Annotated in this window: 52 protein-coding genes (1 of these 52 running past the window's edge); 31 read left to right on the top strand and 21 right to left on the bottom strand. The window is 60.1% G+C overall.

The window, feature by feature from the left end:
• The first annotated feature begins 317 nt into the window (after positions 1–317).
• Both JNX03_RS18905 and JNX03_RS18910 read left to right on the top strand, forming a co-directional pair.
• Positions 318–788, top strand: coding sequence for a hypothetical protein (locus JNX03_RS18905; RefSeq protein ID WP_203212324.1), 471 nt, complete (start codon positions 318–320; stop codon positions 786–788).
• Between the two features lie 43 nt (positions 789–831).
• Positions 832–1,770, top strand: coding sequence for an ArdC family protein (locus JNX03_RS18910; protein WP_203212325.1), 939 nt, complete (start codon positions 832–834; stop codon positions 1,768–1,770).
• Between the two features lie 91 nt (positions 1,771–1,861).
• On the opposite strand, the gene JNX03_RS18915 is transcribed toward JNX03_RS18910, so the two are convergent.
• Positions 1,862–2,686, bottom strand: coding sequence for a helix-turn-helix domain-containing protein (locus tag JNX03_RS18915; RefSeq protein ID WP_203212326.1), 825 nt, complete (start codon positions 2,684–2,686; stop codon positions 1,862–1,864).
• Between the two features lie 194 nt (positions 2,687–2,880).
• Here JNX03_RS18915 and JNX03_RS18920 point away from each other — a divergent pair, with 194 nt between their 5' ends.
• The 16 genes from JNX03_RS18920 (at position 2,881) to JNX03_RS18995 (ending at position 17,249) form a co-directional block, all read left to right on the top strand.
• Positions 2,881–3,813, top strand: a complete 933-nt coding sequence (locus JNX03_RS18920; RefSeq protein WP_203212327.1) for an alpha/beta hydrolase — start codon at positions 2,881–2,883, stop codon at positions 3,811–3,813.
• Between the two features lie 99 nt (positions 3,814–3,912).
• Positions 3,913–4,302, top strand: coding sequence for a DUF3768 domain-containing protein (locus JNX03_RS18925; protein ID WP_203212328.1), 390 nt, complete (start codon positions 3,913–3,915; stop codon positions 4,300–4,302).
• A gap of 155 nt (positions 4,303–4,457) precedes the next feature.
• Positions 4,458–6,440 (top strand): ParB/RepB/Spo0J family partition protein, encoded by a 1,983-nt coding sequence (locus tag JNX03_RS18930; protein ID WP_203212329.1) that lies wholly within the window; start codon positions 4,458–4,460, stop codon positions 6,438–6,440.
• A gap of 76 nt (positions 6,441–6,516) precedes the next feature.
• Positions 6,517–7,110: a regulator gene (locus JNX03_RS18935; RefSeq protein WP_203212330.1), complete on the top strand. Its 594-nt coding sequence runs from the start codon at positions 6,517–6,519 to the stop codon at positions 7,108–7,110.
• Positions 7,111–7,212: 102 nt separating this feature from the next.
• Positions 7,213–7,866 carry a DUF6927 domain-containing protein gene (locus JNX03_RS18940; protein WP_203212331.1) on the top strand — a complete coding sequence of 218 codons (654 nt, stop codon included), beginning with the start codon at positions 7,213–7,215 and terminating at the stop codon, positions 7,864–7,866.
• 126 nt (positions 7,867–7,992) lie between these two features.
• Positions 7,993–8,319 (top strand): type II toxin-antitoxin system PrlF family antitoxin, encoded by a 327-nt coding sequence (locus JNX03_RS18945; protein WP_203212332.1) that lies wholly within the window; start codon positions 7,993–7,995, stop codon positions 8,317–8,319.
• Positions 8,316–8,834 (top strand): type II toxin-antitoxin system YhaV family toxin, encoded by a 519-nt coding sequence (locus JNX03_RS18950; protein ID WP_203212333.1) that lies wholly within the window; start codon positions 8,316–8,318, stop codon positions 8,832–8,834. Before JNX03_RS18945 ends, JNX03_RS18950 begins: the two co-directional genes overlap by 4 nt.
• A gap of 93 nt (positions 8,835–8,927) precedes the next feature.
• Positions 8,928–9,092, top strand: a complete 165-nt coding sequence (locus JNX03_RS18955) for a hypothetical protein (RefSeq protein ID WP_170850626.1) — start codon at positions 8,928–8,930, stop codon at positions 9,090–9,092.
• Positions 9,082–9,234, top strand: coding sequence for a hypothetical protein (locus JNX03_RS18960; RefSeq protein ID WP_009820264.1), 153 nt, complete (start codon positions 9,082–9,084; stop codon positions 9,232–9,234). The genes JNX03_RS18955 and JNX03_RS18960 overlap by 11 nt, the downstream gene beginning before the upstream one ends.
• Positions 9,235–9,336: 102 nt before the next feature.
• Positions 9,337–13,599 carry a strawberry notch family protein gene (locus JNX03_RS18965; protein ID WP_203212334.1) on the top strand — a complete coding sequence of 1,421 codons (4,263 nt, stop codon included), beginning with the start codon at positions 9,337–9,339 and terminating at the stop codon, positions 13,597–13,599.
• Positions 13,600–13,720: 121 nt separating this feature from the next.
• Positions 13,721–14,107, top strand: a complete 387-nt coding sequence (locus tag JNX03_RS18970) for a DUF6878 family protein (RefSeq protein ID WP_043872253.1) — start codon at positions 13,721–13,723, stop codon at positions 14,105–14,107.
• A 1-nt stretch (position 14,108) separates the two neighbouring features.
• Positions 14,109–14,570, top strand: coding sequence for a DUF6915 family protein (locus tag JNX03_RS18975; protein ID WP_203212335.1), 462 nt, complete (start codon positions 14,109–14,111; stop codon positions 14,568–14,570).
• 100 nt (positions 14,571–14,670) lie between these two features.
• Entirely contained in the window at positions 14,671–14,973 is a 303-nt protein-coding gene (locus JNX03_RS18980) for a hypothetical protein (protein WP_203212336.1), read from the top strand.
• A 124-nt stretch (positions 14,974–15,097) separates the two neighbouring features.
• Entirely contained in the window at positions 15,098–15,826 is a 729-nt protein-coding gene (locus tag JNX03_RS18985; protein WP_203212337.1) for a DUF736 family protein, read from the top strand.
• Positions 15,827–15,982: 156 nt separating this feature from the next.
• Positions 15,983–16,519, top strand: coding sequence for a hypothetical protein (locus tag JNX03_RS18990; RefSeq protein ID WP_231024363.1), 537 nt, complete (start codon positions 15,983–15,985; stop codon positions 16,517–16,519).
• A 148-nt stretch (positions 16,520–16,667) separates the two neighbouring features.
• Positions 16,668–17,249, top strand: a complete 582-nt coding sequence (locus JNX03_RS18995; RefSeq protein ID WP_203199984.1) for a rhomboid family intramembrane serine protease — start codon at positions 16,668–16,670, stop codon at positions 17,247–17,249.
• Between the two features lie 383 nt (positions 17,250–17,632).
• Here JNX03_RS18995 and JNX03_RS19000 read toward each other — a convergent pair whose 3' ends face one another.
• From JNX03_RS19000 to JNX03_RS19035, 8 genes are all read right to left on the bottom strand, one after another.
• On the bottom strand, positions 17,633–18,361 hold the full coding sequence (locus tag JNX03_RS19000; protein WP_067547894.1) for a GNAT family N-acetyltransferase: 729 nt from the start codon (positions 18,359–18,361) through the stop codon (positions 17,633–17,635).
• Entirely contained in the window at positions 18,358–19,512 is a 1,155-nt protein-coding gene (menC, locus tag JNX03_RS19005; RefSeq protein WP_231014192.1) for an o-succinylbenzoate synthase, read from the bottom strand. Before menC ends, JNX03_RS19000 begins: the two co-directional genes overlap by 4 nt.
• A gap of 27 nt (positions 19,513–19,539) precedes the next feature.
• Entirely contained in the window at positions 19,540–20,298 is a 759-nt protein-coding gene (locus tag JNX03_RS19010; RefSeq protein WP_067547897.1) for an ABC transporter ATP-binding protein, read from the bottom strand.
• Positions 20,295–21,029 carry an ABC transporter permease gene (locus JNX03_RS19015; RefSeq protein WP_067547900.1) on the bottom strand — a complete coding sequence of 245 codons (735 nt, stop codon included), beginning with the start codon at positions 21,027–21,029 and terminating at the stop codon, positions 20,295–20,297. Before JNX03_RS19015 ends, JNX03_RS19010 begins: the two co-directional genes overlap by 4 nt.
• Entirely contained in the window at positions 21,029–21,739 is a 711-nt protein-coding gene (locus JNX03_RS19020) for an ABC transporter permease (RefSeq protein WP_072704670.1), read from the bottom strand. The genes JNX03_RS19015 and JNX03_RS19020 overlap by 1 nt, the downstream gene beginning before the upstream one ends.
• 33 nt (positions 21,740–21,772) lie before the next feature.
• Entirely contained in the window at positions 21,773–22,558 is a 786-nt protein-coding gene (locus JNX03_RS19025; RefSeq protein ID WP_067547902.1) for an ABC transporter substrate-binding protein, read from the bottom strand.
• A gap of 31 nt (positions 22,559–22,589) precedes the next feature.
• Entirely contained in the window at positions 22,590–23,468 is an 879-nt protein-coding gene (locus JNX03_RS19030) for a MurR/RpiR family transcriptional regulator (protein WP_067547905.1), read from the bottom strand.
• 368 nt (positions 23,469–23,836) lie between these two features.
• Positions 23,837–24,469: a tyrosine-type recombinase/integrase gene (locus tag JNX03_RS19035; RefSeq protein ID WP_203212291.1), complete on the bottom strand. Its 633-nt coding sequence runs from the start codon at positions 24,467–24,469 to the stop codon at positions 23,837–23,839.
• A 386-nt stretch (positions 24,470–24,855) separates the two neighbouring features.
• On the opposite strand from JNX03_RS19035, the gene JNX03_RS19040 reads away from it, so the two are divergent.
• From JNX03_RS19040 to JNX03_RS19100, 13 genes are all read left to right on the top strand, one after another.
• The gene (locus JNX03_RS19040; RefSeq protein WP_203212292.1) at positions 24,856–26,238 is read left to right on the top strand and encodes a transposase; all 1,383 of its coding nucleotides are present in this window, start codon (positions 24,856–24,858) and stop codon (positions 26,236–26,238) included.
• A gap of 333 nt (positions 26,239–26,571) precedes the next feature.
• Positions 26,572–27,516 (top strand): toll/interleukin-1 receptor domain-containing protein, encoded by a 945-nt coding sequence (locus JNX03_RS19045; protein WP_203199975.1) that lies wholly within the window; start codon positions 26,572–26,574, stop codon positions 27,514–27,516.
• 239 nt (positions 27,517–27,755) lie between these two features.
• Positions 27,756–28,211 (top strand): hypothetical protein, encoded by a 456-nt coding sequence (locus tag JNX03_RS19050; RefSeq protein ID WP_203199976.1) that lies wholly within the window; start codon positions 27,756–27,758, stop codon positions 28,209–28,211.
• Positions 28,208–32,524 carry a hypothetical protein gene (locus JNX03_RS19055; RefSeq protein WP_203199977.1) on the top strand — a complete coding sequence of 1,439 codons (4,317 nt, stop codon included), beginning with the start codon at positions 28,208–28,210 and terminating at the stop codon, positions 32,522–32,524. The genes JNX03_RS19050 and JNX03_RS19055 overlap by 4 nt, the downstream gene beginning before the upstream one ends.
• Before the next feature lie 731 nt (positions 32,525–33,255).
• A complete protein-coding gene (locus JNX03_RS19060; RefSeq protein WP_203199978.1) occupies positions 33,256–34,185 on the top strand; it encodes a DUF2493 domain-containing protein in 930 nt (309 codons plus the stop codon).
• A gap of 132 nt (positions 34,186–34,317) precedes the next feature.
• Complete coding sequence (locus tag JNX03_RS19065) at positions 34,318–35,334, top strand: nucleotidyltransferase family protein (RefSeq protein ID WP_244968378.1); 1,017 nt, start codon at positions 34,318–34,320, stop codon at positions 35,332–35,334.
• Positions 35,335–35,873: 539 nt separating this feature from the next.
• Positions 35,874–36,080: a hypothetical protein gene (locus JNX03_RS19070; protein WP_007120662.1), complete on the top strand. Its 207-nt coding sequence runs from the start codon at positions 35,874–35,876 to the stop codon at positions 36,078–36,080.
• A gap of 562 nt (positions 36,081–36,642) precedes the next feature.
• Entirely contained in the window at positions 36,643–37,224 is a 582-nt protein-coding gene (locus JNX03_RS19075; RefSeq protein WP_203212294.1) for a helix-turn-helix domain-containing protein, read from the top strand.
• Positions 37,211–39,544, top strand: coding sequence for a relaxase/mobilization nuclease domain-containing protein (locus tag JNX03_RS19080; RefSeq protein ID WP_203212295.1), 2,334 nt, complete (start codon positions 37,211–37,213; stop codon positions 39,542–39,544). Before JNX03_RS19075 ends, JNX03_RS19080 begins: the two co-directional genes overlap by 14 nt.
• A gap of 8 nt (positions 39,545–39,552) precedes the next feature.
• Positions 39,553–41,553 (top strand): type IV secretory system conjugative DNA transfer family protein, encoded by a 2,001-nt coding sequence (locus tag JNX03_RS19085; protein WP_203212343.1) that lies wholly within the window; start codon positions 39,553–39,555, stop codon positions 41,551–41,553.
• Between the two features lie 193 nt (positions 41,554–41,746).
• Positions 41,747–42,862, top strand: coding sequence for a hypothetical protein (locus JNX03_RS19090; protein ID WP_203199924.1), 1,116 nt, complete (start codon positions 41,747–41,749; stop codon positions 42,860–42,862).
• Positions 42,863–43,129: 267 nt separating this feature from the next.
• Positions 43,130–45,223 (top strand): ATP-dependent nuclease, encoded by a 2,094-nt coding sequence (locus JNX03_RS19095; RefSeq protein ID WP_203199925.1) that lies wholly within the window; start codon positions 43,130–43,132, stop codon positions 45,221–45,223.
• Positions 45,220–46,959 (top strand): UvrD-helicase domain-containing protein, encoded by a 1,740-nt coding sequence (locus JNX03_RS19100; protein ID WP_203199926.1) that lies wholly within the window; start codon positions 45,220–45,222, stop codon positions 46,957–46,959. The genes JNX03_RS19095 and JNX03_RS19100 overlap by 4 nt, the downstream gene beginning before the upstream one ends.
• 148 nt (positions 46,960–47,107) lie before the next feature.
• Here the strand turns inward: JNX03_RS19100 and JNX03_RS19105 are convergent, their stop codons facing one another.
• From JNX03_RS19105 to JNX03_RS19160, 12 genes are all read right to left on the bottom strand, one after another.
• Positions 47,108–48,184, bottom strand: a complete 1,077-nt coding sequence (locus tag JNX03_RS19105; RefSeq protein ID WP_203199927.1) for a type IV secretion system protein — start codon at positions 48,182–48,184, stop codon at positions 47,108–47,110.
• Positions 48,185–48,196: 12 nt separating this feature from the next.
• Positions 48,197–48,466, bottom strand: a complete 270-nt coding sequence (locus JNX03_RS19110) for a hypothetical protein (protein ID WP_231014205.1) — start codon at positions 48,464–48,466, stop codon at positions 48,197–48,199.
• Between the two features lie 140 nt (positions 48,467–48,606).
• Positions 48,607–48,801, bottom strand: coding sequence for a hypothetical protein (locus JNX03_RS19115; RefSeq protein ID WP_009807516.1), 195 nt, complete (start codon positions 48,799–48,801; stop codon positions 48,607–48,609).
• Positions 48,798–49,784: an ATPase, T2SS/T4P/T4SS family gene (locus JNX03_RS19120; protein WP_057821933.1), complete on the bottom strand. Its 987-nt coding sequence runs from the start codon at positions 49,782–49,784 to the stop codon at positions 48,798–48,800. The genes JNX03_RS19115 and JNX03_RS19120 overlap by 4 nt, the downstream gene beginning before the upstream one ends.
• Positions 49,785–49,788: 4 nt before the next feature.
• Positions 49,789–51,168, bottom strand: a complete 1,380-nt coding sequence (locus JNX03_RS19125) for a TrbI/VirB10 family protein (RefSeq protein ID WP_203199929.1) — start codon at positions 51,166–51,168, stop codon at positions 49,789–49,791.
• Complete coding sequence (locus JNX03_RS19130) at positions 51,165–51,860, bottom strand: TrbG/VirB9 family P-type conjugative transfer protein (RefSeq protein ID WP_203199930.1); 696 nt, start codon at positions 51,858–51,860, stop codon at positions 51,165–51,167. Before JNX03_RS19130 ends, JNX03_RS19125 begins: the two co-directional genes overlap by 4 nt.
• Before the next feature lie 2 nt (positions 51,861–51,862).
• Positions 51,863–52,519 carry a virB8 family protein gene (locus JNX03_RS19135; protein WP_203199931.1) on the bottom strand — a complete coding sequence of 219 codons (657 nt, stop codon included), beginning with the start codon at positions 52,517–52,519 and terminating at the stop codon, positions 51,863–51,865.
• Positions 52,520–52,630: 111 nt separating this feature from the next.
• A complete protein-coding gene (locus JNX03_RS19140; protein ID WP_203212344.1) occupies positions 52,631–53,440 on the bottom strand; it encodes a type IV secretion system protein in 810 nt (269 codons plus the stop codon).
• Positions 53,440–54,594 carry a lytic transglycosylase domain-containing protein gene (locus JNX03_RS19145; RefSeq protein WP_203212296.1) on the bottom strand — a complete coding sequence of 385 codons (1,155 nt, stop codon included), beginning with the start codon at positions 54,592–54,594 and terminating at the stop codon, positions 53,440–53,442. Before JNX03_RS19145 ends, JNX03_RS19140 begins: the two co-directional genes overlap by 1 nt.
• Complete coding sequence (locus JNX03_RS19150; protein ID WP_197918508.1) at positions 54,584–54,751, bottom strand: hypothetical protein; 168 nt, start codon at positions 54,749–54,751, stop codon at positions 54,584–54,586. Before JNX03_RS19150 ends, JNX03_RS19145 begins: the two co-directional genes overlap by 11 nt.
• Complete coding sequence (locus JNX03_RS19155; RefSeq protein WP_203212297.1) at positions 54,748–57,111, bottom strand: type IV secretion system DNA-binding domain-containing protein; 2,364 nt, start codon at positions 57,109–57,111, stop codon at positions 54,748–54,750. The genes JNX03_RS19150 and JNX03_RS19155 overlap by 4 nt, the downstream gene beginning before the upstream one ends.
• Positions 57,101–57,325 carry the 3' portion of a type IV secretion system protein VirB3 gene (locus JNX03_RS19160; RefSeq protein WP_203212298.1) on the bottom strand. Its footprint extends 54 nt past the window's final position, so the window shows 225 of its 279 coding nt (coding positions 55–279); its start codon lies off the right edge, out of view; its stop codon occupies positions 57,101–57,103. Before JNX03_RS19160 ends, JNX03_RS19155 begins: the two co-directional genes overlap by 11 nt.

The raw sequence follows: 57,325 nt of genomic DNA on the forward strand, positions 1-57,325 counted from the left end.
AAGCACCGCCAGGATATATCAGACAGTCGCCAGAAAAAACTGCCGATCTGAGATTTGCTATAATTCATTGATATAAATTCTAAAAATGGAACTCTTAGGTCTGGCAATGCCGATGTTCGTTGCCGATCCGGAGTTTCTGCGTGCAATGAAGAAAACTGGGGCCGTGCCGGCCCATGAAGTTCTTTTCCCGGGCTGGTGGGGCCGGGGAAAGTGAAAGTGTTCTTCGGGTTTTGTGACTGACGGATGAGGGCCTTTGGGGTCCCTCAGATGGGTCCGGGCCGGATTCCGGTCTGTCTTTCCTGATCAAGGGCATTCCGATGCAAACAGGTGTCTTGCGCGTGTTACGCGCGACCGCTGCCTCGTGGTGGCGGCATAGAGAGCTTCTCCGAACTGGCCAGACGCTGCTGGCACAGCGGCTCGAACGCCAGACCGTCCTGCGTGATCTCGGCTATCTCAGGCAGGCGGCGGCACTGCCGAATGCCCATGTGATCTGCGGAGAGGGCGGCACGTTCATCCATCTCGGTTGGACCACCGTGTCAACCTTCGCGCCAATCGAGCGCTTTCCCTTGGCCGCTTTTGCGGTCGCACGAGGCACGCCGTTCATCGATATCCGACCCGTCACTGATGTCATCGCTTTCGCGAACCTCCCCCGCGTGAAACGGGGCGGAACGGTCGACCCTGAACCTTGGGGTTCCGGCAGTTACGTTTCCCTGACCAACTACATCGACATGGCTGAAGAGCTTGGCGCGAGTATCGCCAACGATCCTCGCCCTAGCCATTCCGCCTGATCCCCAATTTCCCACACCGACAACACTCGAAAGGACGCCAGCCATGGCCCGATCCCGTATGCCCAAATTCGATGCCTCAGAGGTCATCACAAACGAAATCATCCGCATCATTGAGCGCGGCGTCCTGCCGTGGCGCAAGCCCTGGACCGCAGGTGGCAGCTGTCGCCCCCTGCGCGTGGGCGGGGAACCCTACCAGGGAGTGAACAACTTCCTGCTGACGATGCGGACCGTGATGGCGGGCCACAGCTCTCCCTTCTGGATGACGCTGCCGCAGGCCAATGCGTTGGACGCAAAGGTCCGCAAGGGCGAGAAGTCCTCTGTCGTCGTTTACTACGGTCAAAGCCGGAGAGACGCCGGCGATGAGCATGATCACAGCGACGGGGATGATCACTCCGAGGAAGCCCGTATCTTCCGCTTCCAGAAATCCTATCGCGTGTTCAACGCCTGCCAGATCGAGGGGTTGCCGGATAGCTTCCATCCCGAGCCGGACCCGGTGCCTGAGCATCCGCCGTCAGAGCCCATCCCGCACATGCAGACGTTTTTCGATGCCATCGACATCACAACCGTCTTCACAGGCACGGAGGCGTACTATTTGCCGCCTGTGGGCAAGGTCTACATGCCGTCCATCACGCGGTTCCAGGACCCGCGCAATTTCTACGGGGTCTGGGCCCATGAGCTGGCCCATGCCACGAAGGCCCCCCATCGACTGAACCGTGATTTCGGGTTCTCGAAGTTCGGCAACACGTCCTATGCGCGCGAAGAGATCGTCGCGGAATTGACCTCGGTGTTCCTGGGTCAGACGCTCGGCTTCACGGCGCATACGCTCGAGATGAATGCCGCCTACCTCCACAACTGGTTGCGCGTTCTTCGGTCGGACAAGGGCGCGATCTTCAAGCACGCCGCGGACGCGCAGCGCGCTTGCGACTATCTGATCGCCAGATCGGAGGCCGGCAGGGCAGGGGGCCGCGCCGAGGCGGCTTAACAAACCTATTGCGGCGAAGCGGAAAATGGCAGGTGTGAGCCCATTTCAACCGATGCTGCAGGATGCACAAATGTTCGCACATGCGCGCCGGTCAATACCGCTCACCGAGCAATCGATAGCACCAAAAAGGCTCCTCGGCTTCAATGGCTTTATTGAGCTCGGCCGGAGAGAAGCCCGTCGCGCGGCGCACGGCACGTCCCATGTGGGACTGGTCGGAATAGCCCGCATCGATTGCGATTTCTGCCAATGGCTGACCTGCCGCATTTCTTGAAATTTCATGGAGCTGCTCGAAGGCTGAAAAGAACGCCAAACTGCGCCGCGTCTGACCGGAGTAACGCATGATCCTGCGCTCAATGCTGCGAACGCTGCGTCCCGACCCCGACAGAGCCGCGCGGGTCGCCAGTGCCTTGGCCCAGTCTGAAATGCGCGCGGCAGGCTGCCAGGTTTTCGGTCGGGCATCACGCCAAGTATTTTCAAGCGTTTCGCAGAACTTGATCCATCCTGCGGTCGCGTCGTCTTCGGTCTCAAAGCTCTCCAACGCCTGATCAAAGACGGGTGCTAACGTTGTACAAGCGCTATCCCCCCCGAGGGCAAGCCATGCGTCAGGATAGACCCCGACCGTCAGTGCAACAATATCGCCTTGCGCCCAACTGGACACCGGCACGTCCTGCGGTGGCAGCACCGATTTTTGGGGGAGGATTGGCGTGTCAGCAGCGCCCCGCCAGCTTGTCCTCGCTGGAAGCATGTGAATCGTGCCGTGCTGAACGAGTGTGATCGCAACAAGCGGAGAGGCCGGAAAATGGTTCATACGGTTCGCGGCCGATAGATCTGCGCCACGCGTATCCCGAAAAATTCCCGCCATGAGGCAGCCCCCCAAAGCAGGCGGCGGCAGGAACAGTTTTGAGACCGGCGACATGAAAAACTCCTTGTGACGCAATCATTCTATATTTCGCCGCGCCTCCTGAGGCAACGAAGGCCAAAACTGGCAACGAGGATATCAACGTGGTTAAAATCGTCTATTCAGGCCCGCTCGCGCTTCGGCTGCGCAGCCTTGCAAAACTCAGTCAGATCGCAATCGCAACGTCGACACGGCATGCGCTCGGGAGGCGTATGGCCGATGATTGGGATGCCAATATGGAAACCGGAATCCGGTTTGTCCGTCATCAATTCACCGCGGCAATGCGCCATCGCGATATCGCGCAGGGGCGCGAACTGTTCGACAGTCTCCAGACGCAGACAGATGATATCTACGAGGTGACCTCTTCGGCGGCACAGGGGATAAGCGGGCGCTGGTATGACCCAAAACACCGTGAGAGCGAGGCGGTTCTGCTGTATTTCCACGGCGGCGGGTATACGTTCCATGGCGGGGTGAGTGGCCGTTTCGCGCAGATGCTTTCTCACCATACCGGCGCTAGATTGTTTGCGCCTGACTACCGCCTGACACCGGAACACCCTCATCCTGCACAGGCCGAAGACGCTATCGCCGCGTGGAACTTTCTGGCGGCGCAGGTGCCTGCAGAAAAGATCGTCGTGATAGGCGACAGCGCAGGGGGGCATATGGCATTGATGCTGCTACAATCGCTCAAGGCTCAGGACAAACCGCAGCCTGCGCTTTGTATCGGGCTTTGCCCATGGACTGATATTGGGGATCGCGGCGCAAGCCTGCAGGGCAACAATCCAACTGATCTGGTTCAAGGCTGGATGGCGCTACAATTCGGCAAATGGCTTGATCCCAATCAGGCGTTTGGGCGCGAAGCCTTGTCTCCGATCTCCCATGACTATAGCGGTCTTGCTCCGCTATATCTGCAAGCCGGAGGGCGCGAGGTCTTGCGGGATATGATCATCGAGTTCGCGCAGGTTCAGAAAGAAAACGGTGCCGACGTGTCGCTCGATCTTTGGCCGGACATGCCGCATGATTTTCAGGCCTACGACAGCATGACGACGTCATCTACAGCCGCGCTGGCCAGGATCAGACACGCGATCGATACTCATATAGCGGCGGGCGGATCGCTTACTGGTCTGCAGGATATTACTATCGTGTAAACTGTTTGGTTCTGGCAAGTTTGGATCGGGCTTTCCGCCGCACGGAAAAGAAAAAGCAGGCTTTGGGAAGGGTGTTTCAACTTCTCAAAGGAGATCCCCATGTCCATGACCGTTCAACCCCTGCCGGACCGTCCGGATCCGACAGTGATCGCGGCGCAAAACGACGCGTTGCGCAAGCTCGCGTGCCTTGGTGTGCCGCCCGCGCAGCCCATCCAGGGCCGGATGCATGTCACCCGCTCGCTTATGGAGGCCGGCGATGGCTTCATGGCCGAGGCGGTGAAGGCGACCGGTGAGTTTGCCACATTCGAGCCTGAGAATGATCCCGAGGGATGGCACGATTTCGGGGCGGTCGAGATCCGGGGAGAGACCGTGTTCTGGAAGATCGATCTCTATGAAGCAGACTCGGACTTCCGCTATGGGGCTGAGACCCCGGACAATCCTGCCACCACCATGCGCGTGCTGGCCATCATGCTGGCGCGCGACTGGTAGGGCAGGGGACTCCTCACCCTGACATCTGAGACGATGAAGGCCCGCTGACCCCTCAAAGGGAAAGTGGGCCTTTTGTCGTGGTGATCCCCTCCTTTGGGGATTGACCGCGCATCTGAATGCGTGGGCCGCTCCAAATCCATCGAGAAGGATATCCCATGACTGCAAGTTTTAAACCCGTCTCCGTCGCTATTGGCGATCTGACAGCTCACCCCGCAAATGTGCGGGGTAACTCCCCGGAAACCTACGACCCCGAGAACATTGTCCATCTGAAGGCCAGCATCGCCGTACTGGGCCTGCTGCAGCCGCTCCTGGTCCAGAAGCTTGACGGCAAATACGCCGTGCTCGCCGGTGGCCGTCGGCATGCCGCGCTGAAGGAGCTGGTCGCGGACAAGGCCGCGAAAGGCTTCACGGCGAAGGCCAAGATCGACTGCCGTCTTGTGCCAGAGGATTGCGATGTCACCACGGCCCTGTCGCTCGCCGAGAACGTCACCCAGGCCCCCATGAACGCGATCGACGAGTTCGAGGCCTTCGCCCGGATGATGGAAGTCGACGGCCAGACGCCCGAGACGATCGCCAAGACCTTCGGCACCACGGTGGCCGCCGTCAAAGGACGGTTGCGGTATGGCCTGATCCACCCCGACATCCGCGCCGCTGCCCGGGGCAAGGTGATCACGCTCGACACGATGAAAGCCTTTGCCGAGCACCCTAGTCAGGAGGCGCAACGCGAGGTCTTCGAGGCGCTCACGAAAGACGGCGGCTACCTGCAGGCCTATACCGTCCGTCAGGCGCTGAAGTCTCGAGGCGTGCAGGTCAGCGACGATATCGGGGCCTTCGTGCGTGAAGACTACGAGGCCCGCGGCGGCGCTGTCGCGGCCGATCTTCTGGAAGAGCATTCGGTGCTGGAAGACGCCGCGCTGGTCGAGACCATCCTGCTCGAGAAGCTCGGTGCCGCCGCCGAAGAGGCCCGCATAAAGCTGGGCTTTGCCTGGGCCGATGCCATGGTCCGCTATGATTACGCGACCATGGCCGACTACGGCCGCGTTTATCCCGGCCCGATCGAGCCTGATGAGGCTGCGCAAAAGCGCATCGATGAGATCACCGCCGAGCTTGAGAAACTGCAGCTCGAGATGGAGGATGAGGGGCTCGAGGACGGTGCCTACAACGCGCTTTACGAGCGCGTGGACGCCTTGGAAGAGGAAGCCCGCGACCTGCAGGAGGCCTACAGCGCCGAGGACCTCGCGCGGTCTGGGGTAATCGCGTCCTGGTCGGGCGGGCAGGTGACCCTCCATGTTGGCCTCGTCCGCCCGGAAGACACCGTCAAAAAGGAGGGCGCGCGCGGCTCCTCGGCTAGCCCGACTGGGGAGGAGGCCCCAGACGCCGGCGAAATCACCTACCCGGCCTCGCTGGCAGAGGACCTCAAGACCGAGCGGGCCATGGCGCTCGGGGCCGCGATGGCGCTGCATCCCGAGGCCACGCTCGATCTGACGCTCTTCAAGCTGGTCAGTGATGTTCTGGCCAGCGGCATGAGTGTCACGCAGGCGATCAAGATCGAGGCCCGCAAGGAATACCGCAGCCATGCCAAGATGGACGAGATCGACGAGACCTCGCTCGAGCAGGTGGCGGCGGCGCATGATGCGCTTGATCTCTCCTGGCTCGATGACACCCGCGCGCCCGCCGATCAGTTCGCGGCGTTTCGCGCGCTGGAGGCAGTCGAGAAGGCCAAGCTCGTCGCCTATGCCACGGCCAGCACCACGCAGTCCTGCTTCGCGCGGGACCGCCAGCGCGACAGCCTGATGCATGCGTTCGAGATCGAGATCATGCCCGACATCCGCGCCCACTGGACGCCGAATGCGGCGCTCTTCAACCGCTTCAAGAAGGCCTGGCTCCTGAAGATCCTCGGCGAGGATCTGGGTCTCGCCCAGGAGGCTGTGACGCTGGCCTCGTCGAGCAAGAAAGAGATCGTCGCCTTCTGCGACAAGCTCTTCGCCGAGCCCTTCGCCACGCTCACGGACGCGCAGCGCGCTGCCGTGGCCGCTTGGTGCCCGCCGATGATGCAGACCGCCGGTCTCGCCTGTGATGAGGCGGAACCCACTGCGGAAACCCCGGAGCCTGACAGCGAGGTCGCGCAAGCGGCCTGAGCCATCACGCGACCCGCGCGTGGACCACGCCGCCCGCGCGGGTCGACCTTCCCACACCCAACGGAAAGACATCCCCATGGCTATTCTCAAGTTCTCTGCGTCCGCTGTTGCGGCGCAGATCGCCCATGCACGCGCCTGCAAAACCTTCCTGCCCAACTGGAACGGGCCCATGGACAGGCCCGCCCTGATCCTCATCGTCGGCAATGGCGTGCATCTGCGCTCAAACGGCATCGATGGCACGACCACCCGTATCGTTACCACTGAGCAGGCCGATCCCTCCTTCGCCTTCGCCGACGGCATGAACCCGTTTCGGGACACCGACTGGATGGCGCAGCGCCGCATGGCGTTTCGCGATCTGACCGGCCAGTTCTACACCGACATCCTGGATGACGTGCAGGTGCTCATCGACCGGGGGCGAGGGGCGATCCGGCTCGCCACCGATGGCCACAGCATCCGCGTCTTCGTGCGCCGGGCCTCGGACTATCTCATCGGCGGGACCTACGAGGTGCCCTCGGGCCTCGGCGGCACCTTCCGGGTCATCCTCAAGGATGCCTGCGACACCTTCGCGATCGTGCAGAACTGCGGCAATTGCGAGGATTTCGACGCCATGCAGCCCTACCGCGTGCCGCTCGATGCGCTGATGGAGATCGACGACCGGAGGGCGGCATAACGCGCCCTTTCTCAAACAAGCATCGCCAATACCCTGCCGGGCCTGCGGCCCTCTCGGGACATTGGCGACAACAATTTCCCCAATGAAAGAAAGGGCTCTGAAATGGGTTGGCTGTTCTACACCGATCGCCGCGTCCAAACCTACGCGGATGAGAAAGCGGAGATCACACGGCTCTGCACTTTCGAGAGCGACATCCGAAAGACCGAGTTGGTCAAGGCCTGCAAGGTCGGCTCCACCTGGTACGCGGCGGCAAAGGTCACCAATCTTGACGGCACCCCGGTCGAGGACGCGACCTATGTCACCGAACCTGACGGCTCGATCACCTTCGGCGCTGTCTTCCTCACCCGATACGACGATGGGTGTTGGGGCTACAAGGACATTGAAGAAGGTGGTGGTCCGAACGCGTCGCGCGCGCCCCTTGCGCTGATCGAGCTTCTCTCCGACCTGAAAGATCCGGACAGCTACGCGCATGCATGGCGCCAGCGCTGCCGGGACTGGGCCGCGATCCCTGACTATCAAGAGGGGGACAGGATCAAGCTCGCCGCGCCTGTGACCCTGACCGATGGCAGCACCTGCCAGATCGTCACCGCAACCCACTACAGACGCGGGCGGCAAAAACGCCGCTGCTACCGCATCGAGGAAACCGGTGGGCTCGTACGCCTGTCGAAGGCCTCGCTTGCGGGCTCGGAGCTGCTCAGTTCCGCAAAAGGTGCTGCCAGCCCGGTGCTGGCGGAGTATCTCGCGGGGCGACATTAGGTCCTGCGCCGGACGGTTCATCGGCCTGCCCGGCGACAGCAGATCCTGCGGCTTATCTTGACATGGCAATGCAAATGCATTACCTATCACAAGCAGCAAAGACCCCCATTCTTTCAGGAGACTGCCATGACAGCGCTTGCACAAGATGTCTCGAAACTTACGGATCGGTATCAGACGACCGTGCCGGCGGGTGTGCGCAAGCAGCTCAAGCTGGGCAAGGGCGACCAGATTCGCTACTGTACCGAGCCGAGTGGCAGGGTCTATATCGAGCCCGTGCGCAGCGACGAGGAAGATCCCGTGCTCGGCGCCTTTCTCGATTTTGTCGAGGCCGATATCAAGGCGCATCCGGATCGCATTCGGGCGTTCGATGGGGCTTTGCATGGCCGTCTTGCAGCACTGGTCGGAGACGTTGACGTCGATCTCGATGGGCCGCTATCGCTCGAGGATGAATGAGCGGCGATAGCGTGCCCGCCCAAGCGCCCCTTGTCGTAAACGGATGGTCGATTTATGCGCATCCGCTCTTTCTGGACCAGCTCGAAGGGCTGATCCTGGAGGTCGAGGCGCGTAAGGCACGCGATCCAAAGACCTGGCGCAAGAAAAACCCCACGAAACGGCTGGCAGCCATCTTCAAGCTGGTCACCGAGGCCATACCGGCGGACCCGGGTGCCGCCGCCTACCGGCAAGGCAGCACGCTCGGGGATCACCGCAAGCACTGGTTCCGGGCGAAATTCTTCCAGCAGTATCGGCTGTTCTATCGGTTCAACAGCGATGCGAAGGTCATCGTGGTGGCCTGGGTGAACGACGACAAGACCCTGCGCGCCTACGGCAGCAAGACGGATGCCTATGCGACGTTCAAAGGGATGTTGGAAGATGGCAATCCACCTGACAATTTCGACGCGCTCTTGAAAGAAGCTGCGGCGGCGGACAAGCGGTTTGAGACGTCTCTTGAAGCGGCGCCCGATCGGTAAGTGGGCCAGCTTGCTGTGACCCTTTGGCATTATCGTTTACGACGCCCCGCTGGAAGATGTAGTTAGGCTGATAATACGGTCGGAGAAAGCACAATGATTGAGGCGGAAAAGGATAGGCAGCACCTCGGGCTAGAGGAGCAATGCGCGCCTGACCTGACGGGGCACCGTTTCCCAATTGCTGTGCACGTTGCAGACATGCCCGATGACCTCGGCAAGCTGCTGGATATCGGGCTCGAGGAGCATTTCCGTGGCGGCTGATGTCAATTCGTATGACGCGTGGTTTCGCGCGAAGGTGCAGGCCGCGCTGGAGGAGGAATGCACGGGAACATCTCAAGTTCAGGTGATGCAGGCCGCACAGGCATTGATTGATGCGAAACGGGAGGTCGAACCCAAGTCCTGACCAAGCCTTGGAGGTCAGCGCGGTCTGACCCCCGTCACCCTGAAAAGCGAAAGCGGGCTTTTTGTCCTTTGGAACTCAGACCCTGATCCAAAGGAAACCCCCATGTCCAAGCCCAAACTGGCAAACCCGGCTCTCTCAATCTCCGACGCTAACCTCACCTCTGCCCTCGCGCAGATCGGCGCGGAGGTCGACAACCGGCCCCTGCGCAGTTCAGCGCTCGCGCGCATTATGCGCGAGACGTTTCATGGCGGCGATTCTGGCGGTGCCTGGGACTGGCGGATGGCCTACGACCTGATGCAGGCCGCGACCGTCCAGATGCTGCTACGTGGGGAAGGTGCGGCAGGTGACATCGCCGCTGCAAAGCTGCTTGCCTCGCGGCTGCTGACGGAAACCCGCCGGTCAGAGCAGCAGATCCGGCTGCAGCAGTTTTCCACGCCGTTGTCTTTCGCGGCAATGGTCGTGCGGGCGGCAGCCGTTCGCAAGGGCGAAACCGTGCTGGAGCCCTCGGCTGGCACCGGTGCCCTGGCCGCTATCGCCGCCCGGGCCGGTGCCGCGCTTTTGCTCAATGAAATCGACCCCTTTCGCCAGCGCCTCCTGCGCGCAGTTTTCGGCGGCGAGGTGACGGGCCATGACGGCGAGCATATCGACGATCTGCTGCAGTCGCCGGTTCTCCCCGACGTGGTGGTGATGAACCCGCCCTTCGCCTCCTCGGTCGATCGCTCCCGAGACAAGCACATCGCCGCCAAGCATCTCATCGCGGCTGCAAAGCGTCTCGCGCCCGGCGGGCGGCTTGTGGCGATCATGCCGCAGGGGTTCACGCCCGAACGCGATGCCGCGCATTGGTCCCGCGCCTGCGGTCTCCTGACGCCGCGCTTGGCGTTGACGATGCCGGGGCAGGTCTACCGCAAGCTCGGCACATCTATCGAAACCCAGCTCATGGTCTTTGACAAGGTGCGGGAGGACGGCGAGATGATCCGCGCCAGTGTGCGGGATCTGGATGAAGCCCTTCCTTTTGTCGACGCCGTGGCCGCGACCCGGCTGGAGATACGCCCCGGCCAACGGGCTGAAGCAATCCCTCATGCTCGAGCAACCGTTCCATCATCTGCCCCGCGCAAGACCGCCGCTGCGCTTGTCGCCGCCTCCAAACCACGGGCCAATGCCGTCCGTCCGCTCTGCTTCACAAGCTTCGATGTCCCGCGCGATAACACCCCCGTCTCGGACATCTATGCGCGCTACCGCCCACAGCGGATCGAAATCGCGGGCGCGCAGGAACATCCCACGCCGCTCGTTGAAAGCATCGCCATGGCCTCCGTCGCGCCGTCGGTGCCTTCAGGCACGGCCAGTGCGGAACTGCGCCTGCCCGCCAGGCTGATCGAGGAGGGACATCTCTCCGAGGCGCAGCTGGAAACCATCATCATGGCGCATGACGCCCATGGGCGTGATTTGCCGGGTCGGTTCACGATCGATGACGACCAGACAAAGCTGACGCGCGCTGATGATGACCCTAAGGCACGCGCCTATCGCCTGGGCTATTTCCTCGGCGATGGCACCGGCTGCGGCAAGGGGCGCGAATGCGCGGGGCTCATTCTGGTGAACTGGCTGGCCGGCCGCAGGAAGGCGATCTGGGTCTCCAAATCCGCCACGCTCATCGAGGACGCCATCCGCGACTGGACCGATCTCGGCGGCTCGCCAGCCGACATCCAGCCACTCTCCAAATGGAAACCGGACCAGCCCGTCCCGATGGGCGACGGAATCCTCTTCGTCACCTACGCCACGCTGCGGTCCGCGGGCAAATGCGGCACCACACGGCTGAGCCAGATCCTCGACTGGATGGGTGAAGACTTCGAAGGCGTCCTCGCTTTTGATGAGGCCCATGCCATGCAGAACGCGGCAGGGTCTGAACAGGGCAGGGGGGTCAAACCCTCCCAGCAGGGCCTTGCTGGCCTGCGGATGCAACTGGCAGCACCCCGCGCTCGCGTCTTCTACATCTCAGCCACGGGCGCCACGAGCGTGCACAACCTCGCCTATGCCGCGCGGCTGGGGCTCTGGGGGCAGGGCCCCGAATATCCCTTCCCGAGCCGCGAGAGCTTTGTGTCGGCGATGGAAGCCGGCGGCGTTGCCGCCATGGAGGTGGTCGCCCGCGATCTCAAGACGCTCGGGCTCTACACGGCCCGCGCCCTCAGATTCGACGGCGTGGAGTATGACGTGCTCGAACACGCGCTCACTCCGGCCCAGATCGTGATCTACGACGCATACGCGACTTCGTTTCGGACGATCCATCACAATCTCGAGGCCGCGCTGACAGCGACCGGCGTCAACGACGCCTCGGGAGAGACTAATGCCTCGGCCGCACGCGCCTCGGCCAAGTCCCGCTTCGAGAGCACGAAGCAGCGCTTCTTCAACCATCTCCTGATGGGCATGAAGGCTCCAAGCATCATCCGCGCGATCAAGGACGATCTGGCGGCGGGCAAGGCTTGCGTCATCCAGGTTGTCTCTACAGGCGAAAGCCTGCTGAAACGTCGGCTTGAAACGATGGACCCCGAGGATGAGCTCGTCGAGGGTGCCTTGACGCCGCGCGACTATGTTCTGGGATACCTCGAACAGGCCTTCCCGATTCATGCGCAAAAGCTGGTCGAGATCGATGGCAATATGGTGGCCGAACCGCTCCGCGATGAAACTGGCGCGCTGGTCGTCTCGCGCGAGGCGCTCGCTCTGCGTGACGCGGCCATGATGGAGTTGATGACGTTGGCCCCGATCCCTTCGGCGCTGGATCAGATCCTCTGGGCCTTTGGCGACGATGCCGTGGCCGAAGTGACCGGAAGGTCGATCCGACCTCTGAAGGCGGACGATGGCCACCTCTTCATCGAGAAGCGCGCCGCCAGCAGCAATTCATCCGAAACCCAAGCCTTCATGGACGGTGATAAGGATATCATTATCTTCTCCGATGCGGGCGGTACGGGCCGGTCGTATCATGCGGCGCAAACGGCGAAGAACCAGAAACGGCGGCGGCACTACCTGCTGGAGCCCGGCTGGCGCGCCGATGCGGCCATCCAGGGGCTCGGGCGCACGCATCGCTCGGCTCAGGTCAGCGCGCCCTTCTTCCGGGTCTGCACCTCGGATGTGCATGGCGAAAAGCGTTTCACGTCGACTATAGCCAAACGCCTCGACCAGCTGGGGGCCTTGACCAAGGGTCAGCGCGAGACCGGCTCGCAGGGCATGTTCCGCGAGGAGGACAATCTCGAAAGCCCGATCGCACGGGCGGCGCTGCGTGGGTATTTCGCCGATCTTGCCGCCGGGCGCGCTGAGGCGATGAGCTACGAGAGCTTCACCGACTGGACAGCCCTGCGGCTGATCGACAAGGACGGGGTGCTCCTTGAGGAGCTTCCCCCGATCCAGCGGTTTCTCAACCGGGTGCTTGCGCTTCCCATCCACATGCAGAACGCGCTCTTTGCCGAGTTCATGCGCCGGATTGCCGATCAGACGGAACGGGCGCGCGCGGCGGGCACGCTCGATCTCGGCGTGGAAACCCTACGCGGCGACAAGATAGAACAGGTCTCCACGGAAGATCTCTGGACCTGCCCTAAATCCGGCGCCGTGACGCGGATCATCGGGCTGGAGGTCACCGACCCGGTCCACGTCCTTGTGGCCGAAGAGGCCATATCGCGCAATCCGGACAAGCTGCCGATGGTCAATCGCGCCTCCGGTCGCGCGGCGCTCATCTCGGCGCGGCCCATGCAGATGTATGACGAAGACATCGTCACGCTGATGCGCAAGGTTGTGCGGCCAAACGGGTCGAGCTACCTGGAGGAGGCGCGGTTCACGTCTTCGGCCTGGGAAGACATCGAAAGGCCCGAGTTTGCAAGGCTTTGGGATGCCGAGGCAGCGTCCCTGCCAAAAACCACCACAACCAAGCTCTACCTGCTGACCGGGCTCTTGTTGCCGATCTGGAAGGATATTCCGACCACCAATGAGCGCATCTACCGGGTCACGCCGGACGGGGCGACCGCCATGATCGGGCGCACGCTGAGCGAGGAAGGGGCGGCCGCGCTGCGCGCCCGCTTCCTCGTGTCCAACCCGCAAACACCGCAGGAGATGTTGACCGCCGCCCTCGGCACCACCGCGCCTGTCGATCTGGGCCGGGGTCTCACCCTGACCCGTCGCCGTGTCGCAGGCGAGATGCGCCTTGAGTTGTGCGGCGTGGACAGTGGCATGATTGATGGCCTCAAGGCCCTCGGCTGCTTCACCGAGATCATCGCCTTCCAGCTGCGGGTGTTCCTGCCGCATGGGGACGGGATCGACACGGGAAGCATTCTGGCCCGGATCGTGGGGCAGGAAGCCAGCATGACGTCAGAACAAGCCGCCTGAAAAGTCAAAGAGGGCTTTGGGCCGGGCGTCGCGGATCTGGGTTTCACCGGTCTGCGCTTTCCGGCCGCGCGCTGACCAATGCCACGCCCGGCCCCCCAATTACTGACAAGAGGACAGACCCATGACCAATCCCCAGATCGATTATGCCGCAATGGCGGCTCAGTGGCGCGCGGAGCGCGAAACCACCTTGAAGGCATCCCGAACGGAGCTGCTCGCGCAACTACGTGCGCTTGGCATCAGCGGGGTCACTGCCGAATACGAAGGCTATGGCGACTCCGGCAATGTCGAGGATGTGACGGTGCAGCCTGCAGAGGTCCAGCTGCCGGAGGCGCTTGCCGCAGAGGTTGGCGACTTCGCCTGGTCGCTGGCCTATCACCATCACCCGGGGTTCGAAAACAATGAGGGCGGCTATGGCACGCTGACTTGGGACATTGCAGCAGACAGCATCACGCTCGATCACGCGGACCGCTATGTCGAATGCTCGCACAGCTATGACGAGGGTCTTTGAGATGGCCCATCCGCTTCATCATGCCGAAAGCTCCGCCCGGAAATTCGGCGGGGTGCCGTCTGACTATCAGTCCATACATGACTGGTTCGACGCCTCGAAAGAGCACCTCGCGCTCTTTACGCACCGAGCCATGCGTCACCATGCCCAAGGCCTATTTGAGGCCGAACGTGTCTTCGGCGTGTCCCTGACCAATAGCGCAGGTCGGGACATTCCCGTGCGCTGGATCGGCGAGCAGCATATCCGTGAAGACTGCCAGGGCCGCATTCCGAGCATGGCGGACTGGCTGCGACGGATCCAGCCCGAGCCATGGATGGCCAATGGTCATATCGACCGCCAAGTCGGCGATGATCCCTGCGGCGACCCAAGGGTCGCTTGGGCCTCCGAGGTCGCCGCCGGACGAACCGTTCTTGGCCTGAAAGATTGGATGGCGGCGCGCGCGATGCAAGCCACGCAAAGCGCCTGACAGGTCTCGGTCGTTTGCCAAACGAATGCCGCACGGAAGCCCGGTTGGACGATCGGGCTTCTTGCGTCGTTTCCCCACCATTCTTCTTGAGGAGGATCGCATGACACTCGATGAAATCAAAGCCGCGGTTGATGCCGGGCAGACCGTGCATTGGGCCAATACCGGCTACGTTGTCCACAAGGACAGGCTCGGTCAGTACCTCATCACCTATGTGCCGAACGGAAGCTGCATCGGTCTGACCGACCGGAGCGGGCACCGGTTGAACGGAAAAGAAACGGAGTTCTTCGTCGCGCAATCGAAGGACGCCGCAGAAAATCCGGGCAACCAATCAAGACCAGACGGGCAGGGGAGGGGCGTAGCACCCAGAGGCGCGGGGGCATTCCCACTCGGACAGCAGCTCTGACCCGTGGGCGGGGCTGAAAGGAAAGCAGGCTTTCTGATTTGTGATCCCTCAAGGGGTCGAGAAAGCAATCCCGGATGCGTTGGCAAAAACGTCAGGCACCGGCCAATCCAAAAGGAACCATCCCATGTTCGCAGGAACCCTCACCCGCAATGTCGAGACCGCAGCCGCCGAGTACACCGGCATGATCCACTCGACGCGCTTTGACATCGCCATCCAGTTGGAGGCGCGGGCCAAGATGTCCGAACGCAGCCCGGATTTTGACGTAACGGCAGTCAACAAATCAGGCCGCAAAGTGCGCATCGGCACGGCCTGGAACGAGACCGGCAATACCAGCGGCAACCCCTACATCTCGATGCAGATCGATGTCGGCCGCGGCCCGTTCCGGGTCAACGCGGTGCAGACGAAAGAGGCGCGCGCGGCCCAGAGCGGCGCATTCGAGATCATCCCGCTGGTCTCGAACGGCCTGATGAAATCCGGCTCGATCTCGGGCGAGCTCACCGCCATGGACGCCGACAACGCCTTCGCCGGCTACATCGCCAACATGATGTTCGATCTGGAGTTCATCCTGATCGAGAACAGCTACAAAACCGAGGAGACCCACCCCGATTACCGGATCGAGGTCAGCTCGCCCCGGGGCACACCGATCCGCGTCGGCTCGGCGTGGATGGCCAAAAGCAGCCGCACGGGCAATGACTACCTGTCACTGCTGATCAACACGCCCGATGGCGACCTGCGCGTCAACGCCGTGCAGAACGAAGAACAGCGCGGCGGGCAGACCTTCTCGATCATCCCGTTCATCGACAGCGGTGAGCAGCCGCAGGACGCGGGCGCGGGGCTCTCCTTGGTCGCCTAATCGACGCGCGAGGGGGAGACGACCTGAACCCAAAGGGGAACCGTGGGACCACGGTTCCCCTTTTTCCATGTCCGTTTGCGTGAAGGACGTCACCCGCTTGCGATCTGGTGTAAATGCGATACAATAATATATTATCGCAATATCGAGGGCGGGCGCATGGCGGCTAGATCAGGGATCGTTCCATGGTTCGAGAGCTTTAATGTTGAGGCAGAGGTTGAAGATCTCCTCGCCCATATCGAGCGCTGCACCGGATTCGCGCTGCCTGACCGCAAGCGTGATGTCATCATGACCCATGCAAGGGCAAAGCTCGACAGGACAATGCAGGCATATCTGGAGGCCAAGACAGCGGGAAAGCCGGTGTCCACATCGCGCCGCGCCTATCTGACCGACCTGCAGGACACGATCTTCATGGCGATCCCGGAAGAGAACCTCGCGCTTATGCCGTTGCGCGAGCAGGCCCTGAACGACCCTTCATTTTACGCGGACGCCATGCACCGCGCCGCTGCGATCAGCGAGGATGATCTTTTCATGGCGCTGTCCTCTTCGCTGAAAGACATGACAGTCCAAGACGCCCGGGCCTTCGTCTCGAAGCTTTGGCACGGCACGATTGACGACAATGCCCGCAAATATGCCGAAGCCCTGAAGCGCCCCGAGCGTGCACCGCAGCCCTTTCGCCCGGGGAACACCGTGTAAGATCTAAGCGATTCTCTTGGCTTGAGCCGTACCGAGGTTGGCCACCTCAAACACCCCTTCCCAAAGGTGGCGCCCTGTGCAGCGCGCGAAAGCCGTTGAAGGCGCTGTGAGGACGTCTACTGTCGCCAACATGATGAACCGGGATCACATGCGCGCCTTCTTTCGGCGCGCCGCGGCGCTTGCCGCCTTTGTCGCGCTGCTCTGGGCGGTCCAGGTCGTCAATTGGATCGTCGGCTACGGTTTGAACCCAGCCTTCGGCCTGATCCCCAGGCAGCCCGGTGGTTTGGATGGCGTCATCGCAATGCCGCTGCTGCACGGAAGCTTCGCGCATCTTATGGCCAATACGCCGCCGATCCTGGTGATGGGTGGGCTGCTGATGGCCACGACCACGAGGGCCTTGCTGCCTGTGAACGCCGTGGTGATCGGCCTCGGCGGTGGTCTCGTCTGGCTGTTCGGAAGCTCCGCCATCCATATCGGTGCGTCAGGGCTCGTCTTCGGCTGGTTCGGCTTCCTCGTCGCGCGCGGCTTCGTGGATCGCTCATTGACCACGCTGGGCGCGGCACTGGTAGTCGGTGTCCTCTATGGCTCCATTATCTGGGGCGTTCTTCCGGGCCAACCTGGCGTTTCGTGGGAGGCTCATCTCTTCGGCGCTATCGCGGGCGCGGTCGCTGCAGTCCTTGTCCGGACGCATGTCCATGCGCCGCGCCTCGGTGACGTCGATCTGGAATGAAACAGTACAATCGGCCCAAAGCCGACCTTTAATACCGGATCAACATGCTGCGGTGCGGCCCGTCGAAGCGGACCTTCGTGTTTGGCGGAGGATGTCTGGACGTCCAGATGACTGCTTCGCGGACATTGCGGACCTGCTCGTTAGCAGCGAATGCACGTGCAGAAAGTCCAAATCGAAGTTCGCATCTGCAGCACCGAGAGTTCGGCAGCATCGCAGATTTCCCCATTCCGGTAATTCAGAAACAATGCGAAACATCAGCCACAAGCGCGATTGCCGCGCGAGCGGCTTCGTCCTTGAGCCTGATCCGGTCTCTGATCAAGGCAAGGGAGTGTTGCGCTGAGCGTGGCGGTCGTTCAGAAATCTGAAAATGCTGATCAATAGCATCACTGTTGGATCAGAAGATATGCGCAAGTGTCCACGTCAAACCCGACAATCCGATATCCCGCCTTAAAAGCTGTGGTCAACTCTTCGCGCACGCGCAGGCGTTCGGATATGGCTTTGTCCATGTCATGTGACAGCAAGCCTGCGAAATCAGCGGGGATTGTGATCTTCAGACTGCCTTCGGGCACATGAGGCTGCGCCACCGAAGGGTCAAGCCGCTGCACGACTTCAGGTGCGTTCAGATGCCATTCAGCAACGAGGCGGTCGGAGGGGACACCGGCATTGATGCCCTCCATCTCGCCATAATAATCTTCGTGGTAGATTCCCGCGGTCGCGCCAAGCCTTGCTATGTTGAGGCTTGCGTTGATGCGGCGCAGTGGATCATAGGTCCAGCGCACCACGTTTATGCCGCGCTGAAGGCACCAGTCGCGCTGATACCATTTCAGCTTTGCCCCCAACCCCATGCCTCGGCTGTCGGGATGCACGGCCAGCCTGTGCGAGTGTTGTGCGTCGGGTTGGCTTGTTGGGAAGCCAAACAGAAAACCCAGCATGCGCCCGTCTTTGAATGCGCCTGCAACAAGCCCCCCTTCATGCTGGATCGCCAGCATGATGTCTGAATTGTCGGACGGGTCATCCTCGCCCCAAACCTCTTTCTGAAAGCGCTCGGACCGTTTGAGTTCTGTGACCGAGTTCAGCTCGCGTATTGTGATGCCTGACTGTTCCACCTTCATGCGCCGATCTCCTCGACATGATCGGAGACGGTTTTCAGAAACCCTTGGTCGAGCGTGACGCCGATGCCGGGGCCGTTCGTGGGCACGGGCATTTCGCCGTTCGTGGCTTCGAGCGGTTCATTGATGATGTCGCGCTTGAAGTAGCGGCTGGCGCTGGAGGTGTCGCCGGGTTTGGTGAAGTTCGCGAGCGTCGCCAGATGGATGTTGTGCGCCCGCCCGATGCCGCTTTCCAGCATCCCGCCGCACCAGACCGGCGCATCAAAGGCGGCACAGGTGTCATGGATGGCACGGGCCGAGGCAAACCCGCCCACGCGTCCGACCTTGATGTTGATGACCCGCGCCGCACCGAGTTCGAGCGCGATGCGGGCGTCCTTGGCGCTGCGGATGCTCTCGTCAAGGCAGATCGCGGTCTTCAGCGCCGCCTGCACCTTCGCGTGGTCGTGGATGTCGTCATAGGCCAGCGGCTGCTCGATATAGTCGAGGCGGAAGTCGTCGAGCGCCTGCAACACCGGCAAGTCGGCCATCCCGTAGTCGGTATTGGCGTCCACGGTCAGCTTGATGTCGGGGTGGCGCGCCCGCACCGCTTCGACGATCTTGACGTCATGGCCCTGCGCGATCTTGAGCTTGGTGCGCTTGTAGCCATTCGCGACCGCCTCATCGACGCGTTCCAGCGTCTTCTCGACCGGCGCGATGCCAAGGCTGACGCCCACATCGACGCTGTCGCCGACGCCGCCAAGCGCGGCCTTCAGCGGGATGTTCAGGCTTTTGGCCCAGAGATCCCAGAATGCCATCTCGACCACCGCCTTGGCCATTCGGTTGCCGCGCCACGGGGCGAGGATCGGCTGAAGCTCATAAGGCGAGGCAAAGCGTTTGCCGACGATCTGCGGCAGCAGCACGTCGCGCAGGAAGGCCATCGCGCCGGGGATGGTTTCCTCAAGATAGTCCGGGGCCGGGTCCATCACCGCTTCGCCGATGCCCTCCAGCCCTTCGCCCTTCAGCACCAAAAGCGGAAAGGTCTTGGCCGTCATCGTGCCAGTCGAGATCACGAAGGGCGTCAGAAGTGGCAGGCTGACGATGCGAAGCTCGGCGGATTCGATCAGGATGCCTTGGTGCATCGCCCCGGCGGGCGGCGTTTCGGGTTTTTCCAGCATTTCGACAACTTCCTAGATTTTGGTGGATCACATGACCTTGGCGATGAACCGCTCGAACACCTCGGTCCTGGGGTTGGTGAACATCTCTTCGGGCGGGCCCTGTTCGGCGATGCGGCCTTCGTGCAGGAAGACGACTTCGGAGGAGACCTCGCGGGCAAAACCCATCTCGTGTGTCACGACGATCATCGTCCGACCTTCGGCGGCAAGATCCTGCATCACCTTCAGAACCTCGCCCACCAGTTCCGGGTCAAGCGCCGATGTTGGCTCGTCAAACAGGATTGCGTCGGGCTCCATCGCCAGTGCCCGGGCGATGGCCACACGCTGCTGCTGGCCGCCGGAAAGCTGCGATGGATACATGCCCATGCGCTCTTCCAGCCCGACACGCTTCAAAAGCGCCTCGGCCTTGTCGCGGGCTTCTGCCTTCGGTTGACGTTTGACCTGGACAGGGCCCTCCATCACGTTTTCCAGCACGGTGCGGTGGGTCCAGAGGTTGAACTGCTGGAAGACCATGCCAAGCCGGGCGCGGATTTCCTCGATATGGCGCACGTTCTGGGGCTTGCCATTCCGCACCAGGATTTCGTTGCCATGGACGGTCACCTTGCCCGATGTCGGTGTTTCAAGGAAGTTGAGACAGCGCAGGAAGGTCGACTTGCCGGACCCCGACGAGCCCAGGATCGAGATCACGTCGTGTTTCCGCGCTTCAAGCGAGATGCCCTTCAGGACTTCGACACTGCCGAACGACTTGTGGATGCCTTCGGCCTTCAAGATGATTTCCGTCTGGCTCATGCCTGGGGTTCCTTTGCGGGCTGTGCAGCGACGCGCGGTTTGTGATGGGCTTCGATGTGCCGGCTAAGGCGGCGTTCGGCCTGCCGCCAGATCAGGACGAAGATCGCGGTAATGCAGAGATAGATCAGGGCAGCCCACAGGTAGGTCGAGAAATCGAAGGTGCGCGAAAAGATCTGGCGTGTTCGGCCCATGATGTCGAAAACGGTGACGACGCTTGCCAGCGCGCTGGCTTTCATCAACAGGATCACCTCGTTGCCGAGCGCAGGCCACGCGATACGATAGGCGTGCGGGAAGACAACGCGGCGGAGCGTCTTGAAACGAGTCATGCCGATGGCTTTGGCGGCCTCGATTTCACCTTGTGGCACACCCATGATGCCGCCGCGCAGGATCTCGGTCTGATAGGCGGTGGAGTTGAGCGCAAAAGCCAGCAGCGCACAGTTGAACGGGTCGCGGAAGAAGGTCCACAGCCCCCAGTCCTGCAAGATGGGTCGAAACTGGCCCGAGCCGTAGAATATCAGAAACAGCTGCGCGAGGATCGGCGTGCCGCGCATGAACGAGATGTAAAGCCTGAGTGGGGCCTGAGCCAGTGGCGCGGCATGGGTGCGGATCAGTGCGAAGCCTGGTGATACGAGCGCGGCAATAAGCGCGCCGAGGAAGGTCAGCTTGATCGTCATCAGCGTGCCGTCGAGCAACCGGGGCCAGTATTGGGCGATGATCTCGATCGGGTTCATCACACGGCCCTCCGGATGCCGCGATTGGCGCGACGTTCCATCCAATACAGCACCAGCTCGGACAAGACGCACATGACCCAGTAGATCAGGCAGGCCAGCAGATAGAACGTGAAAGGTTGCTTGGTGACGCCGACGGCGACCTTGGTCATGCGCATCAGGTCATCAAGCGCGATAACTGAAACAAGAGCAGTGTCCTTCAGCATGTTGATCCAGAGGTTGCCCAACCCCGGCAGCGCGAACCGCCAAAGCTGCGGCAACTGGATACGGCGGAAAATCTGGCCCTGGGTCATGCCGATGGCGCGCCCGGCCTCGGTCTGGCCCTTGTCGAGCGACTGGAACGCGCCGCGCAGCACTTCGCCCGCGAATGCGCCGAACACCATGCCAAGCGCAATGACACCGGCGGCGAAGGGGCTGAAATCCGTCGCCCCGCGTTCGGGGTTCCACCAGCGCAGCGCCATGTTCAAAAGCAACCCCACGCCGTTGTAGACAACGAAGAGCGTCAGGATCTCGGGCAGGCCGCGCATGATGGTGGTGTAGCCGAAACCCAGGAACCGCAGGGGGCCAAGGCGAGACATCGACGCGAACGCCGCCAGAAATCCAAGTAACAGGCCCACGGGAAGCGTGACGATCGCGAGTTGCACCGTGATCGCCAACCCCCGCAGGATTTCGTCCCCCCAGCCGGTATCGCCATATGAGAAGAGTTCAAACATGGGTCAGTCTTTCGGTCGGGGGAACGTATCGCGTCATTGCATCGTGTAGACGTCGATATCGAAATACTTGTCGTTGATGGCCTGGTAGGTGCCATCCGCGCGGATTTCCATCAGTGCAGCGTTCAGTTTTTCGCGCAGTTCGTCGTCTTCCTGACGCACCGCGATGCCGACGCCGTCGCCGACAAATGCCGGGTCGGTGATCGGGTCACCCGCAAGTTCACAACAAGCACCATCATCGGACTTGGTCGTCCAATCGAGCATCGGAAGCATGTCGCCCACCTGCATGTCGATCCGGCCACTGGCCATGTCGAGGTTCACCTCGTCCTGGGTCGGGTAAAGGCGAATGTCGGCGTCTGGATAGGTGGCTTCAATGAAATCGGCCTGAGTGGTGCCGGATTGGGCACCGATGACCTTGCCGCTCAGCGCCTCGTTGCTGAATTCGGTGATGTCCGACCCGACGGGCACAACGTGGGTCATGGCCGCGAGGTAATAGGGATCGGTGAAGTCCACCTGTTTCTGGCGCTCTTCGGTGATGAACATCGACGCGATGATGAAGTCGTATTTGTTCGCCAGAAGGCCGGGAATGATCCCGTCCCAGTCCTGCGCGACAACCTCGCATTCCACTTCCATACGCTTGCACAGCTCAAGCCCGATTTCCACGTCGAAACCGGCGATTTTTCCGTCCGCTTCGATATAGTTGAACGGGGGGTAGGCGCCCTCTGTCCCGAGCCGCAGCGACTGCGCCCACGCCGAAGTCGCCATCGAGGCGGCAATGGCGGTCGTCGCCAGCACCGCGGCCAGTTTGTTCTTGAGTTTCATCTAGTTTCCTCCTCTTGGTTCTTGATTGTAGTTATTTCGCCACTTGCGCGACAGGGTCGCCCACATGGCCGGTAAAGCGCCCATAAAGCTCGGCGAATCTGCTCAGTCGATCTTCGACGTCACTTCCAAGCTCCATGAACACGCTGTTGATCAGCAGATTGCAGAGGCTCGCCATCTGCGCCGTGGAATCCCAGAACTGGTTGAACTGGGTCGGCACAGCGAAAACTTCGTCCGCGACGTCATGGCCCCAATCGCAGAATGGATCGGTGACAAGGGTCACGGGAATACCGGTTGCCTGCGCTTCCTGGGCCAGAACCTTGGCGAGCCGGGAATACCGGCGCGCTTCGAAAATCAAGAGGCAAGAGTCCTTGCCAGAGGCCAGAACCTCGGCAAAATTACCGCCCGCCAGGTCGACCAGTGACACCCCGTCGCGCACATATTGCATCTGGTTCGCGAAGTACTGGGCAATACCTCGTTCTGTCTGAAAGCCTGCCACATGGATGTTATTCGCGCTGGCAAGCCGTTTGACCACCCGAGGCCATTCGGGCATGCGGGCGCATTCATAGACGCTCACCACTGCCGCGATTTCCAACTCCATCCCACGTGTCAGATGCGCGTCACCCGCCGCGGCGCTTTTCTGTAATTCCTTCAGCCGGTCGCTCATGAGCCAGGGATAGTCCGCGATATCACCCTTCAGGTGATCCTTGAGGTTCTTGAAGCTTGTATACCCGATGGAGCGGCAGAACCGCCCGACTGTCGCCTCGCTGACCCCGACCTTTTTCGCGATGCTTGCGGCTGTTTCGAATGGCAAATCCGCCAAGGCGCCGCTCATGTAGCTGGCAATCGCCTTATCCGCTTTCGTCCCCTCCTTCAGGGCATTGGACAGGCGGGTCTTTATTGGAAGTGACAAAGGCGGGCCTTTCGGAATCAAGTGGATAAGTAGCATAAGTAATGAAAGATATATTTCATATAGTCAACAATTTTATAGTTCTGTCATTTTGATTTTGTTATTCTGGCTTTCGCAAACAAGCAGATCATGTCGCCCATTTTAAAATCCGTGCCTGGCGCGAAACCACCGTTCTTGCGAGGCGCAAGGAACGGCCGGTCTGTTCCCTCCATTCCAAAGTCTCGACAATGCCCAATGACCTGTACAGGCGATCGTCAAATCGTGTTAACAGTGCAGCATTCGGTGCTTTGGGGTCGATCAGAATTACCGCTGCGGCGCGAACTCAGGCCCGGTCCGGTTGGCGAACGGCAAGCGCCGCCCGCCATCGTGGTTCAAATGTCGGTTTGCCCGGCGATGCTCAGCGCATCTTCATGTTCGACGGCAAGGTATCTGACAGGGCTGTCAAAACTAGTGTGTCCGAGCAGCAGTTGAACAGCTCTGAGATCTCCGGTCTTGCGGCAGATCTCCGCCGCCTTGGTCCGGCGTTGCGAATGTGTGCCGTATCCGCTGGGTTTCAGGCCGATAGCGGCCACCCAATCCCGTACAAGCCGGCCATTTTGGCGCATTGAGATATGTGGGCGGTCATGAAACCGGCTGGGCAACATGATACGGCAGCCGAGCATTTCAGGCGACATGATCCACGCGGCAATGGTATCCCGCGTGTTTTCAGAGAGTTCGAACTGAACGGGCCGCTGTGTTTCACTCCGAAACACGGAGACCCTTTTGCGAATGCAATAGTCCCTCACCAGGTCATTGACGGCCAGTTTCACCAGATCGCATTCGTGAATCTTACTATCAATCGCCACGTTGAACAGAGCAAGATCGCGCAGGTTGCGTGCCAGTTCGAGCCGCGCGCGGATCGCCCAGACCTGTTTTGGTAACAGAGGCCGTTTCTGGCCGATGATCCGCCCCTTGTTCCAGGCTCTTCGTTTCGTGGCGAGAGCGGGAAGTTGGACGCTTGGCATGGTTTGCTCTCCAATCTTTCCGCCACATCGGGTGGTTGTTCAATGCGGATACGTTGCAGAAGCGCCCTGCCATCGGGGCGGTCGGGCGCTGACCGGCGGCGCGCAAAGCGCGCCTTGACTCCGGGCATGGGTGCACATTTCTGAGGTCAGCTAAGTTGCGAGTCCTGTAGATTCACCCCTCCAGAATTTTCACACTATGCACGAATGACCGGAACCACCGCCGCGCTGCGTCATGGAATTCTGTGCAATTGCAGAATACTCTCCGCTGCGAGCGCACGCAGCGAGAAATCGGCATGTCGGCTGTGGGCTGATTCCGTTGAAAAACTCTTCCTTGATCGGGTCGCTGTCGACTGATTCAATTCACTCAACGAGCGGGAGGATTTTTGATGATGGGACCAAGGCAGGAGGCGCAAGCGGCCTTGTTCTACGAGTTCTCGTTGGAGGAGCATGTCCCCCAGGATCATTTGCTGCGGTCAATTGATCGGTATGTCGACCTAAGCAGCATCCGGGCACACCTTGCGGATTTCTACAGCCACACGGGTCGTCCATCAATCGATCCTGAACTGCTGATCCGGATGCTATTGGTTGGGTATTGCTTCGGCATTCGGTCAGAACGACGGCTCTGCGAGGAGGTGCACCTCAACCTGGCGTATCGTTGGTTTTGCCGCCTCGACCTAACGGATCGCATCCCGGACCATTCGACCTTTTCAAAGAACCGCCACGGTCGCTTCCGCGAGAGTGACTTGTTGCGCCACGTGTTTGAGACAACTGTCGCGCGTTGCATGGCCGAAGGGTTGGTTGGCGGTCAGGGCTTCGCTGTCGATGCCAGTCTGATTGTCGCGGATGTCCAGAAGCAAAACTCAAGCAATCCAGAAGATTGGGAGGCTTTGGAGATTTCCCTGGCAGATGCTCCGCGTGCCGTGCGCGAGTATCTCGATGTGCTCGACAATGAAGCCTTTGGTGCGGCAACTGAGGTGAAGCCGAAGTTCACAGCCCATGTCGACCCTGCAAGCCAATGGACGGCGGCCCGGAAAGGCCCCGCGTTCTTTGCCTATTCGGACAATTACCTGATCGACACGGATCACGGGATCATCGTCGATGTAGAGGCCAGCAGATCTGTCAAAACAGCCGAAGTGGGCGCATCACGCCGCATGATAGACCGGACCAGTGAACGCTTTGGACTGAAGCCAGACTGGATTGCGGCTGACACCGCCTACGGCTCTGCAGAGAACCTCGCATGGCTCGCGCTGGATCGACAAATCCTGCCGTTCATCCCTGTCTTTGACAAATCGAAACGCCAGGATGGAACGTGGTCGCGGTCAGACTTCACCTGGGATCCTGAGAGTGACAGGTATCTTTGTCCTGAAGGCAAAGAGCTGAAGCGTACCCGGCAATACCATAAAGACCCACGCAACAAGCAACCGCGAACGGGGCGTCGCAAATACCGCGCCAGCAAGATGGTTTGCAGTGTCTGCCCTGCAAAAGAAAAGTGCTGCCCGAAGGTCGATGCACGTTCCGTCACCCGCGAGCGGTTCGAGGAAGTCCGGGAATTTGCCCGCCAATGCACGGCCTCTGAGTTCAATCCAAAGGCTCAGGCACGCCGCAAGAAAGTCGAGATGCTCTTTGCCCACCTCAAACGCATTCTCGGTTTGGGGCGGCTCCGATTGCGAGGTCCATGCGGCGTTCAGGACGAGTTCACCCTCGCAGCCACCGCCCAAAACCTCCGGAAACTGGCCAAGCTCAAGCCACTGGCACCCGCCACCGGCTAAAGCGGTGAACGAGCCTTCAACGCACAAACGAGATCAAAGCGATCGCCCGCCAATGCGGGCAATCTCGGCCGACTTTGTCAACGGAATCGGCTCATTGCGGCCATTCTCCGCTTCGCGGCATCAGGGCGGTCCTACCTTTATCATATCGCCACTCACGGCCCAGACCTGCCATTGGCGTTGACAGCTCGCGCTGCACTGCAGCATTACAAGAGCGGACATTGGTTGGGAAGTTATACCCAACTTGCAAATTGGGCAGTAACTCCCAAATCTTAGTTGCCGACCTAGACGCGCCTGGATAAAATAGAACAAAATACAAACATTTCGAGCAGACACATGAGAGCTTTCATTTCTTACTCCCATCGAGATGTAGACGCACTTGACCGCCTGCATGTTCATCTTGCGAACCTTCAGCGGGAAGGTCGGATCGAAACATGGTACGACCGCGAAATCTTGGCGGGTGAGTTATTGGATGATGAAATCAGCGAAGAGCTAGAGGCGGCTGAGCTTTTTCTGTTGATGGTTAGCCCCGACTTCATAGCATCCAACTATTGTGTCGAACGAGAGATGCAACGAGCCTTGGAGCGGCACGAAGCGGGCGCGGCACGGGTTGTCCCTATCATCGTCGAACCATGCGACTGGGCTGCAATGCCACAGCTCCGACGTTTGAAAGCAGTGCCGAAGGACGGTCTGCCGATCTCGGAATGGACGAACGCAAATACTGCATACCTAGATGTCATACAGGAAATTCGCCGGATAATCGATGCGGGTGTGTCGAATGCACTCGCTTCAACTGCTGATGAAAAACAGCCAGCGACGACACCACGAGCCGCCCCTCGCTACCGCGTTCAACGCGACTTCGACGAAATCGACCGCAGTGAATATCGCGACGCGGCGTTCACTGCGATCAAGGACTATTTCAAGCTGGCGATTGGTGAGATAGACGCGGTCGAGGGGCTGCGAGGCAGATTTGTAGACCGAGGCGCGAACTCCTTTGGCAGCACCGTTGTCAATCGTGGCCGGCAGCATGGAACGGCGCATATTACAGTGCACTGCCGTAACGCGGGGTTCGCGTTGGGTGACATCTATTTTTCATTCAATGAGAACGCAGCAGACAATACGGCAAACGGCGGCTTCAACGTCTCGTCCGACGAATACGAACAATTCCTAGTTGTGACTATGTCAATGTTTGGGAATGAGCCTAACCGGCTAAATCCTGAGCAAGCTGCAGAGTACTTGTGGAACCAGTTCATTGAGCAAGCAGGCATTAGTCATGCCTAAACTTGCTCGCTTTCGCTGCAACAATTGCGGTTACCGTTTCGAAACCGCAGTGCTTAGCAAGGACGAACAACGCGAAGCTCGCCGCGACAATCGCCCGACCAAAGCTGTACATTGTCCCGAGTGCCGCCGAACCGACATTCGAAAGGGTTGGGATTAGTGGAAATGCGAAAATCGAAATTTCAGGGCCATTCATGGTCATCCCAGTTGTCGCCCATGGGCCATTATTCTGAGAGAAAGAAATGCTGTCGCCAAGTGAATTCACAGTCGGAAAAGTCGGTACCGCAAAGCCGCTCAGCTTGATCCTGCCGACCTCAAAGTATGAGGAAACGTTGCTGGTTGGCCAACTCGATGACCTTCCGACGGCGGTGTTTCTTTCAGGGCAGCATAAATCGATGTTCTTAAAGACCGAAGGCAACGAAAGCTGGGGTGGACTGATTATTCCATCTGTACGAATTGAGATCGATGAGACTAGCTTCGTTGACGAATACTCCTCTGAAGCGCCAATGCTTTCTGTTACTAGGACCGACACAAAACTTGTTGTGGCGGCGAAAGCAGAAAGATCGTTCGGCCGTCAAATCCAAATCACCTTGCACGAAGGGCTGGTTTCATCGGGAGAGGCCAAGGCTAAGTTTGCGAATTGGCAGATTGTTCTTGGGGAGGGTCAAGACAAGCGTGTCTTGTGGACTGCGACATGATCCACGTCCCATTTGAACGTCGTTTTGCACTGCCATCAGAAGAGCGACTGCGCGACCCAGACTACATTTCTATCTGGGGCAGTTATGAGCACGGCTCCCTACGTTGGAGCGACCTCTATGCTCACCGCTGTGTCGTCGTCTTGGGTGAGGGGAAGTGCGGTAAGACCCATGAATTCAAACAGCAAAAGCAAGCGCTCCAGGATCAGGGACAAGCTGCGTTTTTTGTCCCACTTGAATTGCTTCAAGACGGAGAGTTTTTGGACTCAATCACCGCGAAAGAAGAGCAAGAATTTCAGCACTGGTTAGAGGCATCTGACGCAGAGGCAGTGTTCTTTTTGGACGCGGTCGACGAGTTGAAGTTGCGTAAGGGCACGCTGCGGCGTGCATTGCGAAAAATTCAGACTGCTGTCGGAGCGCAGACACACCGGGCGCGCTTCTTCATTTCATGTAGACCAAATGATTGGGCTGACGAGCTGGATTTTCAGGTTGTGACTGCTTTGGTTGCGCCGAGAGAAAGAGCCGCCGAGGTTACTGAAGCTCCAGCAGGTGAAGAAGTCTTCACGGCAATGATTGCACGAGATAGCGGCCCACCCCCTAGTGATGGGGAGGAGGGGGCCAGCGGCAGGGAGGAACCTGTAAAGGTTTTCGCGCTGTTGCCGTTATCTAGAAATGAGATCGTTGAATTTGCACGTCTTTACGCAGCAGATCACGCTGATGTCTTTGCCCAGCACTTGGAGGAAAAAGAGCTCTGGCATCTCTACCAATTGCCTGCAGACATCATGGCTGCGCTTGACCAGTTGGCGACGGAAGGACAACTCGGCAACCTTCAGGAACAATTGGTCTTTGGCATTGGCCAACGGCTTCGCGAAACCTCTGACAAAAAGCGCAATGATCTGAGCGTAAAAAAAGGCATGGAAGGGGCGGAGCGGATTGCGCTTGCGCTATTTCTAATGAAGCGCAGGTCAATCTACTTTGCAGCGCCTGGCGGTGACGCAGAGGGAGTCAGTGTAGCCGACATCCTGCCGGACTGGTCGCACGATGAGCAGGTCGAGTTGCTTGGCAAGTCCTTGTTTGACCCCACAGGCGTCGGTGCTGTGCGCTTTCATCATCGATCCACGCAGGAGTTCTTGGCCGCTCAACGCCTTCAGAAGTTACGTGAGCAAGGTCTTGCGACAAGCGACCTCCATCACCTGTTGTTCGCGAGCATCGGACAAGAGCGAGTGATAGTCCCAAGTATGGAACCTGTGGTGGCATGGTTGGCACTGTGGAACCCCGACGTTCTGACTGATGTGAAGGAGCGAAACCCTCTCTTACTGTTCCGCCAGGGAATCCCCGCGATTCTGAGCCTCGAACTGCGCGCGGAACTGTTACGCAGGTTCGTTGAGCAATATTCTGGTAGCGACTGGCGCAGGGTCGGCGTTGGGCACACTGAGCTGAAGCGCGTGTCGACACCGGAGCTGGCGCCGCTGGTGCAAGAGTTGTGGGACCAAGCCTATACAGGTCACGACACGCGAGAGCTGCTTCTCGAAATGGTGTACCTGACGCCAATGGCTGATTGCGCCGATTTGGCGTTTCAAGCGGCCTTCGACGAGAGCTTGGATTTCCACCATCGGACATACGCTGTCTGGGCAGTTCTTAGATGTGGAAGCAGTCAACAGAAACGCGAGATCGGGACTAGCATGGTGGCGGGCAATTGGCCCGAACGGGTTGTGCGCAATGCGCTGCCTGATCTGTTTCCTGAAGCACTTGAACTGGCAGAGTTTCTGGCTCTTGCAAGATCGCTGAACGAAGTACCGCGTTCCGTTCATGGCTTGGGCTATGCACTACTTCAGGCGATCAAGTCGGATGCCATGAGCGCAGAGCAAAGGGTCCAAATCAGGGACGACCTGGTCGACGCAATTTGGTTGAACCGCACCGAAGAAAGTCGCGTCTACCAAGCGCATTCAAGCTATGATCACTTCGTCGATCCCGTGATAGCGGCTTGCGATCTGACTCCACCTCAGTCCACCGAAGAAATCCCAGGTTGGGCATGGAGTGTTGCAGTGGCCTTTCACTTTGGAGAGCGCCGCGAAAGCATAGTCGCCAAAAAGGAAACCAAAAGGTTGCAAGAGGCATTGTCCGAGAGTGTTGCTTTGCGGGAAGGTTACTTTTGGGCGTGCTTCGACTTGGCAGAAGCTCTTGAAAAGCCCGAGAACGATTGGCATCGATTTGTACGATCCGACTATGGGCGGGTCCTACGACCTTTTACGGAGTTGGATTTCTCTTGGCTTCTTCGTGCACTTGCGAATGGAGCAATAGAGGACCGTCGCGGCGTAGCGTTCTATACGCTGAGCATGTTCGTCAGAGGCGGCGAAAACACCCAACTTGCGGTCGAAATAGCAGAGCTAATCTCCGACCGAGAGGACCTGCAAGAAGCATTTGAGCGGATGTTGAATCCTCCACCTCAAGAACCCGACGAGCACGAAATTGAACACCAAAATTGGCAGCGTGAACGTGAGATCGAAGAAGCTGAGCGGCAGGATGGTTGGAAAAAATGGCGGCAGGAGGTTCTTGCTGCTGAAGATCTAATGCTGGGGGAAGCAGACTGGGAAAACACGCTATACAACCTGCACAATGTCATGCAGCATACGGAACGCGACCACAATACGTGGGGGTATTGGGATGCACAGTTTGTTGAGACGGCGTTTTCTCCGGATTTTCTCGCCGGTGTAAGGGAAGGTCTCTCTGATTTCTGGCGACGCACCGACGTATCGCTGTTCAGTGAGCGCGCAGAAGAAGATCGGAATAGCTATTCAGCCGCCAGCCTTATGGCACTTGCTGCGCTCAAATGCGAGGCTGAGACCGCGAATTGGGCCGAAGTCCTTTCGCATGATGAAGCAGTAGGGGCGACGCGCATTTCAACATTGGAGCTGAACGGTTTCGGAGCCTTCCTTCCGCAGCTGGAAGCGGCCCACCCGCACGCCATCGAAGAAGTCATTGGTACTGAAATCAACCGACAGCTCGCAAACCTTACGGAGGTAGGACGTGCACCCATTTTGCATGACGCACTCCACCATGGCACACCATTCATGCGCGACATCGCAGCCGCAGCGGCTACAGATAGCCTACCGGCATTTGAGAATGCGCTGGAGCAGAATACCCAGACCGACCTCAAATATGCCTTCGAACTGATTGCTGGCAATGGCACGGATGAGGCCATTTCGAATGCCGTTGGAGCGATCCAAAATCATATCGACACATCCAACCAAATGACTGCTGAAAGCCAGCGGTTCTGGCTGAAAATGTTGACCCAACTGAGCCTAGAGCAAGGGTGCGAAGCGGTGCTGGCAGCGACCGCTGACTTATCAACGCAAGAGTCCCGAGAAGCTGCAATTTCAATATTTGCCGCGATCTTCGGTGATCGCCACTGGGGCGGGCAACCGAGTTTTGATAGGGTGGAGAATGGCCGTCGCCTCGAATTGTTGACCCTGCTGGTCATAAGAGCCTACCAAACGGTGCGCCCGCAAGAGGATCAGCACACCTTTACACCGAACACTCGCGACCACGCTGAGGAAGCACGCGGTTACCTACTGAGCACACTTGTTTCGACGCAGTCGCCGAGAACGCTGTCGGTGCTTTACGAATTGTCCGCAATGCCCGAATTCGCGCATCTGACAGACCGTTTGAAACAGATGGCTACAGAGTTGGCGGCGAACATATTGGAACCCGAGGCCATGAGTGGCTCGGTATTCCGAATATTCGACCAAGAGCGGAACTACCGCGCCTATGACGACCCATCTCTATTTGCGGTCATGAATCACAGGCTGGCAGACTTTGAACACCACTTGCTTAACGACGAGCAGACAACTGTAGCGACTTTGCGAAAGGTGGAAAGCGAAACAGAGCTACGTCAATTCCTTTCCTACTGGCTGACCCAAAACGCTCGAAGTGCATACAGTGTTACACAAGAAGCCGTTGCAATCGCTGAAAAACGAACAGATATCCGATTGCACGCAGCCGGTTTGGACCGATACGCTTCTGTAGAAGCGAAGTTGGATGACGCAAGACATCGATGGAGCGGAAGCCAACTGAGAGATGCTTTGATCGATCAACTCGTGGGGCGTTATCTTAACCATAAGCGATGTCGAGTTGGCTGTCTCTTAATCTGTATGCGCGAACCGCGGCAATGGGAGCATCCAGACACCGGCGAAAGAATGGATTTGCAAACGACGGTCGCCTGGTTGCAGAGCGTTGCCAACGCCATCATGGAAGAACGTTCTGAACTGCTGCTTTCGGTGAAAGGGATCAATTACTCAGTTACTGCGAACGAGTAGATATCTGTGCCGATCGAGGCGCTATTTGATGTATCCACGATTTCGATGATCAAAGTCCGCTTTGGAGCTTCCCGAGTGTCTCCGCTACAGAGCGGCGAATTCACACTTTCCGCCCATCACGTCGAATGCTTGGAAAAGCAATCCTTATAGTCGGCAGCGGCGTCGCCAGCACATCAACCTTAGGCTAAGCCCTGCGGCCTCCCCAGCTCGGCTTCGCGTGTCGCAGGGGAGAACGGCCCTTCGGTCCGTCGCGCATTCGGCCATGCGGCCTCACCGCGGCGTCGCACCCAGGCCCCCGGTTTGCCCGCCTCGCGAGCACGTCCCTCCCCGGCCGCTCCGCCGGATTGCGCTCTGGTCTGTTTTGGCCCGAGGCCAAAACGATCCCGCCGCTTCATCCGTCTTCCGCGTCCGGTCAGGCCGTTTGCCTGCTCGGGTCGGGCAAACCTACCGTCAAAACACACACACATGAGCGCGGAAGCATATCCTCCGGATGGCCCCCAAATCAGCCCGCGTCAAGGATCGCAAAACTTTTCGGCGAGGGCGGCGCCAGTGGTACAGGGCGGTCCCGTGCGTGAGCGCGCGCATGTGTCGGGTGCTGCGCGCGGAAAACTTTTGCGCCCGGCAAGCCGGCGGCTATGCCGTCCCTGACCCGGGCAGATTCGGAAACCAGACATTCGGCCATGCCCCCACACTCACGTGGTGGCTCTATAACCGAACACTGGAGACCAGACATGGCTTACGACACTGCAAACACCTACGAGACCATCGAACTTTTCGGACTGACCGAGAAGGACGCGCAGCTGCCGATCCCCGAGGATTACATCCTGACAGACCACATCATCCGCGAAAGCTTCGAGGCTTTGCTCGGGCCGCTGCGCGGGACCGGGCTTGAAGCAGAAATCGAACCGCTGGCCCATGGGCTCGCGACGATCCTGCAGCGCCGCAAGGTGGCACTCGGCAAGGAGGTCGACCGCACCGCGGACAAGATCGGCGCGCTGGCAAAATCCCACGACGGATCGGAGATCGCCGAGACCGCGCTCGAAGAGGCGCAGGCGCGCTTTGTGCAGCTGCGCGAGATCGTCAGCGCCATCGAGGTGATGAGCGAGGCGGCGGCGGAATGCTACGAGATCGAGACGGGTCACGCCTTCATCCCGGCGGCAGGCTCGCGGGCGAGTGTCCGGGCGCAAGAGACCGGGGCGGTCTTCGAGGCGCGGCAGCTCCTCGAGCAGCACGACCGCGAGACTGCCGAGAAATCCAAAGTCGAGGGGGTGCCCCTGATCGTCTCAGGCGCCACCGACTGGACCGATGTTGATGTGATCTTCAACACGCTCGACAAGGTTCGCGAACGGATCAAGCAGAACCGCAACCAGGAGATTTTCCTCTGCCACAAGGGTGGCAAGCACGGGGCGGAGATGATCGCGGCCCGGTGGGCCCGGGCACGCGGGGTCGCGCAAGCGCGCTTCGATCCGCGCTGGTCCGCGCACGGGCGGGCGGCCCCGTTCAAGTGCAACGACGAAATGCTGGACGACAAGTTCGCGGCGACGGGGGTTGTCCTCTTCGGCGGCAACGGGGTCGCGCTGAACCTCGGGCAGAAGGCGGAAGCGAAAGGCCTGACGGTCATGCGGGTTGCGGACCCGGCGAAGAAGGCGTCGCAGGATTGAAGAGAGAGGGTCGCCTTAGGGCGGCCCTTACGTCGTTTCTCATGGGTGTGGACGTTCTCCAAATCACTTTGCCTAGCAATTTCCTGTTTTGATAGGTATATGTATGCCAAGCAAAACTTGGAAATGATAGGTATGACCCCACTCAGCAGCATCGCGATGAGCGCCTATACCGACCTGGTGCGTCTTCTTAAGGACGACGCCTTGTTCGGTGTCGAAGGCAAGCCAACACTCAAAGAGCGCGGCGACAAGGCCTATTGGTACGCCGCGCGCCGTGTCGGCACCGAGATGCGCTTCATCTATATCGGCGAGGACAGTGACGAGACGCGTGCACGTATCAACCGGATTGAGGAGCTGCGCTCGACCGCCAAGGATCGGCAGGCGGAACGGTCTCGGCTTGTCCGCCTCTTGCGCGCCGAAGGCATGACCCCCACCGACCGGGCAACCGGGTCCATCCTGTCGGCCATGGCCGCAGTAGGGACATTCCGGTTGGGTGGCACCATCGTCGGAACCAATGCATTTCGCCTCTATGAAGGCGAGCTTGGTATCCGTCTGCCCATTGGCGGTATGGCCAATACTGGCGACATCGACATCGCGCAGTTCGAGAAGCTCAGCGTTGCGTTGCAGGATCAGGTCGACCCGGGTCTTGCCGAGACGTTCTCGGCGCTCAAATTCGATCCTCTGCCATCTCTTGACCAAGGCCGGACCTGGCGATGGGCCCAGGGCGGCAGTGGCCAGCTGGTCGAGTTCCTCACACCGGCGTTCGGAGATGAGACCATCCGTGATCTGCCAGCATTGGGCGTGAACGCCCAAGGATTGAACTATCTGAACTTCCTGATCGCTGAGCCGATCCACGCGGCGGCGATCTATAGATCCGGCGTTCTGGTGCAGGTGCCCCGCCCGGAGCGTTATGCAGTCCACAAACTGATCATTGCCGACCGGCGCCGCGATGGGGCAGGAAGCCTGAAATCCGCGAAGGACCGCGAGCAGGCGGCTTTCCTTATCGAAGCGATGGCCGAGGACCGGCCCGATGATCTGGCTCGGGCCTATGCCACCGCAATGGAGGTTGGGCCGCGCTGGCGGGAACACATCGGCAACTCGCTGAAGCGAATGCCTGATACCAGGGGGATGCTCGACAGCTTGGGCGCGTGATGGCCATAACCGGGTCGCCTTCGGGCGGTCCTTTCGTCAAATCTCATGGCGCGTGCGATCGGTCACACTTGATCTGCATCTCACGGCGTCCAGCACCGTCATCCCTCTACCCAGCCCGTCAGAGTTCGGCCCATCCGCATCGGTACGGGCTGGGGATGGTGCGCACCTAGCACATCGTCAGCAGCGCAAGACGCGAGGGGTCGAGACGTCGCACTTGAGGCTGAAGCCCTGCTCGACCCTCGGGTGGTGTCGCGGAACATCGCATCCACGCGGGCGGGCGTCATCAGCACCCCGGCCAGGTTCGGCAGGACGTGGACGCGGATGGTGGCGACTGCGTGATGGCACAGGTCAATCGGGTCCCTCCTTTTTGCTATGCATGTGGATCGCACGGGGTCGGCCCGTTCGTGCCCTCAGCTCACGCTTCGGCAAGCACAAATACGGTTTCCACGGCGGGGCCGCGGACCCTCCGCATTTGCGCTTGCGACCGGTCCTTTTGCCCCCGTGCTGGGTGATCCTCATCGCAATAAGGAGTAACCCAAATGACCAACCACTACGTCGCCACCGTTCCCGTCAAGTTCACCGATACCGATGGCCAGGAGCGCACCCGATTCCAACGCGTGGGCGCCATGTTCCGCAACACCCGCAACGGGGACGGCTCGGAGTTCTTCAGCCTCAAGCTCGACTTCCCGGTCGCGGTCTCGGAGCTGGTGATGTTCCCACCGAGCGCGAAAGATCCCCAGGACTAAATCCTCTGGCGAGGATGGGCCGCCCCAGGACGATCTTGGGGCGGCCCGATCCCTGTTCCAGGGATGCCGTGTCCGGCGGTCAGTTCGCCCGAGGTGACCTCCTCTTGGTGCCGGTCGCTGCGCGCGCAACGGACGATCGCCGCTCGGAATGATCAGGCCGCGACAGACCGGCCAGTCAGCCTCAAGGGGGCCATCCACAAAAACCTATCGGCCAGGGCCTCCCGGTTTTTGCGGCAGAGATTTGGCGGAGCCAAATCTGGCCCTCCTTGACCCTGCCTGTCCGCCCTGTCGGTGGGGTTTGCGCCCGCCCGCGGTTCCGTCCGAACACATGCGTGTTCGGCCAGACCTGCGGGCGGTGCTGGGGAAGGGGGCCTATTGGACAGGTGGGTCGCCCGGTGGCGAGGGGGCAGGCCCGCGTCCCTGCGGTCTGCGGGGGAAGCGGACACCAAGGCTGCCTGAGCCCGAATGCAACGTAAGTATATAATTGACAGCTTAGTATAATATCGTAAGGTGGGGGCAGCCTTGGTGGAAGGTGGCAGGAAATAGGGGGTCTTTCTTCCGCATGTCCCGAACAAAACGCCTGACAGAGACCGAGAAGATGCAGATCGTCCGCGAGGCCGCGGAAGGTGTGTCGACGTCTGAGCTGGCCGAGCGCTTCGAGGTCACATCGCGGGCCGTGCGATACATCTTGAAAGCCGATGCCGAGCGTCAAATGGATGCCGCGATCCCGGTCTCCGCAGTCAGTGTGAAGGTCACGGCTGCGGAGCTTGCGGCGCTCGACGAGGTGCTGGCCGAGGCCGGGATCGAGAGCCGGGCCGAGGGGCTGCGGCGGCTCATTCAGGCGGCGGGTGGGGTGTTTGTTCCGGACGCGCAGATGGCGGCCGAGATGGCGCGCTACCGCGCCTCGCTGCACGAGGTCGGCAATGGGGTAGCGCAAATTGCCAAGCAGATGACGCAGGCCAACCGGCAGGGGCAGGGGGCTGGTTCGGAGTTCACCGAATTGCGCTTTGCGCAGATGCGCGGGCTGGCGCGGTTCATCCTGGATTCTGCTGACGAGATCGATCTGCTCCTGCGCCGCCGTCGGGACGCCATGCAGCTCGAGGCCACGGCAGCCTTGAGGGAGTTTGCCCATGCGGCTGAATGATGCCGTCCATGCCGTCACGGGCGAGGTCTTTCGGGATGGCTGGAGCCGCGTCCGGGGCTCGATGCAGGGGCTGCACGTGGCCAAGCAGAGCCAGCTTGTGCGCGCGGCTGCAGGGCATCGGCCAGCGGTCTTCAAGGCGATCCGGGGCGGGGGTACGCATACCAAATCTCAGTTGATGAACCAGCTCGATTACCTCACCACCAAGTCCACCCATATCGTGGACAGTAGCGGATTTCTGGATGGCAAGGCGAAGCTCGAGGCGGGTGACATCAAGGATCTGACCGCGCGCTTTGCCAAGCGGTGGGATGCGGGCTTCAAGCCCAAGCTTGGGCAGACCACCCACTTGCTCATGTCCTTCCCCATCGGCACGCGCGGGGAGGATGTGCGCGACATCGCGACGGATGTGGCCGAGCGGTTCTTCCAGACCGATGAGGGGCATTTCGACTACATCATCGCGGTGCATGAGGACCGCGATCACCCGCATGCGCATCTGGTGCTGAACCGCCGGTCTCAGGAGGGCGAGTTCTTCTTTCTGGGGCGCAACCATCGGTTCAACTATGACGATTTCCGCCTCGCCATGGTCGAGGAGGCGGAGAAGTACGGCGTGCGCCTGGAAGCCACGCGGCGGGTGGATCGCGGGGTTGTGCATTACCCCGCCGCTACCCGCGAGGTTTATGCGGCGAAAGAAGAGGGTCGCGCGCCCCGCGAGCGGGAACGTGTGGGGGCCGACTTGACCCGGACGCTGGCGGAGATCGCCAATACCAGAACTGTCTATTATTCGCTTGCCGCGGAGGCTTCGCGTGAAGTCCGCGAGGATATTGCCGCAGCCCTCTTCCGCGCGGGCGAAGTGCTGGCGCATGGCGGACAGGTGGACCGAACAGGAGATGTGTATATGGCCGAGGATCAAAGCTTCGAGGATCTCAGAAGCCTCTATGCGGAGAAGCTCGCGCGGGTGCAGGGCATGATCGCAGAGAAGTCTGACGCGGAACGTCCCGTGCTGGAAAAACGCCTCATCGAGATCCAGACGCAGGTCCAGCACATGCAGCCTCTCGGTTTGCGATCATCCACGCTGTCAGAGACCCCCTCGGAAGGCGGGATCTATTCCGAGGCCAATATTGACGCCAGCCAGCGCGAGCGACTGGCCGAGCCCGACTTGAGATCGCGCATTGACGTAGCACTACGGGGCACCGGGATCAGCACATCGGAAGTGGTGGCCCGGATCGAGACGGGCGCCTCAAATGCAGCGCTCGAGCATCAATGGATCGCCAATGATCTCTCCAAAGTGGCCGAGGCGCGCGATTTGAACCTTGAACGCCGCGCCGATCTGGAACAGGCGCGCGACATTCTCAACGATTTGCATGTCGAACTTGGCACGATGCTGGAACAGGAGAAGGTGCTGCGCCGGGATGGTGTCATGGAAGCGGAAGCGGACAGCGAGCGGTTCCATTATCACCGGGACGCAGTCCGGGCGATGGAAGGGACAATCCGTCAGGAGATGCGCGCAGACGGCCTGACAGCGCAGCAGGTCGAGGACCGGGATTGGGAGGTTGTCTCGCGGGCAGAGCGCCGGATCGAGACGGAGCAACGCGCGTATCTCGAAGCACACCCAGACCTGCTCGCACGCCCAGGCGATGTGATCGACCGGTCTGAACCCTACAGGGAGACCATCACTGATGCGGCCCGCGCCAGCGAGATCACCCGCGAGGTCGACCGGATCATGGAGGGACGCGACGTCCGCACGCCCGTTGCAGATGCTGTCACGGATGACTTACGAGCGCGCTATCCGGACATGCCGTCCCATCTCGCCCGTGGGCTCGGCGCGACCTATGCAGCCGTCGTCGAGATACGCGACACGGAGGTCATCAATCAGGTCCGCCGCGAAACCGAGATGCGCGACGGGCTCGGGTCTGGCACGCGCGACGACATCCTCGCGACCCGCGGTGAAACTGCGCCGCAGTCTGACCATGCCGACCGCCTTGCAGACGAGATTACGCGTGTTCTGGAGCATGAGCGGGCGGGGGAGTTGTCCGCGCCCTTCGAGACCGAGGCGGAGCGGGACGCATTTCGCGACGAGATCGCGCGGGTGCTGGACGTGCGCCAACTCGACCGGCTCACATCCGGCGATGCCGATGCGCTGGAAAAGGTTCTCGAGGACCGCCTCGACCGGCTCTATGTCGCCAAGGTCTACCTGCAATCGGATGCAGCGACGGCCAACACGGAGGCCTTGCGTCAGGTGGTCGATGATCTTGCCGACACCGAATATGAAAAACACCGCACCACAGACGTGGATGGCGAGACCGAGCGGGGTCAGGTCCATTGAGCGCCGCCATGGGAAAAGCGCGGATCGCCACGGGCGTCCTGCTTGTGACGCTGGTGACCGGGGCCATGGGCTATACCATCGCCTCGGCGGTGCTGACCTACCAGGATCTTGGGTTTGGGGCCGAGATCGACTTTGCTTATATCGCGCAGAACTACATCACGATCCTCGATCGCCGCCCGGAGGACGCGCAACTTATTCACCTGATCGTCGGCAGCTTCGCCGCCGCCGGCCTGATGCTGAGCCTCGCCCTGTCGGGGTCCGCCCTCACACGCTTTGGCCAGACCCATTGGCAGAGCGCGCGCGAGATGAAGGCCAACGGGTTTTTCGGGGCGCCGGGGACCGGGTTCATCCTCGGCAAGCTGGGGCCGCCGGGCTCCCGCGCGAAGTACATCTGTTCGAAAGTCTTCCCGCACGCGCTGATCGTAGCCCCCACCGGGCGCGGCAAGACCACGGGCTTCGTCATTCCGAACCTACTGACCTGGCAAGGCTCTGCCGTGACGCTGGATGTGAAGGGCGAGTGTTTCAAAGCCACGGCCCGGCACCGCGCGGCCCAAGGCGACAAGGTCTATCGCTTTGCCCCTACCGATTGGGAGGGCAAGCGCACGCATCGCTACAACCCGCTTCTGCGTATCTTCGAGCTGAAAGACCCCGCGCGCCAGCAGATGGAATTGCAGCTTCTTGCGACGCTCTTCCTGCAGAGCGACAATGACCGGGTGCAGGGGCTGCTCAAGGGCGGGATCGATCTCTTCGTGGCAGCAGGCCTGCTGGCGTTCCAGCGCAAGCGCCCCACCTTGGGAGAAATCTACCGCATCGCGGCCTCCGGTGGAAACAAGCAGAAGGAGTATTTCGCGCGGGGCCACGAGGTGGACAACAGGGCCGCCAAGCTGATCTTCACGCGGCTGGCCTCGACCAACAACGATACGCTGACCTCTTACGTCTCGCTTCTGATGACCTCGGGGCTCGACCAATGGCAGAACCCGGCGATCGATGAGGCGACGGCGGTGTCGGACTTTGATTTCCGGACGATCCGCAAGAAACCCTTCTCGGTCTATCTGGTGGTCCAGCCACTGATGGTGAAGCCGCTCGCGCCGCTGATCCGGCTGTTTTTCTCCGATCTGCTCTCGGCCATGCAGGAAAAGGACCCCGGGCCGGATGAACCTTGGCCCGTGATGATCATGCTCGATGAGTTCAACCGTTTGGGCAAAATGCCTATCGTGGTTGAGAGCATTGAGACCCTGCGGACCTACCGCGGTCATCTGGCCGTGGTCACGCAAACGATCCCCGCCCTCGATGAAATCTATGGCGAGAACACCCGCCGTGCCCTGCAGGGCAACGCGGGCGTGAAGCTCTACCTAACGCCTTCGGATGAAAAAACCGTCGAGGAACTGAGCAAGGCGGTCGGCAAGACCACGAAGACCGTCATCACGCGATCCCAGTCCATCGGCAAGAACCCCTTTGAAGGGCGCAGCCAGTCGACCCGGACCGAAGAAAGCTCTCTCCTGCCCGAGGATGAGGCGCGCCGCCTACCGCTCGACGAAATCGTCATGGTCATCGATGCCCAGATGCCGGTCCGGGCAAAGCGGATCCAGTATTTTGACGACCGGCTGTTTAAGGCCATCCATGCAGCGCAGACGGGGGAGTTGCCGTTTCCGGAACCGGGGGGAGGGGGATCGCAAGGCACGCTGCCGTTGAGTATGCGGGCCATGCCGATGACACCGCCACTGGACGGGCCAGGCGGATCCGAGGCCGACGTTGAGGCCGCACGCCAGGCTGCTGATGGCCAATCGTCAGGGCAAACCGAGGTCGCCCCAAAGAAGACCGCGCCCGTCGTTCAAGCTGTTATCTCTGAGGAACAGCGACAGATGGAGATGGATTTTGGCAGCCAGGTTGCGGATGCCGAGACAGTGGGGGTGGATGATGAGGCGCAGATGCGCTCTGCCGTTGATGGCTTGGACGATATGGAAGCGATGCTGCGAGAGGGGGATGTCGAAAAGCTGGTTGCACGATAGCGTGGTGTGCATCGCCATCTTTCAGGGATGGGCGGAAACCGGACCTTCGCTGAGCTTGCAACATGGTTCCAATAAATGCTCAAAAGCTGCCGTTGTGTTGGGCCCCAAAAACTCGCCTTTTCATTCCTAGAATAGGATAACGGTAGGCACTATATTGTGTTGAAAGCGGCGCGGCGAAGGCAAGGTATAGGCAATGAGCGATGAAGACTCCGAAAATAAGAAACCCAGAGGTTTCGACATTTCCAAGTTAGGCGTGGAAATGAGCGATCAAGTCCGCGAAGCCGCTGACCAGAAACTACGCCGTAAGTTCAAAGACCTTTCATCTGGTTTGAGTGGCATCGGAGCGGCCCAGAAAGCAGCGCTTGGCTTAGGCGCATCTGGCGTCTTTGCAGATATGGCCAGCCAAGCAGAACGCCTAAACCGTATTGTGGACCCAATTGGTCTGCAAAACTTGACTATGGGTATAGACCGGGCGTCATTGGGGATACCGCGGTCCATTCTGGACAGCCTGCACATAGACAGCCCCTTTGGACGTTTGGCGGCTGATATGGAACGTCAGACGAAGATGTTTGACAGCCTGTCACTGGGCATTGATCGACAAATGGGACTAGTGCCCAGCATCTTGCGTGACTTCGAGTCCAGCTATGCTCTTGGGATCACACGGGCGCTAGACTTGCCACGCATTGGGGACACCTTTGCTGCGCTGGATATTGGCAGGTATGGGCGCATTTTCGACAACGCGAATGCCCTACGTGGTCTGGGCCTTGGCGTAGAGTTCGGGGACCGTTTCAGCACCCTTGCGACTAGTCTTACTGAGCAAATGCAGGCCCTTGGGCAGATCGGTAGCATCGCGGCTGCGGCCCAGATTGGACTTGGGCTATCCGGCAATATCGAAGAAATGCTTGCCCGCACCATCGCCGCGCAAGAGGCATTGGCAGGACAGGAACAAGCGCCGGTAGATGAAACGACACGGCAAAAACTTTCGCGTCAATTGCAGTTGCTGTGCAACATCATCACCATCCTGTCTTTCTTCATGATGGTGGCGCTCGAAGTAGAAGACCGGCTTTCAGACGATGAAGACGCGGCTATACGAGCGAACGCAGAGACTATGCAGAAAATGCAAAGCTCAATAGACGCGCTCACGTCTCAGCTACGGGAAGTGACTGCTACGCAAGAGGCCGCAACGGAACAAGATAGGGCAACTGACGCGGCTATCACAGACCTTCTACGCGAAATTGCCGATAGCCTTTCAGATCAAGAGGAATTGGAAGGGCCAGAAGCTGGCGCACATCCTCCCCCAGCGGATTAGGGGGCGGAGAGCCGTCATTCGCTGTGGATCGCATAAACGACTAAGATGAGCAGGAAGAGGACCTTGCCAAGCCATGTCCGTGAGCCGTATCAAATGGTAGGTTCGGTGGCCTTTGCTGTAATGCCTGCATCTGGTAAAGATAAATGCCCCAGCATTCGACAGTCGGAAGAACAACCATGAATTCCTCCGGCCAAAATCCACAATTCTTGACTATTTGCGGAAGACAAGTTTCCACTCGCATGAAGCTGTTAATTTCGGAGAGAACGTGTGCGCATTAAAAAAGTTCGGGTTCAAGGATTCCGCTTACTGCGTGACGTAGAGCTTATGCTCGAAGACACGGCGACGGTGGTAGTGGGTCGAAACAACAGCGGGAAGACGTCTCTCACTGACGTTTTTAGATGCTTCGGATCAGGCGGTTCATCTTTCAGGCTGCAAGATTTCTCGGCTGCGGATCGCACCAAGTTTGCCGCTGCAAGGAAAGCCAGGCTGGCGGGGGCAGCCCCTCAGGACGTGCTCGCCATGCTGCCAACGATTGCGATCACAATTACCATGAGCTACGATAAGGCAGCGCCCGACATAGGTCCGATGTCGTCCTTTATGATCGACCTCGATGCCAATTCGGATATTGCCATTGCGCATGTCATCTACGCGCCTCGATTATCGGCCCTATCGAGCCTCTTGGATTTCGAGGCCGACGCCGAAGCCTCTGAACCGAAGGTTGAGTTCTATCGCCACATCAAGGAAATACTCGGATCCGCGTATGAAATCGAAGTGTGGGCACTCGATCCGACCACCCCGAGCAATCGACGTCGCCTGAATGTGAACCATCTCAATGCGCTGATGAAGTGGGATCTGGTGCGGGCGCAAAGAACACTCGATCATTCTGGCCATGGCGACGCCGACGTCATAGGTAGCCTCTTAGGCAACCTCTACAAGACCGCCAAAGCCCCCACCGCCGCGGTGGCCGATCAGTTACTCGCCGCGCAGCTGAAGTCTTCGGTCGAGGGAATTGAACGCGGAGTCCAGGAAGATTTCGATGCAGTTCTAGCGGGCCTGCTGCCGGCGATGGACGTTCTCGGCTTTCCGGGGCCTAACGACACGACGTTGCGCCCAGAGACGGTCTTGAATGTCGAGGCCCTGCTCAACGATCACACAAAGGTCGTCTATGCCAGCAACGATGGGGTGCATCTACCCGAGGGCTATAACGGACTTGGTACCCGCAATCTCATTTATATGCTGCTTCAGTTACAGAGCTTTCACAAGGAATACAGGGCTCGGGAAACGCGGCCGAACACGCATCTAATTTTCATCGAAGAGCCCGAGGCTCACCTCCATCCGCAAATGCAGGAGGTTTTTATTGCCCAACTGCAAAAGGCTGTCGCCAAGTTATCTGAAGGATATCCCGATGAACCGGCGTGGAAGGTACAGTTCGTCATCACGACCCACTCGCCTCACGTCGCCAATGCTGCCACGTTTGAAGCGGTCCGCTACTTCCTCAACGCGGACCCGGTCGTCGCAGGCACTCGAGAGACGAAGGTCAAGGACTTCAAAAAGGGCATGGCGACCATCCCGGACCCAGATAAAGACTTCCTGCACCAATACATGACGCTCACGAAATGCGACCTTTACTTCGCCGACAAGGCGATCATGGTGGAGGGAACGACGGAGCGCATTCTCGTGCCGAAGTTATGCGACCTAGCGGACTTGAAGCTCCCGATTGAATACAAACTAGCCCGGCAGTACGTGACTACAATGGAAGTGGGTGGTGCATACGCCCACCTGTTCTATCCCCTGATCGACTTTCTGGAACTCAAAACGCTCGTCATAACCGACATAGACTCCGTCATTGGCGTCGCGGTGAAGACGAAGACTGGAAAGGACACCACCAAGTACAAAAAGTGTCTTGTAGTGGATGGCGAACGCACCAGCAATTCGGCCATCAGGCATTGGTTCGACACGACTTCCAGCCCTAACCCACCCCACATCAAGCCTTCAGATCTGCTTGCCAAGACGGACGAGGAGAAAACTTCAGGGGTCCGCCGGCTCGCGTATCAGATTCCGGAGGTGAAAGGGACAGACGTTTGTGCCCGTAGCTTCGAAGACGCCTTGGTACTAGCCAATCCCAAGCGTTTTGAACTCGAAGAAGATGAGAGCATGGCATCCGACGCATGGGAAATGGCCAAGGATATGGGGAAAGCGGATACCGCCCTGCAATTCGCTATCAGGGAAAAGGATTGGGTGGCGCCGCGTTACATCCGCGAAGGATTGGCCTGGCTGGCTGAGCCACCTCCACCGCCTTCCGAGCTGCCGCCGGTCCAACCGCCGGACACCGATAGCAAAGCTTCGGAAGCGGCGTCGTGACCAAATCAGTGGAAAATCCCGCCATCATCGCGGCGCAAGCGGCACAGGCCAAGGTCGACGCCTGCCTCGATGCAGGAAAGAGCTTCCGACTTGAGGCGGGCGCAGGCGCAGGCAAGACCTATTCACTTGTAGCCGCCCTCAAGAAGGTCATAGCAGAGCGGGGGCGTTCACTGGTTCAGGCCGGTCAACGCGTCGCGTGCATCACCTTTACCGAAGTCGCTCGTGACGAAATCGCCGTGGAAATCGAAGATCATCCGGCAATCTTGGTGGAAACGATCCATGCATTCTCTTGGGGCTTCATGGCTTCGTTCCAATCCGCTTTGCGGTCTTTGCTGCCGGAGCTGGAAAGGCGATCGGCGGCGATCATTGAAGCCGGTGGTATTGGCGAGAGGGCTGTGGTCTACGATTTGGGGTTCTTCCGGATCGAAGAAGACCAGATATCGCTCGCGCATGACGATATCCCGGCGCTTATGGCCAAGCTGCTGTCATTGGAGAAGTTCAAGCGTCTCCTCACGCAGCAGTTTCCCGTACTGTTCATCGACGAATACCAGGACACGGATCGCGACTTCATGAATGCGATCGACGAACAATTTTTCAAGGGCGACGGTGGTCCGATGGTTGGGTTGTTCGGCGATCACTGGCAAACGATCTATCGGAGCGAATACGAGCTCGCCCATTACTCTGTCGAGGCTATCGATAAGGGATCGAATTTTCGCTCGGCGCAACCCATCGTCAATGTTCTGAACCGACTGCGACCCGAATTGCCACAGGTCGTTAGCGACCCTGATCTGCCGGGCGAGGCACGCTTTTTCCACGCTAACGCCTACAATGGGGAGAGGACCAACTCTCCCCATTCCAAGAACGACTTACCGCCTGAAATGGCGAAAGCGGCCAGGATCAACCTGATGGCCCGCCTAGAAGCGGAAGGTTGGGTGCCGGAGAAAACCAAGGTTTTGATGCTGACCCACAGTGTTCTTGCTGCTGAACAGGGCTATCTGGATATTGCAGAGGTCTTCAAGGGGCGAAACGATCAATTTGTCAAAAAGGAGGACCCAGTCGTCAAGTTGCTGACCGAGGTCGTCGAGCCAATGTGTGCTGCTTATTCAGACGGCGACTACGGGAAAATGTTCGATATTTTCGGGGCTGGTCCAGCTATTCGAAGCCACGCAGACAAACTCGCCTGGCGCGCCGATATGGACCATCTTCTCAAACTGAGAGCCGATGGCACTATCGGTGAGGTAATTGATCACCTCAAGCAGACGAGCCGTCCGGCTCTCTCGTCGCGGATCGTCAAGAGAGAGGACGATCTTAAAGCGCTCCAAGGACAACCGATTCCCGAAGATATGGGGGCTCTGCAAAGGCATGCCAATCTGCGGGAAGTGCCCTATGTAGAAATCATCGAGGTCGCCAAGTTCGTCGAGGGCTTCACTCCATTCGCGACGCAGCACAGCGTCAAGGGTGCCGAGTTCGAGAACGTTCTGGTCGTCCTCGGAGGTGGATGGAACCATTACAATTGGCCTCAACTGCTTGAATTGCTGGAAACTAAAGGCCTAACCACAAAGAACACCAAAGCCTTCTATCGCTCCCGAAACCTGTTCTACGTGTCGATATCCCGGCCCATGAATCGCCTTGCCGTGCTCGCCACTCAGACCTTATCTGAAACCGCCTTGAAGGCCGTGGCGCATCTGTTTGGAGTCGAAGGCGTGGAGGAACTCCCGCTTGAACAATTGGCCTAGCCTCTTGTTTGCTCAGGGAAGGCATGCCGCCGATCCGAAGTGGTGCTATTGGCAATTTCAGAAGGCGGCTGGAATGGCCGAAATGAGGGCGCGAAAGTGCGCGAAGCAGACTTTGGCTTTGAGGTAGTCGAGCGGCGGCTCAGGGCCGTCACCGTCGTCCAAGTCGACCCAGTCTTGCCAGCTGCGCCAGCATTTTTGACCCCGAGTCTGCGGATCCTGTGCCTCCTGCGGAACCCGTCTGCCCCATCCCTTGCCGAACAGGCATCTGCTGCACAGCGAAGAACTGCCGCGCTCTGAGGGCTGCATATTCCGCACCGCTTGCCCCACCGATCAGGTAGCGATTGTAGGCCTGCTGGCTGCCCATTGCGGCGCGGGCAAAGCTGTAGCCGCCGCCGAGACCACCGGAGAGGGCGGGCATCATGATGTTTCCGGAGATCGCGCGGACGATGAAGGGCGTGGCAATGATGAAGCCCTTGGCCATGAGGACCATCATGAAGAAGGGGATGAGCGCGCCTATGTTTGAAGCCCCTTCCGGGTCGCCAAGCTCACCGATCAGAGCGGAAGAGACGCCAGTGATCGTTGCGAACACGCCGGCGACGACTATGGGGTAGAGTGCGAAGGAAACCAGTGCCGAAAGCCATCGCGCGAAATAATCTTTGGTCACTTCGAAGAGGGTCAGGAAGATCATCACCGGGGCAATCCCAATCAGGAGTGCGATCATCAGGCGGGATGCCACGAGAATGAAGGCGGCGAGCCCACCGAGGATCGAAAGTAACAGCACCCCGACAATGTCGAGCATGGCACCTGCCATCCAGTTCAGCTCTGATCCGGCTGCATTGAGGTAGTCGCCGAGTTCCGCGATCAGCCGGTCAAACTCTTCGGCAAAGGTCCCAGAGGGACCCGGGGTGCCGCCACCGACTGAGGCGACAAGCGCGCCCGCAATGCTGTCGATGCCGGCCAGGATGGCGGTGGAGAGGGCGTTGAACTGCACCCAGTTGGTCGCGAATATCCCGAGGAGGCCGATCTTGACTGCCAGCCAGAAGGCCGTGCGCCCGTCCATCGCCTTGTATTGGTAGATCATGTTCAGGAAGACGAGAATCACCACGAGCGTTGTTCCCAGGACGAGAAGCGTGCCGACCGTTGCCGCGACCGACCCGAACTGGGTTTCTGCTGCGGTGTCGAGATAGCCCTGGGAGGTTTCAACGAAATAAGTGACGACGCTCATAACGGGACTACCCTACCAATTGCCTGCAGCTTCGCAGATGGCTTTGGCGGCAGGGCGGACGGCGCTGGCGCGGCGGTTGTAGGCGTCCGAGGCCTGCAGCATTTCCCAGCGTTCGTCACTGGCGTGGCGCTCACGAAACGCCCCCTCGGCATCGTCCCAGGACGGGAACCGGATCTCGCAAGCGCAGCTGCCAGTCTCTACGATGCGTTCAAGATTTTGGGCTCGGTAGATGTCTTGAACCAGCACGCGCTGATAGGCTTGGCGCAGGGGGATCTCCTGCATCCACACGGGTTCAGCGGGCCGTTCTGGACAGACGTCGAAACTGCGCTCGAGGGTCGGCACGAGATTGCGCTCAGCGAAGCCGGGTGCCGACGTTAGGCCCAGGACCAGCGCAGTCAGTACGAGGGTACAGCCCGCCTGCCTCATGCCGTGGCTCTGGCGGGTGTGGTCTCGCGCTTCAGGAAGACAGTGTGTCCCACATTGGCGAATTCCGAGGAGCTGATCGACACGACCTCCCAGCCTTCGGCCCCCTTCACATTTAGGCTGGCCTGCATGTCGGCAAGACTGGTTTTGCGGGTCATGGGAAAGGACAGGATATCGTATTCAAAGGTTTTCATTGGGAAGCTCCGATCTCATTGTTGCCGGGGAGGTAGAATTCGGTGATCCCGCGTTTGCCATCATGGCGACCGGCCTGGATGATTACGTCGATGGAGTTCTCGATGTACTGGATCATGTCGGCATAGGTCATGGGGATCTCGGTCTTGAGTGCGGCGATGGCCAGACGCTGCACGGCAAGTTGCGGGGTTTCTGCGTGCAGCGTGGTCATTGAGCCGCCATGGCCAGTGTTGATCGCCTCGAGGAAGGTCATGGCCTCCTTGCCGCGCACCTCTCCGAGGATGATCCGGTCGGGGCGCATGCGCAACGTTGCGGTGAGCAGCACATCGGCGGTCTGGAACTCCGCATCGCGATTGGCGATGAGGGTCACGGCATTGGGCTGGGTCGGCAGAAGCTCGGCGGCTTCCTCGATGGTGACGATGCGTTCCTCGGATGGCACGTGCGAGAGGATCTTGCGCGCAGCCACGGTCTTGCCGGTGGAGGTGCCGCCAGAGACGATCATGTTAAGCTTGTTGTCGACGCAAAAGGCTAGCGCATCGTCGATCACGCCCGCGGCCACAACGTCGCGCAGTTCCCGCGTCTTCTCGAGACGCAGTTCTTCGAGCTTGCGTTCTTTGCCATAGAGAAAGTCGAGTGCGATCCCGTCGAGTGGCAGGCTTGAAAAGAACCGAAGGCTGATCGACATGGCGGTTAGCACTGCAGGTGGAGTGATGACCTGCGCCCGGATCGGTCGCCCCTTGTAGGTGATCGAGACCGAAACGATCGGGCGATCCTTGCTCATTGTCGTGTTGGCGGAAGAGGCGATCTGGTTGCCGAGGTCTTTGACTTCTGTTGCGGTCAGCCTCTGGTCCAGCTTTCGCATGAAGTGATCGCCCTGGAATTCTCCCCAGCAACTTCCGTCAGGATTGATGCAGATCTCGATGACATCGTCGCGGGTGGCGGCGGCGATCCTGTCGAGGGAGGTTTCGAGATAGCTCAGCGACATGGGCTCAGAAAATCTCCAGATCGCGGTCGACCATCACCGTGACGCGCGCGCCCTGGTCGACGTAGATGACGGGGCCGATTGAGAGGTAGTCGCCGATCACGCTGTCCGTGGCATCGGCCAGATCATCGCCCACGTCTTCGAGCACGTCCGCGGCGGTCTCATCCTGGACGTTTGCAGCAGCAGCGCTTGGCGCGGCGGAGATCAGCGATATCAACGCCGCTGAGCCGAAACGCTCATCGAAGCGCGTGTCGACAAAGCCGGTCACGCCGGAGCGGCCCAATTCGTCACCCCCGAAAGAGCTGATCTGGATCGTCTGGTTGTCGGGCAGGATGATCCGGTCCCAGGCGATGGTGACCCGGCGCTGCGCGATATCGACGCCAGAGCGATAGCGCCCGATGAGACGGGACCCGCGCGGGATCAGGAGACGAGAGCCGTCGACGCTGTAGACATCTTCGGAAACGACGGCACGGGTCTGGCCGGGTAGGGAACTGTCGAGGGCGGTTTCCATGACGGCCTGGATCATTGTACCCTGAATGATGGTGTTGGACGGGTTGGCGATGACTTCTGCCTGTGTCACCGAATTGGGCAGCGCGCCATTCAGAACGAAATCCGTCACTTCGCCAAAGGTGCGCTCGGTCAGCGCCGTCTCATTCGCACCGGACGTGCCGCCAAAGGCGATGGTGGGCGAGGTGATGCGGCGTTCCTGAAATGCACGTTCCTCGGCCGCGCGGCGCTCAAGTTCCGCGAGCCGTCGTGCTTCCTCCTCGCGGCGGAGCCGTTCTTCTTCCCGCGCGCGCAACTCGTCCTCGGTGGGTCCGATGGGTGCGGGGAGCGGGCGGTTGGCCTCGAGTTGGGCCAGTTCCAGATCCATGCGGAGTTGCTCAAGGCTGCGATCCCGCGCCGTGAGTTCGTCCTGGAATCGTTGCTGTGCGGCTTCCGAGGCGGCTTGGAGCGCAGCGATCTGAGCGGTCAGCGCGTCGATCGCCTCTGCGGCGGCCGTGTCTTCTTGGACCACCGGCTCAGGCGCGTTGCGCAATTCCTCGATCTGGGCCTGAAGGGCTGCGAGCTGTGCCAGAAGCTCCGCATTTGGTTCCACCGGTTCCGGCGCGAACAGAACGACTTCGGGCTCAGGCGGGGGCAGGGTTTCGATGGCGCCGAACCCGTCGCCTTCGTTTTGGAACACGTCCGGCGTGGCCGTGGGTAGGGCCTCCTCTTCCTCGGGTTGGGACAGGAGATAGAGCAGCGCTCCGCCAGCACCGATTATTAGAACAACGACCAAGGCCAGAAGTGGCGAGCGCCGCGGGGCAGGGGGCGAACCAGCGCCCTTGCCTTGTTCGAGGGCCGCGAGGCGTTTCTCGAGGTCTGTGTTTCCGGTATCGCTCATGAGCCTACCCCCGCAGGTGGTGTGGCCTCGATGCAGACCACCTCCTCTCCGATCCGCAGCACCCATTGTCGGTTCACTCCTGAAACCCGGATCACACCGTCCTCGGTGGCTTGCGTGTTGACCGTGCGCTCACGGCCATTGGCGTAACGAAAGATCGCTGGCACCGGTGCGTTCCGTGGGAACTCAAAATACGTGAACGTCCCGTCATCCCAGACGCGGGCAGGGGTAAACTCGGTCCGCGCGCTTGCACCGTAATTATAGTTCGGCGCTTGGGCTGCGATGGCACGTGTGGGGCGGCTGGTATCCTCGGGGTAGCGGAACTGGACCACGTAGAAGGTCGGACTGCGGGTCTCCTGGACGTTAAAGTAGTAGCTCCGCCGGTTCGTATAGACCGTCACGTTGGTATGGACACCGCGCGCGACGGGTTTGATCGCGAAGGCCTGACCGCCGGGTACGCCGTCGATCTCAAACCCTTCCGTGTCACCCGCGATGATCGAACGGATGCTTTCACCCTCGCCGAACTCGATGGTGGTGACATGGGTGAGCGAGACGCTGAGACGGTAGACCTGACCCTCCTGGTAGGTGGCCAAGCGCACTCGGCTGTCGTTGGGACCGCCACGCGGGATGGCTTCGGCAGAGGCGAGGCCGGGCAACAGGGCAATGACAAAAATAAGCGATCTTATAAACAACAACGTCAGTTCTCCAATCTGTCGGAGCGGATGGAATACTCGCGGACGGTGAAGCCGAATGGATTGGTCCAGACCTCATCGATGGAGCGGCGGGTCTCCGGGCGGAACTCGAAGAGAAGCGTCGCAGTGAAGAGGCCGGTCTGGACTCCGTTAATGGACGTCAGGCGCTTGCGCAGGCGGACCGTCGCGCGGTTGGTTCCGATCCGGTTGATGCTGAGGATTTCCACGTCGAGACGGGCATTGGGGCCATAGACCGTCGGCGGATAGTTCTCATTTGCGCTGTTCCAGATCTGGCGCAGCCCACTTTCGGCGGCCCCGTCCGAGCGGCGCAGGACGCTGCGGATGCGCAGATCGTTATCGAGCTGGTTGTAGACTTCGCGGTCAGTCACATAGCGGAATACTTCCGCCTCGATGATCGCCTGGTTCGCGGTCACCGAGGAAGCGCCCACCGAGGCTTCGGGGAGTGCAAAACCAGTGGCAGGATCATAGGGGACAACGACAGGCGGGGGATCGACATCGAGGATCGAGACAGCCGCGGCACTTAGACAGCCGATGATACCGAAGACAAGGCCCATCAGGCCAAGGCGTTGCCAGAGCCGTTCGCGGCGTAAGGCACCATAGACCAGTTCTTCCTCGATGATTTCTTGTTCAGTCGCCACCATTCATGCCCCCACTCGGCGTTTCGAAATAAGCTGAATCGGTTCTTCGCTGCCTCTCGCTGCGCTCGAACGCGAAAACCGATATTTCTTTTTGGGGATCAATTTCGAAACGCCTTAGTCTGCCCGGAGGTCCGGCAATGTGAAATCCATGAAGCGCTGCTCTTCGGCGATGGTGGCGGCATCGATCACGCCGCCGGTGCCGTCACCCACGGTTTGCACGGCTTCGAGTTGCCACATGGCGACAAGTGCGATGGCCAGTTCCGCCGTCACGCGCGTGTTGAGATCGATGCTTTCCTTGAGTTCGTCCATGTCGTCGATGAGCCCGACGAGCCGGTCGACGCGTTCCAGCGATTGTCCTGCGTCCTCATAGCTGTTCTGGGCCGCGGCCGAGACGAGCGCGCCGGTCGTGGCTTGTGTTGCCACGCGGTTGGCCCCGGGATTGCCGCTGGTGGCCATTTCCGAAAGCGTGTCATCGTCAAACCCGAGATCGGCCAAGACCCGATCCATTTGGGTTTCGATCTCGCCCGCGCCGGAACCGGAGAGGCCGGAGAAATCCCCGGTCTTGATGGCTTCGATGGTGGCGAGGATATCGCCGAACTCCTGGTCGAGCAGGCCGTTCAGCTCGTCCTCCATCTCGGTGCGGATGATTTCCGGCAGTTCGGCGAGGCGGGTGAGCGCCTCGTAGGTCCGTTGCAGCTCCGCGAGTTGGTCCGTGAGTGTCGCAAGCTGTTCGCGGAGCTGCGTCAGTTGCTCGTTTTGCAGGATCTCGTCTTCGATCATCTGCCGGAGCTGCTGGATGTTTTGCGCGATGTTCTGGGTGTCGACGACGGGTACACCTTGCGCCATGGCAGGGGACAGGGTGCCGAGATGCAGGCCGATCCCAAGCGTCGTGGCCAAGGCCGTTCTCATGAGTAAATGTCGCATCATTCAATCTCCCTGATCGTGAAGTCCATGAACGCGCCCTCGGCCAAGCGGGCGCTGGCCTGGGCCAATTCTTCGGCGCTCAGGACGCGGGTGCGGGCTGCCTGTAGCCGGATACGGGCGGCCACGAGACGCACGAGTTCGGCGCGCGCATAGGTGTTGAGCGCGACGCTATCCTGCACATCTTCGGTCGTGGAAATCCGCTCGACGATGTCCGCGATGCGCAGGGCGGCTTGCCTGATCGCGGCGGGCGCGTTGTTGCCATAATAGGCCGCGCCATGCCCGGTGAACGAGAGGTTGGCATTGGCCAGTAATGCGGGGTCGATCGTGCCGAGCGCTTCGATCCCGCCGATGCGGCTGAGGTAGAGATTGTAGCGTTCGGGGATGACCTGGACGTAGTGCTGGGTCTCGGCGAAAGGCGGGACGCCGCCATATTCGAAGACTCGGCCGGGTCCGGCGTTATAGGCCGCGAGCGCGTTGATGATATTGCCGTCGAAGGTGTTGAGCTGGGCCGCCAGGTACCGCGCGCCGCCATGCACCTGCAGGTAGGGGCTGTCATAATATTCCGGGTTGATCCCGAGATCGCTGGCCGTGCCGGGCATGATCTGGGTGAGGCCAAAGGCCCCGACAGGCGACCGCGCACCGATGGTGAAGCGGCTTTCCTGCCAGATGAGCGCCTGCAACAACGCGCGCCATTGAACGGGGGAGAGGCCCGCGCGGCCCACGCCCGCGAAACCGCTGGTTTCCTGAGCGACGCGGATGATGAGTTGCTCAATGTTTTCGGCGGCATCCCCGAACATCTGTGCGCCGCCGGGATTGGGGTCGATCTCGGCATTGCCGTAGACCGTTTCGACGGAACGGGCTGGATCGCCGCTGCCGCTTTCCAGCCCGGAGACCATTGCCGGTAGGCCCTGACCGCCGAAGCTGGTCTGGGCATCGAGGATGCGCTGCAGGGTTGCGAGTTGCTCGCGTTCGATCTCGGCAATGAGCTCGCGCACGGACAGCTTGTCCGCCTGGATCGCAAGGTCGGTCTCGCGATCTCCGGTCTCGACGATATCGCGCGCGGTCAGCCCGCTGTCATCGGTCGGCACGCCTTGGGAAAGGGCGATGCCGGGCAGCAGGCAAAGCACGAGGATATGGGGCAGTTTAGACTTCAATGCCGCCCTCCGGCGCGCCGAGGGGCGTGAAGGTGCAATCAGGTGCTGTGGGTGCCGTCGAGGCGAGGAAGGTAAAGCAGTTGGCCTGTGGCTCCTGGTACTGGGCGCAGGAGGCCAACACACCAAGCGCAGAAAAGAACAAGAAGATACGGGTCATGAAAGCCTCCAGAAATCAGGGCGGTCGCGGTAATCGGCGCCGACGAGCGCTTCACCTTTTTCCATGCCGCCGAGGATGGTGAGATTTGGCCCGAGGGCGCTCAGATCGGCATCGACGACGATGGATCCCTGGTCGTCGCGGATGAGTGCAAGGCGGCTGTCGCTGCCGGTGTTGAGAAGCACATCGAGTTCCTTCTCATAGAGGTTCAGCATCGCGTAGTCGGCGGCATGGGCGCGGATGTTCGGGAGCAGGATCTGCGTCGGCACCGCCTCGACGATGGTCTTGCCGGTCCGGGTGCGTTCGAGCTGGCTCGCGTATTGCGTCATCATCACCGCGACGGTGTTCTGCTTGCGCGCGGTCACCAGCCAGTTCGACAGCCGCTCGGCGAAATACGCATTGTCGAGCGCCTTCCAGGCCTCGTCGATCACGATGATGGTGGGGCGGCGATCCTCGATCTCGCGCTCGACACGGCGGAAGAGATAGGAGAGGACGGCCATGCGTTCCTTCTCGGCTTCGCTGTCGAGAATGCCGGTGAGATCGAAACCCACCACATCGCCTTCGAGCGAGAAGGTGTCTTCCAACGTCTGGCCGAATATCCAGCCGTAGCGGCCTTCTTCCGTCCATTCGAGCAGGCGCTGGTGAAGATCGCCGCCATCATCGGTGGACACAAAGAGCGATGCAAAATCCCGCCAATTCCGCAGGGCCGGATTGGAGGCCTGCGCGTTCTGACGCACGACTTCCTGGATGCGGTTGGTCTGCGCGGGCGTCAGCGGCTTGTCGGTACGATAGAGCAGGGTGGCGAGCCAGTCCGAGAGCCAGGCGGTGCCGCGACTATCGGTTTCGGTCCAAAGAGGATTGAGCCCTGTGGGTTGCCCGGCTTTCAAAGATGCGTATCTCCCGCCATTGGCGCGGACCGCCATCTCCATACCGAGACGGTAGTCGAAGACGAAGATCCGCGCCCCTGCTCGACGGGCTTGCGTCATGAGAAAGGCCGATAGCACCGATTTGCCTGAGCCGGGCCGTCCCATGATCAGCGTATGCCCGCTGGTCGGTTCTTTCTCGGGACTACCTTGCTCGTGATAGGAAAAGCGGTAGGCGCTCTGCTCGGGCGTAGGCAGGTAGGTGATGACCTTACCCCAGGGCGTCCTCGAGGCAGGCTTACCAAGCTGCGTCCGATGAAACGCCGCGAAATCCGCGAAGTTGCGATTGGTGATCGCACTTGCGCGCACACGCTTGGGCTGGTTGCCCGGATGTTGGCTGAGGTAATGTGCTTTGGCGGCGACCCGCTCGCCGATCATCTTTACGCCTTCGGCGGCGGCGGCGTTGACGATCTCGGCGCTCAGTGTCTGCAATTCGTCCAGCGTTTCGCAGAAGATCGTCACCACCATGTGGTGCTCGCCGAAGCTCTGGCGCTTGGCCTCGAGATCATCGGCAGCAATGTCGAGCGCTTCCATGAGCGACAGGGCCGCGTCCTGCGAAGCCTGCATCTGGCGCTTTTGCCGCTTGATGCGACCCGCCATGAGGTTCGAATTGATCGGCGTGAAGGAGTGCGTGACGATCATGTCGACAGGCAGGTTCAGCATGTCGAACATGGTGCAGGAGGTGCCTTCCGAGTATTCCCCGATGGTGAAACTCTTGCCGTAGCGATGCCCCACCACGCCTTCGGAGAACTCGAAGTGATCGCCTTGGAACGTCACCCGGGTATTGGCGACATTGAAAGACAGGAAGCCGTAGGTGTTTGCCGGATAGAGCGGCAGTTCCGTTCCCGTGTTGAGCGCCCCCAGAAACCCGATCAACTCGCCGCTTTTGGCGGTTAGTACGCGCGGATTCAGCTCCGTCAAGCCTGACAGGAAGACACTCACGGCCTCGCCCAGACGGCGCAGGCGCTTCTCGGTTGCTTCCTTGAGGCGATCCGGCGCGCTGCGGTTCAGGAACGGCAGGACGCTTTTTGGAGGCGGGCGATGGATGATCGTAAGGGTGAGCGTCTTGTCGCGCAGCCCGCTGGTCTCTAGCTTCTTGCGCCAGAGCCGGTCGACTTCTCCCGCGAAACTGTCCTCGCGCAGCGGCTCGAGGTCCGGCGTGATCGCCTTCGAGACCTTATGGACGTAATAGCTGAACTCCGGCCCCAATTGCGCAATGATCCGGGCAAAGAGCGCGGTCACCTTGTCGAGATAGGCGTCATCGGTCGTATAGCTATTGACCCCGTCGAGCCGGATGCACTGGAAAAGCTCGTTGACCCGGGTCCGCACGGTCCGGTCATCGACGAGGCTCACATAGGGCAGCATGTGCGCGAGGCGGGTCTCGTGCGCGTACCAGTCCGGCGTCATCGTGCGGAGATCAAGCGCGGCTTCACGGGGCATAGCTGTCCCCGCCATGTATGGACCGGTTCCGCGTCGGCGGTGTCTCCTGCAGCGCCGTCATCATGACGTCGATGAAGCGCGGATCCCAATCGGCGGCCTTCCACAATACGGGGTAGAGCAGGGCGGCCATGCCCAGCACCGCGATGTGCTGCACCCAGACGAAGAGGAGCACCGATCCGAAGAGCCAGACCATTGCGTACATGATGGGCAGGCC

Source organism: Sulfitobacter mediterraneus (genome assembly GCF_016801775.1).
GTDB classification, from domain to species: Bacteria; Pseudomonadota; Alphaproteobacteria; order Rhodobacterales; family Rhodobacteraceae; genus Sulfitobacter; species Sulfitobacter mediterraneus_A.

What these genes read in the sequence shown, in the direction of transcription:
- JNX03_RS18905 (WP_203212324.1), top strand. Translation starts at nt 318, where the DNA reads ATGCAAACAGGTGTCTTGCGCGTGTTACGCGCGACCGCTGCCTCGTGG.
- JNX03_RS18910 (WP_203212325.1), top strand. Translation starts at nt 832, where the DNA reads ATGGCCCGATCCCGTATGCCCAAATTCGATGCCTCAGAGGTCATCACA.
- JNX03_RS18915 (WP_203212326.1), bottom strand. Translation starts at nt 2,686, where the DNA reads ATGTCGCCGGTCTCAAAACTGTTCCTGCCGCCGCCTGCTTTGGGGGGC.
- JNX03_RS18920 (WP_203212327.1), top strand. Translation starts at nt 2,881, where the DNA reads ATGGCCGATGATTGGGATGCCAATATGGAAACCGGAATCCGGTTTGTC.
- JNX03_RS18925 (WP_203212328.1), top strand. Translation starts at nt 3,913, where the DNA reads ATGTCCATGACCGTTCAACCCCTGCCGGACCGTCCGGATCCGACAGTG.
- JNX03_RS18930 (WP_203212329.1), top strand. Translation starts at nt 4,458, where the DNA reads ATGACTGCAAGTTTTAAACCCGTCTCCGTCGCTATTGGCGATCTGACA.
- JNX03_RS18935 (WP_203212330.1), top strand. Translation starts at nt 6,517, where the DNA reads ATGGCTATTCTCAAGTTCTCTGCGTCCGCTGTTGCGGCGCAGATCGCC.
- JNX03_RS18940 (WP_203212331.1), top strand. Translation starts at nt 7,213, where the DNA reads ATGGGTTGGCTGTTCTACACCGATCGCCGCGTCCAAACCTACGCGGAT.
- JNX03_RS18945 (WP_203212332.1), top strand. Translation starts at nt 7,993, where the DNA reads ATGACAGCGCTTGCACAAGATGTCTCGAAACTTACGGATCGGTATCAG.
- JNX03_RS18950 (WP_203212333.1), top strand. Translation starts at nt 8,316, where the DNA reads ATGAGCGGCGATAGCGTGCCCGCCCAAGCGCCCCTTGTCGTAAACGGA.
- JNX03_RS18955 (WP_170850626.1), top strand. Translation starts at nt 8,928, where the DNA reads ATGATTGAGGCGGAAAAGGATAGGCAGCACCTCGGGCTAGAGGAGCAA.
- JNX03_RS18965 (WP_203212334.1), top strand. Translation starts at nt 9,337, where the DNA reads ATGTCCAAGCCCAAACTGGCAAACCCGGCTCTCTCAATCTCCGACGCT.
- JNX03_RS18970 (WP_043872253.1), top strand. Translation starts at nt 13,721, where the DNA reads ATGACCAATCCCCAGATCGATTATGCCGCAATGGCGGCTCAGTGGCGC.
- JNX03_RS18975 (WP_203212335.1), top strand. Translation starts at nt 14,109, where the DNA reads ATGGCCCATCCGCTTCATCATGCCGAAAGCTCCGCCCGGAAATTCGGC.
- JNX03_RS18980 (WP_203212336.1), top strand. Translation starts at nt 14,671, where the DNA reads ATGACACTCGATGAAATCAAAGCCGCGGTTGATGCCGGGCAGACCGTG.
- JNX03_RS18985 (WP_203212337.1), top strand. Translation starts at nt 15,098, where the DNA reads ATGTTCGCAGGAACCCTCACCCGCAATGTCGAGACCGCAGCCGCCGAG.
- JNX03_RS18990 (WP_231024363.1), top strand. Translation starts at nt 15,983, where the DNA reads ATGGCGGCTAGATCAGGGATCGTTCCATGGTTCGAGAGCTTTAATGTT.
- JNX03_RS18995 (WP_203199984.1), top strand. Translation starts at nt 16,668, where the DNA reads ATGCGCGCCTTCTTTCGGCGCGCCGCGGCGCTTGCCGCCTTTGTCGCG.
- JNX03_RS19000 (WP_067547894.1), bottom strand. Translation starts at nt 18,361, where the DNA reads ATGAAGGTGGAACAGTCAGGCATCACAATACGCGAGCTGAACTCGGTC.
- menC (WP_231014192.1), bottom strand. Translation starts at nt 19,512, where the DNA reads ATGCTGGAAAAACCCGAAACGCCGCCCGCCGGGGCGATGCACCAAGGC.
- JNX03_RS19010 (WP_067547897.1), bottom strand. Translation starts at nt 20,298, where the DNA reads ATGAGCCAGACGGAAATCATCTTGAAGGCCGAAGGCATCCACAAGTCG.
- JNX03_RS19015 (WP_067547900.1), bottom strand. Translation starts at nt 21,029, where the DNA reads ATGAACCCGATCGAGATCATCGCCCAATACTGGCCCCGGTTGCTCGAC.
- JNX03_RS19020 (WP_072704670.1), bottom strand. Translation starts at nt 21,739, where the DNA reads ATGTTTGAACTCTTCTCATATGGCGATACCGGCTGGGGGGACGAAATC.
- JNX03_RS19025 (WP_067547902.1), bottom strand. Translation starts at nt 22,558, where the DNA reads ATGAAACTCAAGAACAAACTGGCCGCGGTGCTGGCGACGACCGCCATT.
- JNX03_RS19035 (WP_203212291.1), bottom strand. Translation starts at nt 24,469, where the DNA reads ATGCCAAGCGTCCAACTTCCCGCTCTCGCCACGAAACGAAGAGCCTGG.
- JNX03_RS19040 (WP_203212292.1), top strand. Translation starts at nt 24,856, where the DNA reads ATGATGGGACCAAGGCAGGAGGCGCAAGCGGCCTTGTTCTACGAGTTC.
- JNX03_RS19045 (WP_203199975.1), top strand. Translation starts at nt 26,572, where the DNA reads ATGAGAGCTTTCATTTCTTACTCCCATCGAGATGTAGACGCACTTGAC.
- JNX03_RS19050 (WP_203199976.1), top strand. Translation starts at nt 27,756, where the DNA reads ATGCTGTCGCCAAGTGAATTCACAGTCGGAAAAGTCGGTACCGCAAAG.
- JNX03_RS19055 (WP_203199977.1), top strand. Translation starts at nt 28,208, where the DNA reads ATGATCCACGTCCCATTTGAACGTCGTTTTGCACTGCCATCAGAAGAG.
- JNX03_RS19060 (WP_203199978.1), top strand. Translation starts at nt 33,256, where the DNA reads ATGGCTTACGACACTGCAAACACCTACGAGACCATCGAACTTTTCGGA.
- JNX03_RS19065 (WP_244968378.1), top strand. Translation starts at nt 34,318, where the DNA reads ATGACCCCACTCAGCAGCATCGCGATGAGCGCCTATACCGACCTGGTG.
- JNX03_RS19070 (WP_007120662.1), top strand. Translation starts at nt 35,874, where the DNA reads ATGACCAACCACTACGTCGCCACCGTTCCCGTCAAGTTCACCGATACC.
- JNX03_RS19075 (WP_203212294.1), top strand. Translation starts at nt 36,643, where the DNA reads ATGTCCCGAACAAAACGCCTGACAGAGACCGAGAAGATGCAGATCGTC.
- JNX03_RS19080 (WP_203212295.1), top strand. Translation starts at nt 37,211, where the DNA reads ATGCGGCTGAATGATGCCGTCCATGCCGTCACGGGCGAGGTCTTTCGG.
- JNX03_RS19085 (WP_203212343.1), top strand. Translation starts at nt 39,553, where the DNA reads ATGGGAAAAGCGCGGATCGCCACGGGCGTCCTGCTTGTGACGCTGGTG.
- JNX03_RS19090 (WP_203199924.1), top strand. Translation starts at nt 41,747, where the DNA reads ATGAGCGATGAAGACTCCGAAAATAAGAAACCCAGAGGTTTCGACATT.
- JNX03_RS19105 (WP_203199927.1), bottom strand. Translation starts at nt 48,184, where the DNA reads ATGAGCGTCGTCACTTATTTCGTTGAAACCTCCCAGGGCTATCTCGAC.
- JNX03_RS19110 (WP_231014205.1), bottom strand. Translation starts at nt 48,466, where the DNA reads ATGCAGGAGATCCCCCTGCGCCAAGCCTATCAGCGCGTGCTGGTTCAA.
- JNX03_RS19115 (WP_009807516.1), bottom strand. Translation starts at nt 48,801, where the DNA reads ATGAAAACCTTTGAATACGATATCCTGTCCTTTCCCATGACCCGCAAA.
- JNX03_RS19120 (WP_057821933.1), bottom strand. Translation starts at nt 49,784, where the DNA reads ATGTCGCTGAGCTATCTCGAAACCTCCCTCGACAGGATCGCCGCCGCC.
- JNX03_RS19125 (WP_203199929.1), bottom strand. Translation starts at nt 51,168, where the DNA reads ATGAGCGATACCGGAAACACAGACCTCGAGAAACGCCTCGCGGCCCTC.
- JNX03_RS19135 (WP_203199931.1), bottom strand. Translation starts at nt 52,519, where the DNA reads ATGGTGGCGACTGAACAAGAAATCATCGAGGAAGAACTGGTCTATGGT.
- JNX03_RS19140 (WP_203212344.1), bottom strand. Translation starts at nt 53,440, where the DNA reads ATGCGACATTTACTCATGAGAACGGCCTTGGCCACGACGCTTGGGATC.
- JNX03_RS19150 (WP_197918508.1), bottom strand. Translation starts at nt 54,751, where the DNA reads ATGACCCGTATCTTCTTGTTCTTTTCTGCGCTTGGTGTGTTGGCCTCC.
- JNX03_RS19155 (WP_203212297.1), bottom strand. Translation starts at nt 57,111, where the DNA reads ATGCCCCGTGAAGCCGCGCTTGATCTCCGCACGATGACGCCGGACTGG.